Raw genomic sequence first — 57,671 nt, forward strand, 5'->3', positions numbered from 1 at the left:
CGGGCACCGGCCGCCTTCTCTTGTGTACCTACCTGCCTACTGCCTACCCACTACCTGCTCGGCACCTGGTCGGCACTACTCCGCCGCCGCGATCAGCTCGCGGCACTTCTTCACGTCCTCGGACATCTGGACGAGCAGCGCGTCCAGCGAGTCGAATTTGGCCTGGCCGCGCACGAACGCCAGGAAGTCGACGGCCACGTGCAGGCCGTACAGATCGAGGCCGACGCGGTCGATGGCGTACGCCTCCACCGTCCGTTCCGTGCCGTCGAACTGCGGGTTCGTGCCGACGGAGATCGCGGCCGGCATCTCCTCGCCGTCCGCGTGCAGCCAGCCCGCGTAGACGCCGTCGGCCGGGATCGCGGTGTGGGGCAGCGTCTCGACGTTGGCGGTGGGGAAGCCGAGTTCACGGCCCCGCTGCGCGCCACGGACCACAATGCCCTCCACCCGGTGCGGGCGGCCGAGGATCTCACCGGCACCCCCGACGTCACCCTCGCCGACCAGGCGCCGCGTCAGCGTGGACGAGAACGGCTCGCCGCCGCCCGCCTCGCCCGACACGTACAGGTCGACGACCTCGACCTCGAAGTCGTAGGTGCGGCCGAGTTCGGTCAGGAACTCCACGTTGCCGGCCGCCTTGTGGCCGAAACGGAAGTTCGGACCCTCGACGACCGCCCGGGCGTGCAGCTTGTCGACCAGGACCTTGACCACGAAGTCGGCCGGCGAGAGCTTCGAGAACTCCTTGGTGAACGGGAGGATGAGGACGGCGTCCACACCCAGCTCGGCCATCAGTTCGGCACGGCGGTGGTGCGGAGCCAGCAACGGCGGGTGGCTGCCGGGGCGCACGACCTCGCTGGGGTGCGGGTCGAACGTGACGACGACCGAGGGAACGCCCAGCTCGCGGGCGCGCTCCACGGCGTGCCGGACGATCAGCTGGTGTCCGCGGTGGACTCCGTCGTAGGAGCCGATGGTGACGACGCTGCGTCCCCAGTCCTCGGGGATGTCCTCCAAACCACGCCAGCGCTGCACTGTGACCGCTCCTCGTCGAACCCGTGTCCGTGTCGCCTCTTACGCAGGCCTTCTTACGCAGGTCTAAGGGTGCCATGCCGAACGCACCCCGCTCGCACCGGCATGGAGGCTGTGACGGGGCGCACGTGACCAATTGTCGGCTGTTGCCTCGAACCGTGCCTCAGCGCATGCCTCGGAGCGTGCCCTATGCGGGGACTCCTACCCCCGCCAGGTTCTCGATCATGCGGCGGGTGCTGGGGCCGACCACGACCGCCCACTCCCCGGGAGTGTCGGCCAGCCAGCCCGCCACCAGCACCGCGAATCCGGGCACCCGCCTGGCCAACTCGACCAGGACACAGTCGAAGCGCGTCGCACCGTTCGGAGTGCGTACGAGGAGCAGTCCGCAGCGGTGCACCAGGCCCCGGGTGCGCAGCTCGCCGTGGCGGATCGCGCCCTCCGCGGTGGCGCGGAGCAGCGCGTCGAGGACCGTGGGGTCGTGTTCCCGGGTCAGGAGGGCCTCGAGGAGTTCGTGGCGGAGGGCGTGGGAGGCGGGCGCCCCGGGCGCGGCCAGCACGGTCGCCAGGGCCGCGCGCACCGGCGCCGGGCCGCCGTCGAGGAGGCCGGTGACCAGCGGAAGGAGTACGGGCCGGACGGTGGGGCCGTGGTCCAGGCGCCGGTCGACGTACGCGGCCAGGTGCCCGGCGGTCTCCGGGTGCCGCTCCACCACCTCCCGTACGAGGGCGGCGACCCGGCGGGCCAGGACCGGGTTCGTGACGTCGGCGAGGGTGCGCAGGGCGTCGCCCGCACCCGGCCCGAGCAGCCTGGTCCGGAACGCGTCGAGGACCGGCTCCGGGTGGGTCGCGAGGGCGGCGACCAGGGCGCTCGGCGGCAGCTGCGGGTCGCCCGACGCGAGGTGCCGCAGCGCCTGCGGGAGATGGCGGTCGCGGGTACGTGGATCACGGACGAGGAACGCGAGCGCACCGCCGTGCAGGGCGCAGTCGGCGGGACGGGCGAGCAGGGCGAGGGCCGCGTAACGCAGGAGGTCGCGATCGGCCTCCGTGCGCACATGGGGTGCGGCCCACGGCCCGTACGCCACCGCCGCGACCCGCCGGGCAGGCCGCTCGTCGTGCGCCCACCGGTTCACGGCCCGGCAGACGGCCGACGGCTCCTCCTCGGCGAGCACGGAGAGGAGTTCGTCACCCCGCCGGTGCGCACTGTCGACAAGCACTTCGATCAGGTCGTCCAGCGCCCGGTGGCGGTGGGTGTGGAGCAGGGCCTGGGCGGCCGTCGCCACCGTCGCGTCCGGCGTCGCGGGCAGCGGACGCTCGTCGTCGAACCAGCGGGCGAGGAGCGGCTGTACGGCGGTGGGGTCGTCGGCGAGCAACTGGGCCACGGCGTCCAGGTAGCGGGGCTGGTCGGACCGGGCCGGGGGTTCGTCGCCGACGACGAGTCGGCGGAGCAGGTCGAAGCGGGCGACCTCGGGGAGACGGAGCACGGTCCAGAAGGAGGGGCCCAACTCCGGCGGCACCGTCCGGTTGCGTCGGCGGCGGGCCACGATGTGGTCGGCGAGGAGGCGCAGGACACCGGTGTACGGCGTCGCGTCGGGGACGTGGCGGAGCACTTCCGTGAGGAGGCGGGTCGCCCACCAGCGGGAGGCCGGCGGGCGGGGGGCGGCCCCGGAGTCCAGTGCCTGCACCAACTCCCGCAGGCGGTCCGCCAGTTCGGGGGCTCCGTGCTGGCGGGCGAGGAGCAGCAGCGACTGGACCACCGGCCCGATGCGGTGGTGCGGTACGGGGACGGGCGCCGTGTCCTCGTCGTTCTCCCGGCGACGACGGTGGACCAGGGCTTGCAGGGCCTCGTCCAGGTCCAGGTGCGTGCCCTGGATCCAGTCGGCGAGTTCCTCGTGGGCGAAGCGGTAGCCGGTGCCGGCGGGCACGAGGAGTCCCTCGGTGAGGACTGCGGAGGCCCAGCCCGTGCCGCCGCCCAGACGGACCGGTGCGGGGCCCCAGGGGAACACGGACTCGAAGGACGCGCGGTCCAGCTCGCCCTGTCCGGGGCCCAGGCTGCGGCGGGCGGCCTCGTGGACCTGGCCGGAGACCTTGGCGGCGAGTCGGCGTACGGGCGTGCCGCGCAGGCCGTTCTCGGCGGCGAGGCGGACGGCGATGCGGAGGCACATCAGGTCGAGGTAGGCGGTGAAGACGTCGTGGCGGTCCAGGCGGGGGGCGGTGGGGGTGCCGGGGAGGGCGGGGAGGGCGGCGCGGACCTCGGAGAGGAGGCGGAGGGTGAGGGGGTGGCGGGCGTCCTCGGGGGTGAGGGCGGTCGGGGGGATGGCGTAGCGGGCCTGGGCTTGGTGGGCTTCGGCCTCGGTGAGGTCGGTGAGGTGGAGGTGGTGCGGGGGGTGTGGTGGGCGTGGGAGTTTCTCGCCCCCGCCGCCCTTACCCGTCCCGTCCCTGGGGGCTGTGCCCCCAGACCCCCCAGTCGGCCCTGAAGGGGCCTCGTCCTCAAACGCCGGACGGGCTGGAGGTGCCGGCCGGGATGGAAATGGGCTTCCCGTCTGTTCCCAGTACTCCGGGCGGCAGGCCATCACCAGGCGGGCGTTCGTCTCCTGGAGCCATTCCTCCGTCGCCCTCGTCCAGTCGGGGGCTCGGTGGGCGAGACGTGGGGGCATTTCCTCGGGGCCGTCGAGGAGGAGCAGGAGGGGGCGGTCGGCGGCGTGGGCGAGGCGGGCCAGACGTTCCGGGGTGATGTCGCCCAGGTCGGTGCCGTACGTGCCCGACGTGGCCACGATCCGGCCCGCGCGGTCCAGCGCGCGGCGGGCCGCGTCCGCCACCGAGGTGTCGTCGTCGCGCAGGTCGGCGCCGCGCAGCCACAGGGTGGGGGCGGGTTCCGTGTCCCGGTGTCGGCGGGCGGCGAGGGCCGCGAGTTCCGTCGTACGGCCGCTGCCCGGGGCCCCGACCAGGCCGAGGACGACGGCCGAGGTCTCGCGCGCTGCGGTGAACGCCTTCAACTCCCTTGCCAGTTCCGTCCGTTCGACCGGCTCGACCGCACCCGCGTCCAGGCCGCCCGAGGTGCGGCCCACGAAGCCCGCCAGCGCGCCCGGCGGTCCGTCCGAGCCCACCGAGGTGGCCGTCAGTTCCAGGACGCCGGCGAGATTGAGGTCGGCGCCGTACGCGGGCACCGTCACCGCGTTGCGGGCGAGGAGGTCGGCGAGAGGACCGAACCCGTCCGCCCGCCGGCCGCGCAAGGGGAGCGCGAAACCGGCGGCGCGGTGTCCGGCCGGTTCTGCCGACCCGGTCGTGGGCCGCGGCAGCAGGGCGGTCCCCAGTACCCCCAGCACCGCGCCCGTCGTACGGTCGAGCACCGGTCCACCGGCCGCGCCGCCGCCCGGTCGCAGCGCGTCGCTGCCCGCTGTGCCGATCGCCAGCTCAAGGGCGTCGGGGAGGGGATGGAAGCGGTCCGTGGCCGTGTACGTGACGTCGGTCGTGCCGAGCACCCGCGCCTCGCGCCAGCCGCCCGCCGCGATCCGTACATACGTTCCGGTCGCGACGCGGTCCCGCGCGGAGACGGGGAGCGGGTCCGTGCCCAGTCCTTCGGTGTGCACAAGGGCCAGGCCGAGGGCCGGAAGGGGGGTCACGGCGTCCGCCGTGGACACCACACAGGTGCGGCCGGCCGCACCGCGCAGGACCAGCCGGGCCAGACCGTCGACCGCCTCGTGGCTGGTGATCAGCGTGCCGTGGTGGTCGGCCACGAACCCCGTGCCGCGAGGACGTCCGGCCAGGTCGCACACCTTCACGAGCGGCTCGTCGGCAGCCTCGCCCAGCACTTCGCCGTCCCGTGTCTCACCCGCGCCGGTCGACGGCCGACGGCCGCCCCCGGCGCGCGGGCCCCGTCCCGCCATCGTCGACCTCCCCGCCGAACACGCGAGCCTACGTACGCACGCGTCTACTGACGACCGTAGGCATCCGATGATCAGCAGGACAGAGCCTGCGACGAACGCGCCCCCTTCCGCCCCCTCGGTTCACTCCGAGCGCCTGCCCGGACGGGTGAATGAAGCGTGGGGGATGGATACACCTCTGGGTGGGGGAACCGAGGGGGAACCGTGGAGCGGCGGGAACGTGTCCCCGTGATCGTCGCTCCACGGCGCGGAACCTCGGACGAAGACGGCTCAGACGAAGACGGCGAGGCTCTTGGCCTTGCCCTTCTCCTCCTGGACCAGGGCGAGGAACTGCCCGGCGGGGTCGAAGACGGCCACGGCGCCCACACCCGTGTACTCCTCGGGCATCTCCAGCCGTACGCCGTTCGTCAGCAGCCGCGCCCGCCGCTCGTCCACGTCCCAGCGCGGGAACGCGGCGGTGGCCGCCTCGGCGATCGGCATCACCGTCAGCTCCTGCTGCAACCGGTCGAGCGTCCGGGCCCCGTCCAGCTTGTACGGGCCGACCCGCGTCCGGCGCAGCGCGGTGAGGTGACCACCGACCCCGAGGTCGGCGCCCAGGTCCCGGGCCAGCGCACGGATGTACGTACCGGAGGAGCACACCACCGACACGACCAGGTCGACTACGGGGGTGCCGTCGGCCGCGACCGCTGCCCGGACGTCGTACACCGCGAAGGAGGAGACGGTGACCGGGCGGGCCGGGATCTCGAACTCCTCGCCCTCCCGGGCCCGTTTGTAGGAGCGCACGCCGTTGATCTTGATGGCGCTGACCTTGGACGGCACCTGCATGATGTGGCCGGTCAGCTTGGCGACACCGGCGTCGACGGCTTCGCGGGTGACCCCGGAGGCGTCGGTGGAGGAGGTGATGTCCCCCTCGGCGTCGTCGGTGAGCGTGTTCTGTCCGAGGCGGACGGTGCCCAGGTACTCCTTCTCGGTCAGCGCGAGGTGGCCGAGGAGCTTGGTCGCCCGCTCCACCCCTAGGACGAGTACGCCCGTGGCCATGGGGTCGAGGGTGCCGGCGTGTCCGACACGGCGGGTCCTGGCGATCCCGCGCATCTTGGCGACCACGTCGTGCGAAGTGAAGCCCGACGGCTTGTCGACAATGACAAGGCCGTCGGGCGTCCCGGTGTTCTTCTGCGTCATTCGGCGGTGTCGTCCTCGTCCTCAGGCTTTTTGTACGGGTCCGCGTCGCCGGCGAACGCGGCGCCGGCGGACGCCTGTCGCACCTGCGCGTCGGAGGCACGGGCCTTGTCGAGGAGCTCCTCGATGTTCTTGGCGGTGTCCGGAAGGGCGTCCGCGACGAAGGCCAGCGTCGGCGTGAACTTCACACCGGCGGCCTGGCCTACGGCGGAGCGAAGGACGCCCTTGGCGCTCTCCAGACCGGCGGCAGCGGCTGCCCGCTCCTCCTCGTCCCCGTACACCGTGTAGAAGACGGTCGCCTCCCGGAGGTCCCCGGTGACCCGGGTGTCCGTGATGGTGACATGGGTGCCGAGCCTCGGGTCCTTGATCCCACGCTGCAGCTTCTTGGCCACCACCTCTCGGATGAGGTCAGCCAACCTCTTCGCCCGCGCGTTGTCGGCCACTGGTCCGTCTCCCGTTCTTTCTGTTCTGCGTCTCTGCGGTTCTGCGTTCTTGCAAGGCTGGTCTTCAGCTCTAGTCGTCGTCTCCGTGGAGGCGCCGTCGTACGGACAGCAGTTCCACCTCGGGGCGACCGGCGACCAGCCGCTCGCACTGGTCCAGCACATCGGTGATGTGCCCCACGTCCCCGGCCACCACCGCCAGGCCGATGCCGGCTCTGCGGTGCAGGTCCAGGTGTTCGACCTCGGCCGCGCTCACCGCGTACTTGCGCTGGAGTTCGGCGACGATCGGGCGGACGAGGGAGCGCTTCTCCTTCAGCGAGCGTACGTCGCCGAGCAGGAGGTCGAAGGACAGAGTCCCCACGTACATGTGTGTATCCGGATGACCCGCCGGTGCGGGATCGATGGCCCCGCCGACGGTATGGGCGGGGACATCGAGAACGGTACAACGAACGGGGCGGTGGCTCGACGGGATTGTTCTCGCCCCCGCCACCCCATCCTGCTGGGGCTCCGTCCGTGACCCCGCTCCTCAAACGCCGGAGGGGCTGAATGTCAGCCCCTCCGACAGACGGCCAACTGGCCGGCGGGGACTTCTCCCCGCCGGCCAGCTGGCACACGCACAACCTGCTCAGCCGCGCGGCTTCTCGCGCATCTCGTACGTCGCGATGACGTCGTCGACCTTGATGTCGTTGAAGTTTCCGAGGTTGATACCACCCTCGAAGCCTTCGCGGATCTCGGTGACGTCGTCCTTGAAGCGACGCAGACCGGAGATGGTGAGGCTCTCCGCGATGACCTTGCCATCGCGCAGCAACCGCGCCTTGGTGTTGCGCTTGACCTCGCCGGAGCGGACCAGCACACCGGCGATGTTGCCCAGCTTGGACGAGCGGAAGACCTCGCGGATCTCCGCCGTACCGAGCTCGACCTCTTCGTACTCCGGCTTGAGCATGCCCTTGAGGGCTGCCTCGATCTCCTCGATGGCCTGGTAGATCACCGAGTAGTACCGGACGTCCACGCCCTCGCGCTCCGCCATCTGCGCCGCGCGGCCCGCAGCGCGGACGTTGAAGCCGATGACGATGGCGTCGGAGCCGGTCGCCAGGTCGATGTCCGACTCGGTGACGGCACCCACACCGCGGTGCAGGATGCGGATGTCGACCTCTTCGCCGACGTCGAGCTGGAGCAGCGAGGACTCGAGAGCCTCCACCGAACCGGACGCGTCGCCCTTGATGATGAGGTTGAGTTCCTGCACCAGACCGGCCTTGAGGGCCTCGTCCAGGTTCTCCAGGGAGAACCGGACACCCCGGCGGGCGAAGTTGGCGTTGCGCTCGCGCGCCGCCCGCTTCTCGGCGATCTGACGCGCCGTGCGGTCCTCGTCGACGACCAGGAAGTTGTCGCCGGCGCCCGGGACGTTGGTGAGACCGAGGACGAGGACCGGGGTCGAGGGACCCGCCTCTTCCACGTTCTCGCCCTTGTCGTCGAGCATCGCGCGGACACGGCCGTACGCGTCGCCGACCACCATGGTGTCGCCGACCCGCAGGGTGCCTCGCTGGACCAGGACGGTCGCGACGGCGCCGCGGCCCTTGTCCAGGTGGGACTCGATCGCAATACCCTGCGCGTCCTGCTCCGGGTTGGCCCGCAGGTCGAGCGAGGCGTCCGCGGTGAGGACCACGGCCTCCAGCAGGCTCTCGATGTTGAGGCCCTGCTTGGCGGAGATGTCGACGAACATCGTGTCGCCGCCGTACTCCTCGGCCACCAGACCGAACTCGGTGAGCTGACCGCGCACCTTGGTCGGGTCGGCACCCTCGACGTCGATCTTGTTGACCGCGACCACGATCGGCACACCGGCCGCCTTGGCGTGGTTCAACGCCTCGATCGTCTGGGGCATCACACCGTCGTTGGCCGCCACCACGAGGATCGCGATGTCGGTCGACTTGGCACCACGGGCACGCATGGCGGTGAACGCCTCGTGACCGGGGGTGTCGATGAAGGTGATGCGACGCTCTTCGTCGTTGACGACGGTCGCGACCTGGTACGCACCGATGTGCTGCGTGATACCGCCGGCCTCGCCCGCGACGACGTTCGTCTTGCGGATGGTGTCGAGGAGGCGGGTCTTACCGTGGTCGACGTGACCCATGACGGTGACGACCGGCGGGCGGACCACCAGGTCCTCCTCGTCGCCCTCGTCCTCGCCGAACTCGATGTCGAAGGACTCGAGCAGCTCGCGGTCCTCCTCCTCGGGGCTGACGATCTCGAGGACGAAGTTCATCTCGTCCGCGAGGAGCCTCAGCGTCTCGTCGGAGACGGACTGCGTGGCGGTGACCATCTCGCCGAGGTTCATCATCACGCCGACGAGCGACGCCGGGTTGGCGCCGATCTTCTCGGCGAAGTCGGTCAGGGAAGCACCACGCGACAGGCGGACGGACTGTCCGTTGCCGCGAGGCAGCATGACGCCGCCGACCGACGGGGCCTGCATGGCCTCGTACTCCTGGCGCCTCTGACGCTTCGACTTGCGACCACGACGCGCGGGACCACCGGGACGGCCGAAGGCGCCCTGCGTGCCACCACGGGCACCCGGACCGCCGGGACGACCACCGAAGCCGGGACGACCGCCGCCGCCACCACCGGGACCACCGGGACGACCGGCGAAACCGCCGCCACCGCCACCGGGACCACCGGGACGGCCGGCGAAACCGCCACCGCCACCACCGGGACCGGCCGGACGACCGGCGAAGCCGCCGCCGCCACCGGGGCGACCGCCGCCACCGGCACCGGGACCACCGGGACGACCGCCGCCGCCACCGGGACCGCGGCCACCAGGGCCACCACCGGGACGCGGGCTGCCCGCTGCGGGACGCTGCGGCATCATGCCGGGGTTGGGACGGTTACCACCGGGGCCGCCACCGGGACGCGGAGCGCCACCGGGACCACCCTGCGGACGAGGCATGCCGCCCGGACTCGGACGCCCGCCGCCCGCGCCCTGCGGACGGGGAGCACCCTGGCCACCGCCGGCGCCCTGCGGACGCGGAGCGCCACCGGGAGCACCGGGGCCACCCTGGCCGCCGGGACGCGGGGCGCCACCCGGACGGGGCGTCTGCGGACGCGCCATCCCGGTGGAACCACCGGATGTGAAGGGGTTGTTGCCCGGACGCGGACCGGCCGGACGGGCACCGCCGGGACGCGGCGCGCCCTGGCCTGCCGGACGCGGGGCGCCCGGACGCTCACCACGGCCCTGGCCACGGTCCTGACCGCGGTCCTGACCCTGACCCCGGTCCTGACCGGGACCCGAGGGACGGGCGCCGGGACGCGGGGCACCGGGACGGGCAGCGCTGCTGGGACGCGGAGCCTGTGCGGCGGCCGGAGCAACCGGGGCCGACGGCGGAGCGGTGAACTCCGGCGTGGCCGGCGCGGCGACAACCGGCTTCGGCGCGGGCTTGGGGCCCGGCGTCGGACGTGAACCCTGGGCGGCCGGGGCGACCGGCGTAACCGGGGCACTGGGCGCACTCGGCGCGGCGGGCGCCGCAGGGCGCTCGGCCACGGCGGGCTTGGGAGCCGGCGGCCGCGGGGCGGCCGGACGGGCCGACTGCGCCGGGGAAGGCGCGCCGGGCTTGGGAGCAGCCTTGCGCGGGGCGCCGGGCTTGGCGTTGCCCCCGCCCTGGAAGGCGTCTGTCAACTTGCGTACTACTGGCGCCTCGATCGTCGAGGATGCCGATCGGACGAATTCACCGAGTTCCTGGAGCTTGGCCATGACGGCCTTGCTCTCCACCCCGAACTCCTTGGCGAGTTCGTATACCCGGACCTTAGCCACTTCGCTCCTTTTAGGTCCGGGTTGCGGCCGGACCGTCGCTACTTCATGGGCGTACTCATCGCGTGCTCATCGAGTGCTCATCGCAATCTCGACCTACTTCCAACTCGCGGGGGTACCAGAGCCGCACGGGGTTCCGCGCGACACGTTTTACGGTGTTTCCTGCTCGACGTACCGGCGCAACGCCACCACGTCGAGGGCTCCCTGGACACGCAGTGCCCGTGGGAATGCCCGGCGGCGGACCGCCAGGTCGAGGCAGACCAGGGCGGGGTGCACGTACGCACCCCGGCCGGGCAGCGTACCGCGATGATCGGGGACGCATTCACCCTCGACCGCCACGATGCGCAGGAGATCCTTCTTGGCCGCTCGCTCCCGACACCCCACACAGGTGCGTTCAGGGCATGCGCGGGCATGCGTCCGGCCAGACACTCCTAAGTCTACCTCCCCGCAGCGACCTCACCCCTTCGGGGCAAGAATCGAACGGCTGTTGTCGTGATCTCAGCCACTTGCGGCTTGGATCTATTCCCCCGCTAGTCCCGGGGCTGCTCAGCGGGCCGCTCGGACGGCTGCTCGATGTCCGGGCGGATGTCGATCCGCCAGCCGGTCAGCCGGGCCGCGAGCCGGGCGTTCTGGCCCTCCTTGCCGATCGCCAGCGACAGCTGGTAGTCGGGGACCGTCACGCGCGCGGAGCGGGCCGCCAGGTCGACGACCTCGACCTTGTTGACCCGGGCCGGGGACAGCGCGTTCGCCACCATGTCGGCCGGGTCGTCCGACCAGTCGACGATGTCGATCTTCTCGCCGTTCAGCTCGGCCATGACGCTGCGCACCCGGCTGCCCATGGGGCCGATACAGGCCCCCTTGGCGTTCAGGCCGCTGCGCGTCGACCGCACGGCGATCTTCGTGCGGTGACCGGCCTCGCGCGCGATGGCCGCGATCTCCACGGAACCGTCCGCGATCTCGGGCACCTCCAGCGCGAAGAGCTTCTTCACCAGGTTGGGGTGCGTGCGGGAGAGCGTGACGGAGGGACCGCGCACGCCCTTCGCCACGCGCACGACGTACGACCGCAGCCGCAGCCCGTGCTGGTAGTTCTCCCCGGGGACCTGCTCCTGCACCGGCAGGATGGCCTCCAGCTTGCCGATGTCCACGAGCACGTTCTTCGGGTCGCGGCCCTGCTGGACGACACCGGTGACGATGTCGCCCTCGCGGCCCGCGTACTCGCCGAGCGTCGCGTCGTCCTCGGCGTCCCGCAGGCGCTGCAGGATGACCTGCTTGGCGGTGGTGGCGGCGATCCGGCCGAAGTCCGACGGGGTGTCGTCGAACTCACGTGCCTCCTGCCCCTCCTCCAGCTCCTGGGGGTCCTCCTTCGCCCACACGGTCACATGACCGGTCTCCCGGTCGAGCTTCACGCGCGCGTGGCGGCGGCTTCCCTCGGTGCGGTGGTAGGCGATGAGGAGGGCCGACTCGATCGCCTCGACCAGCAGGTCGAAGGAGATCTCCTTCTCCCGCACCAAGCCCCGCAGGGCGCTCATGTCGATATCCACGGCTACGCCTCCTCTTCTTCCGTCATGTCCTGCTTGTCATGCTTGTCTTTGCGGTTGAACTCGACCTGGACGCGGGCCTTGTCGATGTCGGCGAAGGTGAGCCGGCGGGCGGTGGCCTTTCGGCCCTTCACGCCCGGCACTTCGAGGTCCATGCCCTCGTCGTCCACGGTCAGGATTCTGGCGACCAGTTCCTCGCCCTCGGCGAGCTGGAACCGCACCAGCCGCTCGACGGCACGGACGTAGTGCCGGTGCTCGGTGAGTTCACGCTCGGCGCCGGGGGTGCCGACCTCCAGGGTGTACTCCCCCGCGCCCATCGCGTCCGTCTCGTCGAGCTTCGCCGAGAGCGCGCGGCTCACATCGGCGATCGCGTCCAGGTCGGCGCCGTCGTCCGAATCGACGACGACCCGCAGCACTCTCTTGCGTCCGACGGAATCCACTGCGATCTCTTCGAGATCGAGACCCTGCGAGCTGACGAGCGGCTCCAGGAGCTCTCGAAGCCTCTCGCTCTGGGTGGTGCTCATCCGGGTGACTCCTCGGCCGCGTGTGCTGTTGTGGGTAGGTCGCGTGTCAGGTCAAAGGGTATCCGGTCCCGGGGGGTGTTGCCGTCCACCGGGACGCCGCCCGTCGCCCGGCTGCGCCGGTGGCGGGTGCCGGGCCGGGGCGCGGGTACGGTGATCACGGGCGTGCTGCCCTTCCCTGGTGTCCCGTTCGTACGAGCCCTCCGAGGACGTCTGCCGTGCCGTTCCCCCCACCGCCGCGCACCCCGCTGGGCGCTCCTCCGGGTCCGCGCCGAAGGACCCTGCTCGCCTCGGCCGCGGGCGCCGCCCTTCTCGTGGGCTGCACCACCGAGCCCGACACGACGGCCACGAGCTCCGGCAGCCCGTCGGCCGCCGAACGCACGCGCGCGCGTGCGGCACGCGACAGCACGGCGCTCGCACGGCAGTACGACACGGCCATCGCCGCGTTTCCGGTGCTGGCGGAGCGGCTGTCGGAGCTGCGGGCGGAGGTCGTACGCCACGCGGAGTCGTTCGGAGGCCGCGAGCCGACACCGACGCCCACGCCCACGCCCACCTCGGCATCCGCGTCACCTGCGGCTTCGGCGTCTTCTGCGGCGCCGACGAGCGAGCAGGACGCACTCGCCGGCCTCGCCGCCGCCGAGCGGACCCTCGTGGACCGGCGCACGAAGGCGCTTCTTGAGGCGCCGGGTGAGCTGGCGCGACTGCTGGCCTCGGTGGCGGCTGCCGGGGCGGCGCATGTGTACCTGCTGGCGGAGGGCGCGAAGTGACGGAAACGGTGTCGGAGAAGGCCGCGAAGGACACTGCCGAGTTGACCGCCCTCCAGGCCGCCCTGGGCGCCGAGCACGCTGCCGTGTACGGGTACGGAGTCGTCGGCGGGCTGATCGGTGAGGCCCGCCGGAGCGAGGCGCGGGCAGCGTACGACGCCCATCGCGCCCGGCGCGACGAGCTGGCGCGCGCCGTGCGGGCCCTCGGGGGCACGCCGGTGGCGGCGGCGGCCGGGTACGCCCTGCCGTTCCCCGTGTCGGACTCGGACGGCGCCGTCCGCCTCGCGGCCGAGCTGGAGGAGCGGGTCGCCGGGGTGTACTCCGACCTGGTGCGGGCAACCGGGGGCGAGCGGCGCCGGACGGGCGCCGAGGGGCTGAGAGAGGCCGCGGTGCGGGCGGTGCGGTGGCGGGGCGGGAGCGTACCCTTCCCTGGTCTTGCCGAGCGGTCCGGCTCCGCGTCGGCACCGGCCACGGCGTCGGCGACGCCCACGGCGTAGCCCGTACCGCATCCCGCGTACCGGAAGGAAACGACTCGCGCATGGCTTTCGAACCGCCGCCCCGTCTGGTGAGGGCGCTCGGCGAGACGCCACCGGACGGTGACGACTGGCTGGCGCGGCTGCCTGTGGAGGCTCAACAGGCCGTGGATCTACGCGTGTTGACCGTGGAACGGGTACAGCTTCCGGGCGGTCGCAGCAGCCTGGTGGTACTGGTGCGGCGGGCTGACGGTACGCCCGCCGTCCTGAAACTCGCGCCGCGCCGGGCCCGGCCGGAGAGCGAGCGGGCGGCGCTGGCGCACTGGGGCGGGGCGGGTGCGGTGCAGTTGCTGGAGCCGTCCAGCGGCTCCAGCGGCGAGGGTGTGCTGTTGCTCGAACGGCTGCATCCGGATGTGTCGGTGCGGTCACTGCCCGAGGCGAAGGCCCTGCTGGAGGCGGCGGGGACGCTGCGGCGGCTGTGGGTCGAGCCGCCCGTCGGCTCGGACGCGGTGTTCGAGACAGTGGCCGCGCGGACCGGGCGGCAGGCCGACGCGATGTCGGCGAGCGCCGGTGCGGATGCCGAGGTGGCGCCACTGGTCGAGGCGGCGCTCGCCGCGCGCGAGGAGTTGCTGGTCGCGCCGCCCGAGGCACGTTTGCTGCACGGTACGTTCCGGCAGAGCAAGGTGCTTGCCGCGGAGCGGGTGCCCTGGCTGGCGGTGGGGCCGGATCCGGTCGTCGGTGAGTGCGCGTTCGATTTGGCGCGGCTGGTTCGGGACCGGGTGGAGGATCTGATCGGCTCGTCTTCGGGGCCGGGGACCACCCGGCGGCGGGTGAAACGGCTTGCCGAGTCACTGGATGTGGATCAGGAGCGTTTGCGGGGGTGGACGTTGTTCCGGGCGGTGGAGTCCGGGGTCCGGGCGCTTCGGGTGGGGCGGCCCAAGGATGCGGAGTTGTTGCTGGAGTTCGCTGGGTGGCTCTGAGGTCCCGGAGCGGCTGCGGGCGGTGGGGCTTCTCACGCCCACGCGGCGGAACCGCAGTCGATGTACCGGTGCTCGAAACCGGACGTCGAGTCCGAGGTGCTGCTCGCGGTCGTCGTCGCGTCCGGCTCCATCGTGCCGACGAGGGCGAAGACCCCCGGCCGCCGCGGCCGGCGAGACCGCCGCCCCTGCGGCTCTCCGTCCCTGCCCCTGCTCCTGCTCCCTGACCGTCATGGCTGTTCCCCTTCGTGGGAGATGACCCGGTGTCATCTCCCACGCTCGGGGAACGGCCTGAAGGGCGGGATGAATCAGGCGGTGGCGGTCAGGCGGGCGATGGCTTCCTCGACCGTCAGTTCCTCGCGCTCGCCCGTCCGGCGGTCCTTCAGTTCGAGGACGCCCTCGGCCGAACGGCGGCCCGCCACCAGGATCTTCGGTACGCCGATGAGCTCGGCGTCCGTGAACTTGACGCCCGGGGAGACGCCGGCGCGGTCGTCGACCAGGACGCGGGCGCCGGCCGCGGCCAGCTTGTCGGAGACGTCGAGGGCCAGTTCGGTCTGGAGGGCCTTGCCTGCGGCGACGACATGGACGTCGGCCGGGGCGATCTCCTTGGGCCAGCACAGGCCCTGCTCGTCGGCGTGCTGCTCGGCGAGGGCCGCGACCGCGCGGGAGACACCGATGCCGTACGAGCCCATGGTCACGCGGACCGGCTTGCCCTGCTGGCCGAGGACGTCGAGGCTGAGGGCGTCGGCGTACTTGCGGCCGAGCTGGAAGATGTGGCCGATCTCGATGGCGCGGTCCAGCTTGAGGCCGGTGCCGCAGGCCGGGCACGGGTCGCCTTCCTGGACGACCACGGAGTCGATGTACTCGTCGACCTCGAAGTCACGGCCGGCGACGACGTTCTTCGCGTGCAGGCCCTCCTTGTTGGCGCCGGTGATCCAGGCGGTGCCGGGGGCGACGCGCGGGTCGGCGAAGTAGCGGACCTTCTCCAGGCCCTGCGGGCCGACATAGCCACGTACGAGGTCGTCGCGGCCCGTGAAGTCCTCGGCGGTGACGAGCTCGACGGCCGAGGGCGCGAAGTGCGCCTCGACCTTGCCCAGGTCGACCTCGCGGTCACCGGGGACACCGATCGCGACGATCTCGCCGTCCACCTTGACCAGGAGGTTCTTGAGCGTGGCGGAGGCGGCGACGTTCAGGTACGCGGCAAGCGTCTCGATGGTCGGGGTCTCGGGGGTCGGGATCTCTTCGAGGGCGGGAACGGCCGACCCGTCGACCGGCTGGAGCGCGTACGTGATCGCCTCGGTGTTGGCGGCGTAGTCGCAGTTGGGGCAGTCGGCGAAGGTGTCCTCGCCGGCGGCGGCCGGGGCGAGGAACTCCTCGGACTTGGAGCCGCCCATGGCACCCGCGGTGGCGGCGCAGATGCGGTAGTCGAGGCCGAGACGCGCGAAGATCTTCTGGTACGCCTCGCGATGCAGGGCGTACGACTTGGCCAGGCCCTCGTCCTCCGTGTCGAAGGAGTAGGAGTCCTTCATCAGGAACTCGCGGCCCCGCAGGATGCCGGCACGCGGGCGGGCCTCGTCGCGGTACTTGTTCTGGATCTGGTAGAGGATCACCGGCAGGTCCTTGTAGGACGTGCACTGGTCCTTGACCAGGAGGGTGAAGATCTCCTCGTGGGTCGGGCCGAGGAGGTAGTCGCCGCCCTTGCGGTCGTTCAGGCGGAACAGCTCGGGGCCGTACTCCTCCCAACGGCCGGTCGCCTCGTACGGCTCCCTCGGCAGCAGGGCGGGGAGCGTGACCTCCTGGGCGCCGATGGCGTCCATCTCCTCGCGGACGACACGCTCCACGTTGGCCAGGACCTTCTTGCCGAGCGGCAGCCAGGACCACAGGCCGGCGGCCGTACGGCGCACATAACCGGCCCTGACCAGCAGTTTGTGGCTGAGCACCTCGGCGTCGGCAGGGTCGTCACGCAGTGTCTTGACCATCAAACGGGACATGCGCTGGACCTGGGCCTGGGCCATGATTCTCGACTCCTGCTGCGTAAGGGTGATGGCAGGAGGTTAGCCGGGGGGTGCGGGACGGTGGAAATCGGTACGCCCGCCCGACGGCCGTTCCCTAGCGGCGGCGCAACGGAAGCGGGGCGCCCATCACCGCGTACGGCTTCGGGGCGCTGGGGAAGAGGACCTGGCGTGCCAGGTCCTCGTAGCCGAGGGAGTGGTAGAGGCCGCGGGCCGGGCTGTCGGTGTCGATCGCGGAGAGGATCGAGCGGGGTTCGGCGGCGGAGTCGGTGATCGCGGTGATGAGGGCGCGGCCGACGCCGAGGTTCTGGAAGGTCGGGTGGACGTGCAGTTCGGTGATCACGAAGGAGTCGTCGAGCCAGGCGTCGTGGCCCTGGCGGCGCAGATACGGTTCGACGACGGTGGACCACCAGTGCGTACGGTCGTTCGGCATGCCGTACACGAAGCCGGCGAGCCGTCCCTCGGGGGTGGTCGCGCCGAGCGCGCGGGCGCCGGGGTAGGCCAGATGCCGCAGGACGATCTGCCTGCGTACGGCGACCTCGTCGGCGCCGAGTCCGAACGCCACGGCCTGGACGGCGAGCGCCTCGTCGACCCGGGCGGCGAGGTCGAGGGGGCCGACGACCACGTCGTGGGGGCGGGGGTGACGGTGGTCCTGACCGGGGAAGCGCGGCATGTCGGGAGACTACAGGGGGTGCGGAGCGTCCTTGCGGGGCGCGGGCCGGATGTGGCTGAGCCCCCATCCCCGGAACGCTCGGGCAACGAGGGCCGTTTCAGAACAGGACGCTCATGAACGCTCCGACTTCCTGGAAGCCCACCCTCCGATATGTCCGGCGGGCGGAGGTGTTGAAGTCGTTCACGTACAGGCTGACCACCGGGGCCACCTCCGCGAGGGCGTAGCGCAGTACGGCGGCCATGCCTGGGGCGGCGAGGCCCTGGCCACGGTATTCGGGGGCCACCCATACGCCCTGGATCTGGCAGGCCTGCGAGGTCGCGGCGCCGATCTCGGCCTTGAAGGCGACCTTGCCGCGCTCGTCGAGGCGGGCGAAGGAGCGGCCGGAGCCGACCAGTTCGGCGACCCTGGCCTGGTAGAGAAGGCCGCCGTCGCCGGCGAGCGGCGAGATTCCGACCTCCTCGGTGAACATCGCCACGCACGCCGGCATGATCGTCTCCATCTCGTCCTTGAGTATGCGGCGGACGTATGGATCCGGGGTGACGAGGGCGGGGTCGGGCAGTCGGTCGGTGACCATGAGGGGCTGGTGGCGGCGGACCTCCCTGGCCGGGCCCCAGCTCGGTTCGAGCAGCCGCCACAGCTGGGTGGTGGCTTCGGCGGGGCCGACGATGGAGGAACAGCGGCGGCCCGCTCGCCTGGCCCGGTCGGCGAAGGCGCGTACGGCACGCGGGGTGGCGCAGATCGGGACGAGGTTGGCGCCCGCGTAGCAGAGGCTGGTGAGCATGCCGTCCTCGTACCAGCCCCACATCTCGCCGCCGAGGCGCCAGGGGTCGAGGCCTGCCACCTGGACACGGGAGGTCACGAAGGCGTTCGCGACCGGCTCGCGGCCGAGGACGGCGAGCGCGGCGTCCAGGTCGCCCGGGTCGAGCACCCGGGAGGTGGTCTGCGTCAACACTGCGGGGCCTCACCATGCGGTCTGCTGATCTCCGCACTGTACCCGCGGAAGCTGGGCGGCGTCGTCCCGTGTTCGCCGCTCGCTTGTCAGGGAACGTCGGCTTGGTTTGCCGTTCCTGGGGGCTGCGCCCCCAGACCCCCCTTCGGCCCTGAAGGGTCCTCGTCCTCAAGCGCCGGACGGGCTGGAAATGCGGGCCGGTGCCGATATCAGCCCCGGCCGGGGAATCCAGCCGCTCCGGCGTTTGAGGAGTGGGGGTTCGGGGCGGATCAGCCCGCCACGGACACCGACGGCTCCCCCGAAGCGATCCCGGCCGCCTCCATCTGTTCGGCGATCTTCATCGCCTCCTCGATCAGGGTCTCGACGATCTTCGATTCGGGGACCGTCTTGATGACCTCGCCCTTCACGAAGATCTGGCCCTTGCCGTTGCCGGAGGCGACGCCGAGGTCTGCCTCGCGGGCCTCGCCGGGGCCGTTCACCACACAGCCCATGACCGCGACGCGCAGCGGGACCTCCATGCCCTCCAGGCCGGCCGTGACCTCCTCGGCCAGCTTGTACACGTCGACCTGGGCACGCCCGCACGACGGGCACGACACGATCTCCAGGCCGCGCTGACGGAGGTTCAGGGACTCCAGGATCTGGTTGCCGACCTTGATCTCCTCGACCGGCGGCGCGGACAGCGAGACGCGGATCGTGTCGCCGATGCCCTCGCTGAGCAGCGCGCCGAAGGCGACGGCCGACTTGATGGTGCCCTGGAAGGCCGGGCCCGCCTCGGTCACACCCAGGTGGAGGGGATAGTCGCAGGCCTCCGCGAGCTGGCGGTAGGCGTTGACCATGATCACCGGGTCGTTGTGCTTGACCGAGATCTTGATGTCCCGGAAGTCGTGCTCCTCGAAGAGCGACGCCTCCCACAGCGCGGACTCGACGAGCGCCTCGGGTGTGGCCCTGCCGTACTTCTGGAGCAGCCGCTTGTCGAGCGAACCTGCGTTGACACCGATGCGGATCGGCGTGCCGTGGTCCTTGGCGGCGCGCGCGATCTCCTTGACCTGGTCGTCGAACTGCTTGATGTTGCCGGGGTTCACCCGGACCGCCGCGCAGCCGGCCTCGATCGCGGCGAACACGTACTTCGGCTGGAAGTGGATGTCGGCGATCACCGGGATCTGCGACTTGCGGGCGATGGTGGCGAGGGCGTCCGCGTCGTCCTGCGTGGGACACGCGACCCGCACGATCTGGCAGCCGGACGCCGTCAGCTCGGCGATCTGCTGGAGCGTGGCGCCGATGTCCGACGTACGCGTCGTCGTCATCGACTGGACCGACACCGGCGCGTCTCCGCCCACGGCGACCGAACCGACCTGGATCTGTCGGCTCTTCCGGCGTTCGGCGAGCTTGATCGGAACGGACGGCATGCCGAGAGAAATCGCAGTCATCTGCTGTGCAACCCCAAGTTGTGGTTCAAGGTCCGGTCCCGGGAACAGCGGGCTCCGGACTTCGAGATTACGGCACGTGCCCAGGCCCGAGCACATCCCGCAGGTAAACCCACTCATTGGGGAACGGCCGGGCGCGGCGAGGTCCTTCCGCTGCGCCCGGCCGCCGTGAACACCATGTGAACCCGAGATTTTCTGCCGGGTTCAGGCGTGCGACGGCCTGCCTCTCAAGCGGCGGCTCTGTCTTCCTGTGTGCCACTCACCATCTGCGGCCTCGACGTCAGACCTTTGATGCCGATCCTGTACGGCGGCAGCTTCGGCCCCACGGCGCAGGACGGTACCTGGCACCAGCGACGCCGACTGCACCGTGGTGTCGGCTTCCGTCCGTCGACGTCGCAGTTCCTGCTCCCATTCGTCCACCTACCGGCGGAGATCACGCAGAATCCCGAGACTGTGCCTCAACCGGCCGGACCCCGAGGTGTCGAGGCACCGCCGGGGTCGTCCACGAGCACGAGGAACGTACAGCCGCCCGACAATGAGACACGCGACGAGAACGGGGCTGTTCATCACGATGGGTGATGAACAGCCCCGTTCTCCTGGGTATCAGGCCGCGCCGTCAGCCGCTCAAGCGCACCGGGTTGACCACATCGGCCACCAGGACGAGGAGCGTGAAGCAGATGAAGAGTCCCGCCACCACGTAGGCGACCGGCATCAGCTTCGCCACATCGAACGGACCCGGGTCCGGGCGCTTCAGCACCTTCGCCGTGTTCCGGCGCAGCGACTCCCACAGGGCGCCCGCGACATGGCCGCCGTCGAGCGGCAGCAGCGGGAGCATGTTGAAGAGGAAGAGGGACAGGTTGAAGCCCGCCACCAGCATCAACGCCATCGCCAGTTGCTGGGTGGGCGGGATGTCCAGGGTGAAGATCTCGCCGCCCACGCGGGCCGCGCCGACCACGCCCATCGGGGAGTCCGCCGCGCGTTCGCCGCCGTCGAAGGCGGCGTTCCACAGGGCGGGGATCTTGCCGGGCAGGCCGGCGATCGAGTCGACGGCCTCGCCCATCCGGTCGCCCATCCAGGTCACCGAGTCGCCGAAGTCCTGGCGGACGACACCGCTGGCCGCGCTGAAGCCGAGGAAGCCGGCCGTGACGTACTGGCCCTCGACGATCTGGCCGCTGGAGTCCTTCTTCGCGACCTGGTTCGTGGCGATCTTCGCGTGGAGGGTGACCTGCTCGCCCTTGCGGTCGACGACGATCGCCACCTCCTTGCCGGGGTTGGCGCGGATCTCGTCCGAGAGCTTGTTCCAGGTGTCGACCTGGACCCCGCCGAAGGAGAGGATCTTGTCGCCCGCCTTGAGGCCGGCCGCCGCGGCGGGGGATGCCTGGTCCGTCTTGCGGCAGGCGTCGCGGCCCTCGCTCTGGGCGATGACGCACTGGGAGACCGAGCTGACGCTGGTGGTCTGCTGCGAGATGCCGAAGCCCATGAGCACGGTCAGGAACAGTGCCACCGCGAGGATCAGGTTCATGAACGGGCCCGCGAACATCACGATGACGCGCTTCCACGGCTTGCGCGTGTAGAACAGGCGCTTCTCGTCGCCCGGCTGCAACTCCTCGAAGGACTGGGCGCGCGCGTCCTCGATCATCCCGCGCCAGGGCGAGGTCGACCGGGCCTCTATCCGGCCGTCCGGGCCCGGCGGGAACATACCGATCATGCGGATGTAGCCGCCGAACGGGATCGCCTTGATGCCGTACTCGGTCTCACCCTTCCTGCGCGACCAGAGCGTCGGGCCGAAGCCGACCATGTACTGCGGAACGCGGATGCCGAAGAGCTTCGCGGTGGAGAGATGTCCCAGCTCGTGCCAGGCGATCGACACCAGCAGGCCGATCACGAAGACGACTATGCCCAGGACCATCATCAGTGTCGTCATGCACGGGCCTCCGCCGTTGTCTTCGTCTGTTGTGTCAATTCCCGGGCCCTCGCCCGTGCCCAGGACTCCGCTTCAAGGACGTCCGCGACGGTCAGGGAAGTTCCCGTACGAGGTGTGCCGTGCTCCTCGACCACCCGGGTCACGGTCTCCATGATTCCGTTGAACGGTAGCCCGCCGCTTCGGAATGCCTCCACGCACTCCTCGTTGGCGGCATTGAACACCGCGGGGGCCGTGCCCGCGAGCTGCCCGACATGCCGGGCGAGGCCGACCGAGGGGAACGCCTCGGTGTCGAGCGGGAAGAACTCCCACGTCGACGCCCTGGTCCAGTCGAACGCGGGTGCCGCGTCCGGGACGCGCTCCGGCCAGCCGAGGCCGATGGCGATGGGGCCGCGCATGTCGGGGGGCGTGGCCTGGGCCAGTGTCGATCCGTCCGTGAACTCAACCATCGAGTGGACATACGACTGCGGGTGCACGACCACCTCAATGCGGTCGAAGGGAATGTCGTAGAGGAGGTGTGCCTCGATCACCTCCAGGCCCTTGTTGACGAGCGTCGCGGAGTTGATCGTGATCACCGGGCCCATCGCCCAGGTGGGGTGCGCGAGCGCGTCCTCGACCGTCACATCGGCCAGTTGTGCCTTCGTACGGCCGCGGAAGGGGCCGCCCGACGCCGTGACCACGAGCTTGCGCACATCGGAGCGGGTGCCTGCCGCCAGGGCCTGGAACAGGGCCGCGTGCTCGGAGTCGACCGGGATGATCTGGCCCGGCTTGGCCAGGGCCTTGACCAGCGGGCCGCCCACGATGAGCGACTCCTTGTTGGCGAGCGCGAGCGTGCGGCCCGCCTCAAGGGCGGCGAGGGTGGGGGCGAGGCCGATCGATCCGGTGATGCCGTTGAGCACCGTGTGGCAGTCGGAGGCGGCGAGGTGGGTGGCCGCCTTCGGTCCGGAGAGGATCTCGGGGAGCGGCTCCCCGGCGCCGTACCGCGTGCTCAGGGCCTCGCGCAGGGCCGGTACGGCGTCCTCGCGGGCGACCGCGACCGTGCGCACGCTCAGCCGGTGCGCCTGCTCGGCGAGGAGCGCGACGCGACCGCCCGCGGCGGAGAGCCCGGTGACCCGGAAACGGTCCGGGTTGCGCAGCACGAGGTCGATGGCCTGGGTGCCGATCGACCCGGTGGAACCGAGGATCACCACGTCCCTGGCGCCGTCCCCGGCCACGGGGTCGAAGACGAGGTGCGGGTCTGCGAGTGGGGCTGGGCTGTCCGTCATCCCTCCATTGTGGCCGCTGCCACCGACAGCGAGGACAGGGCGTCCCTCGGGACGAATATCCATAAGCAAAACCTACATAAAGATCGTGTGATAACACTTCATTCCTGTACCGGTGGACGACCGGTCAGTCGTGGACGAAATCCTTGGGGGGATCTCGATGCGCATTCGACGCGCTGCCCTGCCCGCGCTCGCGGGCGCCGTTGCCCTGACCGGCGCGGTTCTCAGCACTCCGGCCGAGGCGGCCGGCGGGGTGGTCATCCGGCACGTGTGGTTCGACAGTCCGGGTTCGGACAACGGCTCCAACGCGTCCCTCAACGGGGAGTGGGTGGAGATCAAGAACACCAGCTCCGCGTCCATATCGCTCAAGGGCTGGATCCTGAAGGACGTCGCCAACCACAAGTACACCTTCGCCAACCTGAAGATCGGCGCGGGCAAGACCATGAAGATCCGCACCGGCAAGGGGACGGACACCGCGGCCACCAAGTTCCAGAAGCGTTCCTGGTACGTCTGGAACAACACCAGCGACACGGCGATCCTGACGAGAGCGAACGGGTCGAAGGTCGACGACTGCAAGTGGACGACCAGCGACCCGAGCGACAAGCGGTGTTAGCTCCGCTGGATGGGCGGTTCGTTGCCTGCGGCTAGGTGAGGGCTGTCGGCCCACGCTGCGGAGCCGCAGACCGACACAGCCCCGCGCCCCTTCGGGACGCGGGGCTTCGGGGGCCCGGGGCCTCAGCGGATGGGCCGATGGACGTTCTCCTGTTCCGTCGGGCCCGGGGTGGCGTCCGCGATCCAGGGGCCCTCTCCCGAGAGATCTACGACGCCCTCCTCCAGCCAGGTGTACGCGCCGGCGAGGACGCCCTTGACCACCGAGCGGTCGACGTCGTCGGTGTTGGTCCAGAGCCGGCCGAAGAGTTCCTCGACGCGGACGCGGGCCTGGCGGCAGAAGGCGTCGGCCAGTTGGTAGGCCTCGCGGCCGTTCTGGCCCTGGGTGCGCAGGAGTTCGGCGCGTACGCAGGCCGCGCTCATCGCGAACAGTTCGGCGCCGATGTCGACGATCCGGCCGAGGAAGCCCTGCTTGGTCTCCATCCGGCCCTGCCAGCGGGACATGGCGTAGAAGGTGGAGCGGGCCAGCTTGCGTGCGCTGCGCTCGACATAGCGCAGATGCGGCGAGAGATCGACGCCTTCTCTCTTGAACTCGGCGTACGAGCCCGGGAGTTGTCCGGCTCCGGTGACCAGTTTGGGCAGCCACTTGGCGTAGAAGACTCCCGCGTTCGCGCCCGCCTTCGCCTTGTCCGACAGGGACTTGTCGGCGTCGATGAGGTCACCCGCGACCGTCAGGTGGGCGTCGACGGCCTCTCGGGCGATCAGCAGGTGCATGATCTCCGTCGAGCCCTCGAAGATGCGGTTGATCCGCAAATCCCGCAGGACCTGCTCGGCGGGGACCGCCCGTTCGCCGCGCGCGGCGAGCGACTCGGCGGTCTCGAAGCCGCGTCCGCCGCGGATCTGGACGAGTTCGTCGGCCATCAGCCAGGCCATCTCGGAGCCGTACAGCTTGGCGAGGGCGGCCTCGATGCGGATGTCGTTGCGGTTCTCGTCGGCCATCTGGGAGGAGAGGTCGAGCACGGCCTCCAGGGCGAAGGTGGTGGCCGCGATGAAGCTGATCTTCGCGCCGACCGCCTCGTGCAGCGCGACGGGCTTGCCCCACTGCTCCCGTACGCCCGACCACTCCCGGGCGATCTTCAGACACCACTTCCCGGCACCCACGCACATCGCGGGCAGCGACAGGCGGCCGGTGTTGAGGGTCGTCAGGGCGATCTTGAGGCCCGCGCCCTCGGGGCCGATCCGGTTGGCGGCCGGGACACGCACCTGGTGGAGGCGGGTGACGCCGTTCTCCAGGCCGCGCAGGCCCATGAAGGCGTTGCGGTGTTCGACGGTGACGCCCTCGGAGGCGGTCTCGACGACGAACGCGGTGATGCCGCCCCGGTGGCCCTCGGACTTCGGCACACGGGCCATGACGACGAGGAGGTCGGCGACGACCCCGTTGGTCGTCCAGAGCTTCACGCCGTCCAGGATGTAGTCGTCGCCGTCCGGCACCGCGCTGGTGGCGAGCCGCGCCGGGTCGGAGCCGACGTCCGGCTCCGTCAGCAGGAACGCGGAGATGTCGGTGCGGGCGCAGCGCGGCAGGAACTCGTCCTTCTGCTCCTGGGTGCCGAAGAGCTTGAGCGGCTGCGGTACGCCGATCGACTGATGGGCGGAGAGCAGCGCGCCGAGCGCCGGGTTCGCGGAGCCGACCAGGGCGAGCGCCTTGTTGTAGTACACCTGGGTGAGGCCGAGGCCGCCGTACTTGGTGTCGATCTTCATACCGAGGGCGCCGAGCTCCTTGAGCCCGTTGACCACCTCGTCCGGGATCCGGGCCTCGCGTTCGATGCGGGCCGCGTCGATCTTCGTCTCGCAGAAGTCGCGCAGCCTGGCGAGGAACTCCTCGCCGCGCCGCGCGTCCTCGGCGGGCGGGAGCGGGTGCGGGTGGATGAGGTCGAGCCGGAAGCGGCCGAGGAACAGTTCCTTGGCGAAGCTGGGCTTGCGCCAGCCCTGTTCCCGGGCGGCCTCCGCCACCTGGCGGGCCTCCCGCTCGGTGACGGTGGGTTTGGCTGGGGGGCTGACTGGGCTTGCGGACATGAGGCACACCTCGCCGCGAATCGGGATCTTGAGGACCGTACGTTACTGATCGGTGCTACTCGATCGTTGGTACCCGATTACGGGCGACCCCACCAGTCCTCGCGCAGCCATCGGCCGGGACAGGCCTCCGACACCCCCGCACGCGCGACGGCGAGAGGGGATGTTTCGCCCAGTACTCCTCAGCGGCCACCACCAGGTGGGAAAGTTGCCATGGTGGCCGAGAGAGCCCCGAAAAACCTTGTCGAAGCGCTTCGACAACATATGGACACCCAACCCGGGTGGGGTTACTGTCGTTCCACCCTCACTCGCCTTTATACGTCGCCGCTATCCGTCACGCGCACTGTCGAAGCGCTTCACACAATACTTGGAGAGCTGGATGGTCACCCTCGCCGAGGTCGCCCAGCACGCCGGAGTCTCGGCGAGCACGGTGAGCTATGTCCTCAGCGGCAAGCGGTCCATCTCCATGGGCACCCGGCAGCGGGTCGAGCAGAGCATCCAACAGCTCGGCTACCACCCGAACGCGGGTGCCCGGGCGCTGGCGAGCAGCCGCTCCAACATCGTCGCCCTGATGGTCCCGCTGCGTACGGACATGTACGTGCCGGTGATGATGGAGATCGCCATCGCGGTGGCCACCAGCGCCCGCACCTACGGGTACGACGTGCTGCTGCTCACCGGCGAGGAGGGCCCCGACGCCGTGCGCCGGGTGACCGGCAGCGGGCTCGCCGACGCGATGATCCTGATGGACGTCGAACTCGACGACGAGCGGCTGCCGTTGCTGCGCGGGACGGACCAGCCGTCCGTGCTCATCGGGCTGCCGGCCGCCACCGAGGGCCTGACCTGCGTCGACCTCGACTTCGGGGCCACGGGCGCGCTGTGCGCCGAACACCTCGCGGAGCTCGGGCACCGGGACATCGCTGTCATCGGCGAGGCGCCCGCGGTCTACGAACGGCACACCGGTTTCGCCGAGCGCACCCTCGACGGACTCCGGTCCCGGTCAAGGGAGTTGGGGGTGCGGGTGCTGCACCGGCCGTGCGAGGGCGGGTTCGACGCGATGACGGTGACCCTGGCCCGGATCTTCGACGAACGGCCGGGCACCACGGGGTTCGTCGTGCAGAACGAGTCGGCGGTCGAACCGTTGCTCGCGCTGCTGCGCCAGCAGGGGCGGGCGGTGCCGGAGGACGTGTCGGTCATCGCCGTCTGCCCCGACCAGGTGGCCACCCAGGCCTCGGTGCGGCTGACGTCCGTCGCGATTCCCGCGCAGGAGATGGGGCGTCGCGCGGTGGAACTGCTGATCGCCAAGCTCGAAGGGCGCGGGAGCGACGAAGTCGCTCTCATCTCACCCGAGTTGACGGTGCGGGCCAGTACGGGGCCGGCCCCGGCCCCAGCCGCTTCCTGATCCCCGCTCACCGATCCCCCGCACCGCGCCCGCATCAGCCGGCCTCGTCCGGAGCCGACCCACCACAACCGCAGACCCCACCCGAAGACCTCACTCGACGACACACCCAACGCCCGGACATCCCACGGCCGTTGGGGTGCCCCCGCCTGTCCCGAACCGGCCCGACAGAGCCGCGCCGGGGTCCCCCACAGCCGCCCCTTCCCCCACTCCTTCCTTCAGGAGCCGCCACGTGAACCAGCCCGCCGAATCCCTGCCCCCGTCAGGCGCGGTCAGCCTCGCGCAGTCCTCCCCCACCGTCGGTACGTTCCGTGAGCGGGCCGGTGCGCTGGAGTGGAGCGGCCGTCAGGAGACCGTACGGATAGAGCCCTGGGGGCCGGACGCGGTCCGGGTCCGGACACGGCTCGGCGGGCCGGTCCTGGAAGGTTTGCCGGGGGCCCTTCTGGACGAGCCGGAGTCGACGCCGTACACCGTCAAGATCGAGGACGGGCAGGGGCGGTTGACCGTCGGCGCGCTGACCGTAGAGGTGAGCGCAGAGGGGCTGATCCGCTTCCTGCGCAGCGACGACGCGGCCGAGCTGCTCGCCGAGGAGCGGGCGCACTTCTGGTGGCCGGGCTCGCGTCTCTACACGGCTGTCGGCAACGGCTACCACCGGCTGGAGCAGCGGTTCGCCGCCTACGAGGACGAGAAGCTGTACGGTCTCGGCCAGCACCAGCACGGCCGGTTCGACCAGAAGGGGGTCGTGCTGGATCTGGTGCAGCGCAACGCCGAGGTGTCCGTGCCGGTGCTCACCTCCAGCCGCGGTTACACCCTGCTGTGGAACAGCCCGGCGATCGGGCGGGTCGAGCTGGCGGGCAACGGGACGCGCTGGGTGGCGGATTCGGCCCGGCAGATCGACTACTGGATCACGGCCGGGCAGCCGGCCGGCGCCCAGCGGCGCTACAGCGCGGTGACGGGACGTACGCCCATGCTGCCGGAGTGGGCGGCGGGCTTCTGGCAGTGCAAGCTGCGCTACCGCACCCAGGACGAACTCCTCGACGTGGCACGGGAGTACAAGCGGCGCGGGCTGCCGCTGCGGGCCATCGTGTGCGACTTCTTCCACTGGACGCATCTGGGCGACTGGAAATTCGACCCGGCCGAGTGGCCCGACCCGGCCGCCATGGTCGCGGAGTTGGCGGAGATGGGCGTCAAACTCGTCGTCTCCGTCTGGCCCTCGGTGTCGCCGCTCTCCGAGAACCACCAGCTCATGGAGCAGCGCGGCTACTTCATCGGCACGCAGTACGGGCCCATGGCGCATGCCGACTGGCCGGACAAGGGTGTCGCGTCCACCGTCCAGGTCGCGTTCTACGACGCCACGAACCCGGAGGCCCGCGAGTTCGTGTGGTCGAAGATTCGGGACAACTACCTTGCTCCGTACGGCATCACGGCCTTCTGGCTGGACGCCTGCGAGCCGGAGCTGAAGCCGGGCTTCCCGGAGAACCTGCGGTACTGGGCGGGTCCCGGCCTGGAGGTCGGCAACCTGTACCCGGTCGAGAACGCCCGCACGTTCCACGAGGGCCTGATCGCGTCCGGTGAGGACGAGGTGATCAGCCTCAACCGCTCGGCGTGGGCGGGGAGTCAGCGCTACGGCGCCGCCCTGTGGTCCGGTGACATCGGTGTCGACTTCCCGACCCTGCGCCGCCAGATAGCGGCCGGTCTCAACACCGCCCTCTCCGGCATCCCCTGGTGGAACACCGACATCGGCGGCTTCCACGGCGGCGACCCGGACGACCCGGCGTACCAGGAGGTGATGGTCCGCTGGTTCCAGTTCGGCGCGCTGTCCCCGCTGATGCGCCTGCACGGCTTCCGCGACCCGGGGATGCCGCTGGGCCCCGACATGACCGGCGGCCCCAACGAGGTGTGGTCGTACGGCGAGAAGGCCGGCGCGATCCTGGAGCGGTACGTCCACCTCCGCGAGCGCCTGAAGCCGTATGTGCTGCGGGTCATGCGGGAGGCGCACGAGGAGGGGCTGCCGGTGATGCGCCCGCTGTTCCTGGAGTTCCCGGACGACGCGGCGACCTGGTCGGTGGACGACGCGTATCTCTTCGGCCCCGACCTGCTGGTCGCCCCGGTCCTGACGGCGGGCGCGACGACCCGTACGGCGTACCTTCCGGCGGGGGCGACCTGGACGGACGCGTGGACCGGTGAGATGTACGAGGGCGGGTCGGCCGTGACGGTCGACGCGCCTCTGGACCGCATCCCGCTGTTCCTGCGGGACGGGGCGAGTCTTCCCATCGCCGAGTAGCGGCTGCCGCCGGCTCACGGGGGGGGCGGTTCGGGGGCTCTGTTCGGGGGCTCTGTTCGGGGCGGCTCGGTTCAGGGGCGGGTGCGGGTTCGTCGTGGCTTGTCGCGCCGTTCCCCGCGCCCCTGGCGGGGCAGGCACCCGGACGTCGAGCAGCGGGGTCGGCGGGGGCGGTGCGTGGGTCAACTTCCGCTGTTTGCACACTGGTTCGGTGAACGTTTCCTTCTGCCCCGATGGAAAGGAACCCCGTCTCGTGTCTGCCGCTCCCCTGCCTCTGACGCTGGCCAACCTGTTACTGCGGCCCGGGTTGGGCTCCCGGCGCGACCCGGTCCGGGTGTTCGACCGGATCGCCGGCCAGGCGGGGCGGGCGGACGGTGACGAGTGGTTCGTCGAGAGCTTCCGGCCGCTGCTCGCCGAGTGGGCGGCCGACGAGGAACTGTCGCCGGTCGGCTGGCAGTCCGCGCGGGCCCATGTCCGCAGACATCTCACCAACCGGGCCCGGATCGGCCGGCTGATCGCCGCGAACCCCGCCATCGCTCAAGAGCCCATCGAGAAGCCGGTGTTCGTGGTGGGTCTCCCACGCACCGCCACCACACTCACCCACAGCGTCCTGTCCCTCTCCGACGAGCACCGCTGCCCCCGGCTGTGGGAGTTGCTCGCCCCCGGCCTCGAACCGTCGCCCCGAGAACGGCAGAAGGCGGTCGCGTCCGCGCGCCGGACGCTCAACGGCACCTACCTGCTCACCCCGCGCTTCCGCGAGATCCACCCGATGACCGCCGAGGGCCCCGAGGAGTGCACTTTTCTCCTGCCGCACGCCCTGGTGCCGCTGTCCCAGGCCCGTCTGCCCGAGTACCACGCCCAGCAGTTCGCGCGGGACGCCATCCCCGACTACCGCCACCTCAAGGAGTGCTTCCAGGTGCTCCAGTACGGTCGGCCGCGACGCCGCTGGATCCTCAAGTCCCCCATGCACACCGGGAATCTCGACGCCCTGCTCTCCGTGTTCCCCGACGCCACGCTCGTGTGGACCCACCGCGACCCGGCGACCGCCGTCGCCTCGTTCTGCAGCCTGGTCGAGTGCGGTATGGCCATCTCCCGGCGCACGGTCGATCTGCACGCCCTCGGCGCCACCTGGCTCGACCTGCTGAGCCGCTCCGTGCGGCGCGGACTCGCGGCCCGGGCCGACATCCCCCCGGAGGCGGTGGTGGACGTGCCGTACTCCTGGCTCGGCTCCGACCCGGCCGTCGGCGCCCCGAAGCTGTACGCGGCCGTCGGCGCCCGCTGGACCGAGGCCGACGCCGCCCGGCTCCCCACGGTCTCCACCCACCTCAGAGGCAGCCGCCCCCACCGCTACGACCTGGCCCGCTACGGACTGACCCGCACCGACGTCGAGACGGCCTTCGCCGACTACAACGCCCTGCGGGCCGAGGTCGACCGCGCCTGAACGGCGCGGCCGGCCCCGGCCCGCTACCTGGCAGCCCGCGTCAGCTGCTGCTGACCGTCAGGTTGTTGGTGGTGAAGTTCAGGCCGCCGGAGGACGAGGTGACCTCGTAGCCGAACTGCACGTCACCGATGGTCTCGTTGCCGAACCAGCCCTTGGTGTCCTTGATCCACTTGAGGATCGGGAGGATGTTGACGGTGCCGGACGACGAGTTCGACGTGCGGATGAACGAGAAGACCTCGTTCGCGCCGTTGTTGCCCTTGTAGACGGTCCATGTGTGGCCGCCCAGTGTCGCGTTGCCCTGCGAGGTGCCGAGCGGCCCGACGGGTCCGGTCTTGTTGACCCAGAGCATGATCTCGTAGTCGTACTCGGTGTCCCAGATGTCGTACGACGTGTTGTACGCGCCGGACGACGGGACCGAGACGTTGTAGCTGCTGGAGAGCGAACCGAGCGAGGTGATCGTCTTGTTGATCACCTTCTTGGAGTTGGGGTACGACTTGATGCCGCCGGTGTTCGGGTGGTTGGCCCAGGCGCCCCAGTTGGTGCCGGAGTTGGCCCAGATGCACTGGCTGCCGGCGCCGGAGCCCCAGATGTTGTTGTAGAGGGTGTAGCCGTTCAGTGAGGTGTTGCCCCACTGGTCGCAGGAGTTCCAGACGGCCGCCGAGGCGGGGGCGGAGGCCAGCCCGACGGTGACGCCGAGCGCGAGAGCGGGGGCCAGCAGGACCTTGGTGATCCGGCTCAGCGTGCGGGTGCGTGTTGCCATGGGGGTTCCTTCCATGGGTGGGGGGAAATGCGGGTGTGGGGGTTGTGTACTGCTTTCTGTCGCGCTGTTCCTCGGTGCGGTTACCGCGGCCCCAGGTCGAGGACGCGGTCTTCTCCGGCGACGAGATCGAGCGTGCGTGCGCCGGAGGAAGTTCTGAGGTCGATCCGGTGGCTGCGGGTGGGGCGTACGACGGCGTGGCCCCGCCCCGGTCCCCAGTCGAGGTCCACCTCCGCGCCGAACCGCGTCCGTACGCCCCGGAGTCGCCCGGTGGGGCAGGCCGTCGGCAGCGCGGGCAGGAGGACCAGCCGGTCGGGGGTCGACTGGATGAGCGCCTCGATGAGCACGGCGGGCAGGGTGTGGGCGGCGTCCGCGTTGTAGACGTCCCGTCCCGGGTAGTGGGCGCTCATCAGGGAGGCGTGGAAGAAGTCGCCGTCGAGCACCTGGCCGAGGGCGTGGGTCACCCGTTCGCCGTCGCGGAGGCGGGCGGCGATCAGCGCGTGGTGCAGGTGCCCGTGGGCCGAGTCGTTCTCGGCGCCCCGGAGTTGGAGGGCGCGGTACGCGGCGGCGGCGAGGTCGGGGGTGTCGTACGGGTTGATCTCGTCGAGGGGCCAGACACCGTAGAGATGGCTGAGGTGCCGGTGGTCGTAGGTGTCCTCCAGGTCGGGCCAGGCCCATTCGGCGAGCGCGCCGTCGGCGTTGATCCGGTGCGGTGGGAGCCGGTCGGCCAACGCCCGCCAGCGGTCGGCCCGTTCGGGGTCGTCGGGGTGGTGGTCGGCGGCGGCGAGCAGGGCGTGCCGGGCCGCCGAGAGGTCCATGGCCGCGTTGACCGCTCCCCAGCTCGCGTTGGCGGGACGGTTCTCGGGCGAGTAGGAGGGGACGACGACGAGGCGGCCGTGGGGGTCGGTACGGGTGAGGAAGTCCTCGTAGAACAGGGCGACTTCGGCGAGCAGGGCGGCCGTGCGCGGGTCGCGGACGCCCTCGGTGTCGTCGTGGTCGACGAGCGGCTTGAGCAGCCAGTCGGCGCCGGCGGTCCACAGGTGGAGCGGGTACTCGCGGCTGAAGTGGTACGTCAGCCCGGACTCTCCGTCGGTGTGTGCGGGCGCGGCAACGCCTCGGGCGCCGAAGACCGCGCGGGCGTTCTGCCGCCAGTCGTCGACCTGACGGTGGATCAGCGAGGCGTGGGCCCGGATGACTTCGGGGAGCGCTCCGGCCGCGGCCGACGCGGTCTGGAGGTTGAGGTTGGCGTCGGTGGTGAACGCGCCGGACCATGCGGTGTTCCAGTCGCCGGTCCACAGACCGAGCAGGCGGGGCGGGCACATTCCACTGGCGGAGAGCAGGTGATAGCGCCCGGCGGCGAAGAGCCGTTCCAGGAGGGCCGGGCTCTTGGCGCGGGTGAGCAACGCGGCGCCGGGCAGGCAGCGTTCGGTCTCGTCGGCGGCGAGGTCGAGTGTGACGCGCTGGTAGGCGGTGCGGTGGAGGGGGATGTGGCGGGCGAGGAGACGGTTGTACGTCCGATCCCCCGGCCCCGGCTCGCCGTCCACGTCCGGCAGCAGTTCCCGCAGGGCGCGGGCGTGGTCCGCCGGGTCGAGTTCGCCGAGGTGCCGGACGACGCGGGTCAGCAGCAGCACGGACTCCGCGCCCTCGACCCGGACTCCGGGCGGGGTGAGGGTCGTGTCCCCGCCCGTGGGCACCACGAGGGTCACCCCGGTGTACGCGCGGTCGCTGTCCGGGTAGCGGGCGCGGAGGGTGAGCAGGGCACCCTCGGGGGTGCGCACCACGCTGTGGCCGACGCCCAACTCCGGTGGGGCGCCCGGGAGCCGGTGGTCCAGGTCGATGTCGAGGGTGAGGCCGGGGCCGCCTACGGCAGCGCCGGTGACGTACTGGACGATGACGTCGTCCGCGCGGGACACGAAGACCCGGCTGCGCCAGCCCTCGCACCCGGCGTCGGTGACCCCGGTGGTGAAGTCGACGGACCGCCGGTACTCACGCCCCTCCCCCGCGGGCGCCCCTCCGCACAGCCGCACCTGGAACGCCGGGTGGAAGGGCTGCACCCACTGCAGTTCCCGCCCGTCGGTGAAGCTCTCGGCGGCGGTGGTCTCCCCGGCCAGCAACCGGTCCTGGATGGAGCCGAGTCGGTCCGCCAGCTGCGGCGGCCGTGCGTGTTCGCCGCCGTTCGGGCGGACGAGGGTGTGGTGCGTGACGATGACACGGTCGTTCTCCGGGTCGCCGAACACGAGGGCGCCATGGCGGCCGTTGCCGCTCAGATAGCCGTCCTCCCAGCGGGCGGCGGGGCGTGGCTCCCAGGTTCCGTGGACGGGCCCGTCGGTCATGGCTTCAGCACCGCCACTCCGTACCGGCCCAGCGAGACCTCGTCCATGACGACGGCGCCGGTCAGCAGGTCCCGGTGGACGCCGGGCACCTGGACGGTCACCGGATCGGGCCCGTGGTTGAGCACGAAGAGCAGCTCGCCTCGCCTGACCGCCTCGACCCCGGCGGGCAGCGCGTCCAGCACCGGTCGGACGCCCGCGTCGGCACCGATCCGCGTGAGAAGGTCGCGCAGTGCGTCCGGCTCGGGGAGCGTGGAGACGTACCAGGCGCGGCCCTTGCGCAGCACCGCCGGCAGGCCGTCGAGTTCGCCGCCCTTGTACGGGGTGACCTCGTCGGCGCCGTCGGCCTCCAGCTCCTCGGACCACAAGTGCCCCTGGAATCCGTCCACTTCGACGGTCTCTCCCGCGTCGAGCGGCCACCACTCGTGCAGGGTGCCCAGCCCGCACAGCTCGCGCAGCCGGGCGTCCATGCCGCCGGGCCGTACCCGGTCGTCCTCGTCGGCGACTCCGGTCAGGAACCCGCAGACGAGGGTACCGCCACCGCGTACGTAGGCCAGGAGGTTGTCGATCGCCGCGTCCGTGAGCAGATACAACTGCGGTACGACGACGAGCCGGTAGGCCGACAGGTCGTGCTCGGGGTGGGCGAAGTCCGTCGCGAGGTGCGCTTCCCACAGCGCCCGGTGCCAGGCCCCTACGACCTGCGGGTAGTCCGCCTCCGAGGAGAGCCGACCTTCCTGGGCGGCGCCCCACCAGGCATGCCAGTCGTGCAGCACGGCGATGTCGTTGGCGGTGTGACTGCTCGTCACTTCACCGCTGATGGCGGCGAGTTCGGCGCCGAGCTGTTTGACCTCCTGGAAGGTGCGGCCCTGTTCGCCGGCGTGGCTGACCATGCCGGAGTGGAACTTCTCGGCGCCCTGCCGGGACTGGCGCCACTGGAAGTAGCAGACGGCGTCGGCCCCGCGCGCCACCGCCTGGAGCGACCAGAGGCGGTTGAGGCCTCGCGGCTTGGGGTGGTTGACGCCGCGCCAGTTGACCGGGCCGGCCGCCTGTTCCATCAGCATCCACGGGCCGCGTGCCTGCGAACGCGTCATGTCCTGGACGAGTGCGCCCTGTTGGCCGCCGAACGGATCGCGCGGATCGGAGTAGATGTCGACCGATACGACGTCCTCCTCCTGGGCCCAGCGCCAGGCGTCCTGTCCCGCCCACATCGGCATGAAGTTGGTGGTGACCGGGAGATGCGGGGTGTGGCGGCGGACGATGTCGCGTTCCGCGAGGTAGCACTCCAGGAGCGCGTCGGAGGTGAAGCGTTTGAAGTCGAGTACCTGGGTGGGGTTGCGCATGTAGTGCGGGAGGCGCGGCGGCAGGATCTCGTACCAGTCGCCGTACCCCTGGCTCCAGAACGCCGTTCCCCAGGCGGTGTTGAGAGCGTCCAGCGTCCCGTACCTGTCCTGGAGCCAGCGCCGGAAGGCGGCGGCCGACTCGTCGCCCCAGTCGTAGGTGCAGTACTCGTTGTTGATGTGCCACATGGTGAGGGCGGGGTGGCCGCCGTAGCGGGCAGCCAGGTCCTCGGTGATGGCGGCGGCGTAGCGGCGGTAGACGGCGCTGGAGTGCGAGAAGTGCTGGCGCCCGCCCCACCATTCGATCCGGCCGTCCTCGGCGATGGGCAGGGTCTCCGGGTGCAGCCGGCCCATCCAGGGCGGCGGCGAGGCGGTGGGCGTGGCGAGGACGACGCCGATGCCGCTGTCCTGCATCAGGTCCATCAGCTGGTCCAGCCAGCCGAACTCCCGCGCCCCGGGGCGGGGTTCGAGCTTCGCCCAGGAGAAGACGCCGAGCGTGACGGAGTTGACGCCGGCGTCCCTCATCAGCCGGACGTCCTCGGGCCAGGTCTCCTCGGGCCACTGCTCCGGGTTGTAGTCGCCGCCGAAGAGGATGCGCCCCCGGGTGGCGTCACCGAGCCCCGGCATCAGACGGGGTCCCCGTACTGGATGCCCCGACCGTTGGTGGCGAGGTAGACGCGGCCGTGGATCCGCGGGTCGCCGGTGATCGCCTCACCGGTCCATCCCCACTGATGGGCGTCGTCGTTGATCCGCGTCCAGGTCTTCGCCTCGTCGTCGGAGCGGTAGACGGCGGTGATGGTGTCGGTGGCACCGACCAGGTAGATCGCCGGATAGGTGGCGCCCCTGGCCGCCTTGCCGAATCCGAGTGTGTGCGACGCCCAGCAGCTGGCGACCTTGACGAAGGTGGCTCCCCCGTCGGTCGACCGGTGGAGCCCGTTCACCTTGCAGCTCAGCCACAGGTCGCCGGAGCGTCCGGGTGCCGCGACCAGCTCGAACTGACTGTCACCGGAGGGCAGTCCGCCCGCCCGGGCGGTGAACGTGAGGCCGCTGTCGGTGCTGGCGTACAGCGTTCCCGTGTCGGTGTCGTAGGCGTAGAAGCGCTTCGGGTCGGCCGGGTCGGCGACGGGCGTGGCGCCCTTCGGGACGGAGGCGACCTCGGACCAGGTCGTGCCGTTGTCCGTGGAGCGCTGGGCCGGGTACTTCGAGCCGTCCCAGTGCACGAAGGTCCACAGCAGCACGCTGCCGTCGGCGTTGGTGGCGATCGGCCCCGGTGCGTCCTTGGCGATGGCGGGCTGGGTGGCGAAGGGTGCCCAGCCGCACCCGCCGTCGTTCGAGAAGGCACCGTTGCCGTTGTCGCCCCAGCCTGTCCGGACGACGTACGACGGCTTGGCGGCGGCCTGGGCGATTCCGGTCGCCGTTCCGAACACGGGGTTCGACGCCATGCCGCGCGACGGGGACGCCGTGAGCCGCTCGTGGTACATCACACCGATGTCCCCGAGTGCGCTGAGCAGGTGCGCCTCCCCGACCGGGGGCGAGATCAGCTGGCGCACGGACGTCTCCTCCAGGCCGCGGATCTGCGGGGCCCAGTGCTTGAGGTCGCGGGTGCCGTAGAGGGTCGCGCCGGTCCCGAAGACGATGTGCCGGGAGTCGAAGGGGTCGAGGGCGAGCGCCTGGATCCACCAGCCGAACTTGGGCTTGTCGTTGCCCCAGTTGAGGAAGGGGGTCTCGGACACGTCCATGACGGCTCTGTCCTTGAGGGACGTCCAGGTACGGCCGCCGTTCGTGGAGCGGAACACCGTGTCGATGTCGGCCCAGCGGTTGTTGGTGGAGACGACGAGGGTGCCGGCCCGGCAGGCGTCGACGGCGACTCCGCCGTAGGCGAAGGTGTCGGCGGAGCCGTCGGCGGTGGTCCCGCCCGGCAGAGCCGGGGTCACGTCCGTCCAACTACCGGTCGTGGTGCGCAACTTGTGCACACTGCCGTCGGACTGGCCGTTGGGCCCGGGCGCGTTGCCGTACGTCACGTACAGGTCGCGGGTGTGCTTGTCGTAGGCGGCGCGGATCGGGACCTTGGCGGAGGTGGCACCGACGGGCTGGCCGGGTACGGCTTCCCAGGTCGTGCCGTCGGAGGTGCGGTAGAGGTTGGCCGTACCGGCGGTTCCCCCGCCGTCGCCGTCGCCCCACCCCGCGTAGACGGTACGGCCGGCCGCGACCAGGAAGACGACGCCCTGGCCGCTCGCGCTCGGGGTGGCGGGGAAGGTGCTCACGGGGGCCCAGGTCGCGCCCCGGTCGGTGGACCTGAGGAGTCCGTCGTGCCGGGTGCCCAGCCACAGGGTGTCGCTGTCCCGGGGGTCGACCAGCAGCCGCTCACCGGCGCCGCGCCCGTCCTCGTTGGCCCCGAGCTTCACCGTCAGGTCGGTTCGGGCCCAGGTCGCCCCCCGGTCCTCGGACCGCAGGACCGCGCCGTTTCCGGCCCACGACTGGGCGTAGGTCCCGAGGGAGAGGTACACCCGGTCGGGGTGCGCGGGATCGACGGCGATCGCCTCGACCCCGAGGAGGTTCCAGTCGTCCCACCCGAGGTGGTCGGTGAGCGCGGTCCAGCGGGCGGCGCGCTCGTCCCACCGGTAGGCGCCGCCGATGTCGGTACGGGCGTAGGCGAGCCCCCGTACGGAGGGATGGAACAGCACACCGGTGACGAACCCGGTGCCGCCGATGACGGCGGTGCGCCAGCGATAGGCGCGCACCGGCGCGGCAGCGGGAGCCGCCTGGGCCGCCGTACCGGACAGGGGCACGGCGGAGACCGCGGCAACGGCGGCGGTCGCGGCAAGAACGGCACGTCTACTCGGACGGGACGCAGGCATGACTTACCTCGATCTGAAGAAAGGGGGAGGGAAACGCGCGCCCCATAGGGGCGCGGGGCTGTGACATGTGCGGCTCCTCCGCGTGGGGCGCGGTCAACCACAACGCACCCACAGCCACCACCGGACCGCAGGAGGCACCCCAAGCCGTGACCAAAGAAGAAAACCGACCGTCAGCCCTTGACGGCCCCGGTCAACATGCCCTTCTTGAAGTGCTTCTGGACGAAGGGCGAGAGGAAGGCGACGGGCAGCAGAGCCAGCACCATGACCGCCATCTGTACGGCGAGTGCGGAGAGCTGACCCGTTTTGATGGCCTGGCCCATGCCGACCGGGGGCTCCTGCTTCTGGACGAGCTGGATCATGACGTTCTGCAGCGGCATCATGTCCTGGTCACTCAGGTAGAGCGACGCGTTGAACCAGGCGCTCCAGTAGCCGACGGCGTAGAAGAGCGTGATCACCGCGATGACGGCGCGGGAGAGCGGGATCACGATCTGCCAGAGGATCCGCCAGTCCCCCGCCCCGTCGATCCGCGCGCTGTCGGTGAGCTCCGGCGAGATGCTCATGAAGAACGCCCGCAGGACCAGGATGTTGAAGACACTGACCGCGCTCGGCAGGATCAGCGCCAGGTACGAGTCCGTGAGCCCCAGGGACTGCACGAGCAGATAGGTGGGGATGAGGCCGGCGCCGAAGAACATCGTCGCCAGCAGGATCATCAGGAACCAGCGGTGCGCGACGGACCCGATGCGGGAGAGCCCGTACGCGGCGAGGATGGACACCGTCATCGAGAACACCGTGCCGACGAGCGTGATGCCCAGGCTGACGAGGGTGGCGCGGGTGACCTGGCCTCCGCTCAGCAGCTCCTGGTAGGCGATGAAGGTGATGCCCTTGGGGATCACCACCAGGCCGCCGGCCTCGCTGATGTCCTGCTTCGAGGACAGACTGGTGACGACGACGATCCACAGCGGGAACAGGACGGCGAAGCAGGCGATGGCCAGGACGATGCCTTTGCCGGCGAGTCCGGCCTTGTGGGGCTCCTCCTCCCAGACGGGCCTCGGCGGTGCGGCCCAGCGTCCGGGAGCCTTCGGGCCGGGGGCCTTCGGCCGTTCCTCGGTGACAGCGCTCACTTCTTGTACACCCCCTGCTCGCCCATGAGATGGGCGACCTTGTTCGCGGCGAGGACGAGGCCGAGACTGACCACGCCCTTGATCAGGCCCGCGGCTGCCGCGTAACTGAACTCCTGGTTGCGGACGCCGTTCCACCACACGAAGGTGTCGAGCACTTCCGCCGCGCCCGGCCCCACCGCGTCTCGCTGCAGCAGGATCTGTTCGAAGCCGACCGTGAGCGCGTCACCGACCCGCAGCACCAGAAGCAGGGCGATCACCGGGCGCAGTGCGGGCAGCGTGACGTGCCACATCCGGCGCCACCGGCCGGCCCCGTCCATCGCCGAGGCCTCGTACAGGTCGGGACTGACGGAGGCAAGCGCCGCGAGGAAGACGATGATGCCCCAGCCGGCGTCCTTCCAGACGCCTTCCGCCGTCACCAGGAACTTGAAGATCCCCGGGTCGGTCATGAGGTCGAAGCCCTCGTAGCCGTGCTGGCGCAGGGTCTGCGCGATGATGCCCGCGCCGCCGAAGATCTGCTGGAAGACGGTGATGACCAGCACCCAGGAGAAGAAGTGCGGCAGGTAGAGAATCGCCTGCGACACCGCCCGCACCCGAGGCCTGATCACGCTGTTGATGAGCAGCGCGAGCACGATCGGGATGGGGAAGAAGAGCAGCAGTTGGAGGGAGAACAGGACGAAGGTGTTCTGGACGGCGTCCCAGAACGCCGAGTCCTCGAAGATCCGCGAGAACTGCTCGAAGCCGACCCAGGGGCTGTGGAAGATCGCGACGAAGCCGTTGTCGCTGACGTACGGGTCGTACTCCTGGAAGGCGACGACGTTGCCCAGGATCGGTATGTAGTTGAAGACCAGGACGAGCAGGACGGCCGGCAGGGTCATCAGGATCAGCGTGCGGTCCCGCTTGAGGCGGGTCCTGAGCGTGCCGCCGTTCGCGGCCTTCTTCAGGGCCTTCTTCTCGGCCTTGGAGACACCGGAGGGCTTGGTGGGCTTGGCGGCCCTGCTCCCTCCGGCGGAGGGTTCGGCGGGGTCGTCCGTCGTCGACGACGGCGCGGTGCGCGCGGCGGCGCCCGGAGCGGTGCTGTGTGCCACGTCGTCACCCCTGCGCGGATCCGCTGTCGTCCAGCAGCTTCTTGTACCAGTCCCGCAGCTTGTCGCCGCCCTGGCTCTTCCACTCCGACACCGCCTGCTGCATGTCGCTGACCTTCTTGCGGCCGCGGACGACGCTGTCCTCCAGGTCCTCGAAGTCGTTGGAGAGGCTGGTGTATCGGGCCGGTTCGGTGATCTGGAGCCCGAAGAAGGAGGACTTCTTGGTGAAGGCCCCCATCCGCTGCTGCCACTCGACCTGTTCCTTCGCGATGTCCGGGAAGTCGGGGTGGGCGATGGTGGGGGCGGGGAGGGCGAGCATGACGTAGGCGTTCAGGACCTCCTGGTTGCCCTTGTCGTTCTTGGTCGGAACACCGTCCTTGACCGTGTAGTGCGTGCCCTCCACCCCGTAGTTGGTGAGCATGTACTCCTTGGTGCCGTACGGAGCTGCCGCGACGTTCGCAGCGGCCAGCACATCGTGGATCACTGCCTTGGACGCCTTCTTGTTGATGAAGGCGAAGATGCCCGCGGGCGACGCGGCCCACAGCTGGGGGTCGCCCCCGTCATGGCCGAAGATGTCCATGCCGGAGATGCGGAATTCCTTGTTCTGGGTGGCTTGTTCGGCCATCTTGCCCCACCAGTCCGAGATGTTCTGGTTGTACATCATGACCTGGCCGTCGGTGAAGCGCTGACCCGCGTTGCCCTGGTTCGCCGCCCTCGCGTCGGGGTGGACGACACCCGCCGAGTACAGCTTGCGGGTCCACTCCAGTGCTTCGAGATACGCCTCGGTCTCGACCCGGTAGATCAGCTCGCCGTCGACGAGGTTCCAGCCGAGCGGCTTCTCGCCCCCGGACAGCACACCGAAGCTGTTGAAGGCGGTCCACTTCATGTCGTCGCAGGCCCACACCTTCGCCTTGGCGTTGGTGATCTCCTTGGCGAGGGCCAGGAACTCGTCGGCGGAGGTGGGGACTTCGTACCCCTCCTTGTCGAAGAAGTCCTTGCGGTAGAAGGGCACGATGCCGGGAACGGTGGGAGAGGGCTGCGGAAGGCCGCGCAGCTTGCCGCCGAAGATGGAGTACTGCCAGGCGTCGGTCGGAATGGCCGCGAGGTTCGGGTAATCCTTGACCTTGTCGCCCGAGAGGTACGGGCCGAGGTCGGCCATCTTGCTGATGATGGCGCTGGGGATCTTGCCGCCCATGTTCCAGCTGGGGATCACCACTACATCCGGCATGTCGCTGGAGGCGAGGACCGCGCCCAGTTTCTCGTCGTAGGTGTTGCCGTCCTGGTTCTGCCAGACGATGTCGACGCCGATCGTCTCGTTCATCGCCGAGTAGTAGGGATTGTCGCCCTTCGGGGGCGAGCCCCAGAACGGTGACATGATCTTGATGGTGCTGCCCTTGCCGAGCTTCTGCGGCACCGAGGTCTTCAGGTCGGCGAGCGAGAGCTTGCTGGTGAAGCCGCTGGCCGAGCCGTTCTTCGACGCGATGTCCGGCGTCACCACGTTCTGCGCCACGAAGGCGGGAAGGATCTTCTTCGCGTCCTTGCCCGAGGTCGTGCCCTCCTTGGAGCCGCCGTCGGAGCCACCGCAGGCGGCCAGCAGCGGCATCCCGCCGGCCACCGCGGCGGTGACGACCGCGCTGGAGGCGAGGAAGCTTCTCCGACTGGGGGCGGAGGCGGAGGTGTTCGGCGTCATTGCGTCAACCCTTCGTGGCGCACAGCAGGACACCCGGCGGTGTGGCCGTCGGCTGCGGTGTCTTGAGTGGAACTGGCTGAGCTAAAGCGGACCTCGGAGGAATGCGACCCCAGAAGGTGGCATCTTCGATAGTCGAAGCGCTTCGATGTTGCTGCGAGGTTAAGTGAACACCTGAGGGTGCACAAGGGTCGGTTCCAAGATTCCTCCGAGGTGCGGAGCCCCATACAGCGGCCCGACCCGCCCCCGTGCGTGGCCTGACATCACGGGCGGGAAACGGAGTTGTTGCGCCTGGGTCTCTTGACACCCACCCCCACGTCGAATGAGCATCGAAGCGCTTCGAATGTGCCTCGACGCTCCATTGCAAAGGGATCCCCACGTGACCGCACAAACGCCGCCTTCGCCGCCATTCCGCGATCCGCGCCTGCCGATCGCGAAGCGCATCGACGATCTGCTGTCGCGCCTCACCCTCGACGAACGGGTGGCGTTCCTGCACCAGTTCGCGCCCGCCGTGGAGCGCCTCGGCGTCGCCGCCTTCCGCACCGGCCAGGAGGCGCTGCACGGGGTCGCCTGGATGGGTCCGGCGACCGTCTTCCCGCAGGCGGTCGGCCTCGGCGCGACCTGGAACGAGGAGCTGGTGCACCGCGTCGGCGAGGCGGTGTCCAAGGAGGTCCGGGCGATGCGCGCCCGTGACGACCGCGTCGGCCTCAACGTCTGGGCGCCCACGGTCAATCTGCTGCGCCACCCCCTGTGGGGCCGCAACGAGGAGGGCTACTCGGAGGACCCGAGGCTCACCTCGGCGATCGCCACCGCCTACACCCGCGGCCTGCGCGGCGACCACCCCGCGTACTGGCGCACCGCCCCGGTCCTCAAGCACTGGCTGGCCCACAACAACGAGACCGGAAGGGACGTCACGTCCTCCTCGGTCCGGCCGCGCGTCCTGCACGAATACGACCTGCGTGCCTTCCGCGAGACGGTCGAGGCGGGCGCGGTGGCCGGGGTGATGCCCGCGTACAACCTGGTCAACGGCCGCCCCAACCACGTCTCGCCGCATCTGGAAGCGCACCTGCGCACCTGGACGGACGAGGACCTGCTGGTCTGCTCGGACGCCGCCGCGCCCTCCAACCTGGTCGACTCGGAGCACTACTTCGACACCCACGAGGAGGCGACGGCCGCCGCGCTGATCGCCGGCGTGGACAGCTTCACCGACCACGGCACGGACAGCTCGAAGATCGTCGCCCGCGTTCAAGGCGCCCTGTCCCAGGGCCTGTTGACGGAGGAGGACATCGACCGCGCGGTCCGCCGCCAGCTCTCGGTCCGCTTCCGGCTGGGTGAGTTCGACCCGCAGGACGACCCGTACGCCGACACCTCGGACTTCGACACCCCGGCCCATCGTGCCCTCACCCAGGAGGCGGCGGAACAGGCGATCGTCCTGCTGAAGAACGACGACAGCACGCTCCCCCTGTCCCCGGGTACCCGGGTGGCGGTCGTCGGCCTGCTCGCCGACGAGTGCAAGGTCGACTGGTACAGCGGCACCCTCATCCACCGCTCGACACCGCTGGAGGCCCTGTACGAGCGCTTCGGCGCGGACCACGTCGAATTCGCGGAGGGCGTGGACCGCGTACGGCTGCGGACGTCCGAGGGTACGTTTCTGCATGTACCGCCCGCCGAGGACGCGCCCGATGTCGCCCGGGGCGCCGAGGGCGCGCTGGACCCGGCCCTCCTCGCGGGCCGCACCGACCTGCCCGCGCTCACCGCCGACGCCGACGACACCGAGTTCGCGCTGATCGACTGGGGCGAGGGCCTCCTCACGCTGCGGGCACCCGACGGCCGGTACCTCTCGGTCGCGGAGGACGGCTACGTACGGGCGTCGGCGGACCAGCCGGGCGGCTGGGTCGTACAGGAGACATTCCGCCTGGAACCGTGTGAATCGGATGATAACCGCCACCTCCTCAGGCACGTCGGTACGGGTCGTCACGTCTCCGTCGCCGCCGACGGCGTGAAGGTTGCCGACGAGAGGGAGACCCCTCCGGAGATCTTCGAGCTGATCATCGCCGAACGTGGTGAGGAATCGGTGAAGAGAGTGGCCGCCCGGGCGGACGTGGTCGTGGTGGTCGCGGGCAACGACCCGCACATCAACGGCCGCGAGACCGAGGACCGCACGACGCTGCACCTCCCCGCCCACCAGCGGCGCCTGCTGACCGCGGCCCGCGCGGCGAACCCCCGGACAGTCCTGGCCCTGGTCTCGGCGTACCCGTACGCGGTCGACGTCACGGATCTCCCGGCGGCCCTGTGGACCGCGCACGGCGGCCAGGCGGCGGGCACGGCGCTGGCCCGCGTACTGGCGGGCGACGTCTCCCCGGCGGGCCGCCTCCCGCAGACCTGGTACGCCGACGACGCCGACCTCCCGGACCTGCTGGACTACGACGTCATCGGCTCCCGGCAGACGTACCTCTACTTCGAGGGCACCCCCCTGTTCCCCTTCGGCCACGGCCTGTCGTACGCGTCGTTCGCGTACGCCGACCTGACGGCCGAGGCGCGGGGCGACCAGACGCTGCGGGTCTCCTTCACGGTGACCAACACCGGGGACGTCACGGCGGACGAGGTGGCGCAGCTGTACTCGAGGGCGCCGGACTCGCCGGTGACCCGCCCGCGCAGGGAACTGCTGGCCCACCGCCGGATCACCCTGCCCCCGGGTGCATCGGCTCCCCTCTCCTTCGAACTCCCGCTCAGTTGCCTGGAGTTCTGGGACGTGGCGATCGGCGGACGACGCCTCGCACCGGGCGCGTACGAGATCCTGGTGGGCGCGTCGAGCGAGGACATCCGGGTGAGTACGACGGTCCAGGTGACGGGCACCCCGCCGCTGCCCCGGCCGGTCCGGCAACTCGGCCTGTCCGCCGCCGACTTCGACGACCAGAGCGGCGCCGAGATCGTCGACCGTACGAAGGTGTCGGGCGACGCGGTGACACCGGCGGGCGGCGGAGAGGCCGAACTGCTCTACCGGGACTGCGATTTCGGGGCGGGCGTCACGGAGGTCACGGTCGAGGTCGCGGGCGAGGGCGTGGTGGAGGTCGTACTGGACGACGGCGACAAGGCGACCGTCCTGACACCGGCCCCGACCGCGGGCCCGTACGACTACACGACGGTCCGAGCCACCCTCACCACCGACGGCGTGCGCGACGTACGCCTGAGGCTGCGCGGCCCGTTGCGGCTGGCGCATGTCGGCTTCTCCGGCTGAGGGTCCGGAGCGGTCGGCACATGGAAGGGTCCGGCACCGGAAGGCATCGGTGCCGGACCCTTTCGTGACGGCGCGTCCGCGTCATCGGCGAGTGTATGTGAAAACGGTTCCCATTAGCTAGAGGGCGAGGCCGGTCAGTACGAGGACGCGCTCGTACGTGTAGTCGTCCATCGCGAACCTGACGCCCTCACGGCCGACACCGGACTGCTTGACGCCGCCGTACGGCATCTGGTCGGCCCGGTAGGAGGGCACGTCGCCGATGACGACACCGCCGACCTCCAGGGCCCGGTGGGCCCGGAAGGCAGCCTGGAGATCATGGGTGAACACACCTGTCTGGAGGCCGTACTTGGAGTCGTTGGCGGCGGCGAAGGCCTCGGCCTCGCCCTCCACCTTCCGCACGGTGAGGACCGGCCCGAAGACCTCCTCGCACGAGATCGTGGCATCGGCGGGTACGTCGGTGAGGACGGTCGGGGCGTACGAGGCGCCGTCGCGCTTGCCGCCGGCGAGGAGGTTCGCACCGGCCGCTACGGCCTCGTCGACCCACGTCTCGACCCGCTTGGCCGCGTCCTCGCTGACCAGCGGCCCGACGTCGGTCGCGCCGTCGGCCGGGTCACCCGTCACCTGGGCCTCGACGGCGGCGACGATGCGGGGCAGCAGCCGGTCGTACACGGAGGCGTCCGCGATGACCCGCTGCACGGAGATGCAGGACTGGCCGCCCTGATAGTTGGAGAACGTGGCGATACGGGTCGCCGCCCAGTCGAGATCGGTGTCGGAGGCATAGTCACCGAGGACGACCGCCGCGCCGTTGCCGCCGAGTTCGAGGGTGCAGTGCTTGCGCGGCACGGAGTCCATGATCGCGTAGCCGACCTTCTCCGACCCGGTGAACGAGATCACCGGCAGGCGCGGGTCCTGCACGAGGGCGGGCATACGGTCGTTGGCGACCGGGAGGACGCTCCAGGAACCGGCGGGCAGGTCGGTCTCGGCGAGGAGTTCGCCGATGACCAGGCCGGAGAGGGGCGTGGCCGGGGCGGGCTTCAGGATGATGGGGGCGCCTGCCGCGATCGCCGGGGCGATCTTGTGCGCACAGAGGTTGAGGGGGAAGTTGAAGGGCGCGATGCCGAGGACGACGCCCTTGGGGAAGCGCCGGGTGAGGGCGAGACGGCCCTGACCGCCGGGGTCGGTGTCGAGGCGCTGTGCCTCGCCGCCGTTGAAACGCCGGGCCTCCTCGGCGGCGAACCGGAACACGGAGACGGCTCGGCCGACCTCGCCGCGGGCCCACTTGACCGGCTTGCCGTTCTCGGCGGAGATGAGCTGGGCGATCTCCTCCGTGCGCTCGACGAGACGCCGGCTGACGTGGTCGAGGGCGGCGGCGCGGACGTGGGCGGGGGTGGCGGCGAACTCGTCACGGACCGCGTACGCGGCGGCGACGGCTTCCTCGACCTGGGCCTCGGTCGGCACGCCGACCTCGCCGACGAGGCGTCCGTCCCAGGGGGAGGTGACGTCGAAGGTGGTCTCGCCGGTGGCCTGGCGGCCGGCGAGCCAGAAGGCGTGGGTGACGACGGGCGGCGTGGAGGTCATGGGTACACGGTAGGGCGGGGAGGGCGGGGGATTGTTTGTCCGGGGTGGAGTGGTAGGGGGTGGCGGTACGACGGTTCGGCGTGGTTGTTTCTCGCCCCCGCCGCCCCTACCCGTCCCGTCCCTGGGGGCCTGCGGCCCCCAGACCCCCGCTTCGGCCCTGAAGGGGCCTCGTCCTCAAACGCCGGACAGGCTGAAAGATCCAGCCCCTCCGGCGTTTGAGGAGCGGGGGGGGTGGGGGCGGAGCCCCCGAGGACGGGACGGGTAGGGGCGGCGGGGGCGAACAAACCCCCTACTCCCCCACCGCCGCCGTCGTCTTCAGGGCCAGCCACAACTCCATCCGCACATCCGGATCATCCAGCGACCGCCCCAGAATCTCCTCCACCCGCCGCATCCGGTACCGCAGCGTATGCCGGTGCACACCAAGGTCCGCCGCAGCCGCGTCCCACTGCCCGTGCCGGGACAGCCATGCCCGCAACGACGCCACCAGGTCACCTCGCCCCGTCGCGTCGTGCGCGTACAGCGGACGCAGCAACCCGTCCGCGAACGCCCGTACCGCGTCGTCCGCGAGCAACGGCACCACGGACCCCGCTGCCAACTGCTCGTGCCCGACCAGCACCCGCCCCCGCCGCCGGGCCACCGACAACGCCTGCTCGGCCTGCTTGTACGCCGCCGCCGCGGCAATGGGCCCGGCCGGCCCGGACATCCCCACCACAAGCTCGTCCTCGTCACCGGCCGAACCGGAAATACCGGAAGAACCGGAGGAAGAGGGCGCCGTGTCCGCAGCCTGCCCCCTGACCTCCGCCCGCGCTCCCTCCAGCGCCGCGGCGAACTCCTCACAGGCCGCCACCGCCGCGCCCCCGTCCACCGCGAGCACGACCAGCCGTTCCCCCTCCGGCACCACCAGCACCGCCTCCCCGGCCCGCGCGGCGGCCGACTCCAGGCACTCGGTGAGCCCGCCCAGCGGATCGCCGTTCGTGTCGGCGGCGACCAGAGCCCCGGCCGTGGGCCTGCTCACCGTCCCCACCGGCGCCGTCGCCCCCACCGGCGGGGACGCCGACTCGGCGACGACGATCCGGTACGGCGCGTCGAGCAGCTCGCCGTACAGGTCCCCGGCGACGGCGCGCGCGTGGTCGGGCTCGCCGGCCAGCAGCATGCGCAGGACGGCGGCCCCGATGCGCTGCTCGGCGGCCTGCAGGGAGCGGGACCGCTCAGTGGTCAGGGTGAGAAGCGCGATGGCCGAGTGAAGGGCGTACCGCTCCGCCGTCCCCAGGGCGGCGGCCGTACCCACGGCGAGGGCGGCGCGCGGTCGGCGTCCGGTGCCGAGGGAGTGCAGCTCGACCCGGTCCTGCTCCCCCTCGTCGTCCCCGCCGCCCGCGCCCACCACCGCACTCGCCGGCGCGGGCCGTTCCCGCAGCCGTTCCACGTCCGCCGTGAGCCGCGCCGCCCGGCGCCCGGCCCACTCGGGCGCGGTGGCGACGACGGCGCCCGAGGCGTCGTACAGCGCGGCCCAGCCGTCGACCTGCGAGGCGAGCGCGGCGAGCAGGCCCTCCGGGCCGTCGCTCAGCGCCTGCCGGGTCAGTTCGCGCTGCGCCGCGAATCCCGCGGTCACCGCCCGGTACTGGTCGGCCGCGATGGCTGCCGACACCGCCTTGCTGATGGCGAGGAAGGGCGTGCGGCGCGGAACTTCGAGGAGCGGGAGCCCTTCGTGCTGCGCCGCCTCGACGACCGCCTTCGGGATGTCCGCGTAGTGGACCCCGACGGCGAAGCCGAGTCCGGCGACCCCGGCCCCGACCAGCCGCTTCACATAGCGCCGCATGGCCTCGGCGTCCTCGGCGTCCAGCTTGAGGGCGGTGATCAGGAGAAGCTCCCCGCCCTCCATGTAGGGGACGGGGTCGGCCAGTTCGCTGGCGTGTGCCCAGCGCACGGGTACGTCCAGTCGGTCGCCGCCCGCCCGCACGGTCAGCTTGAGCGCGGAGTGGTGGACGAGCGAGGCGAGCGTCGGGGGCATGAGGCCTTCAGGTCTGTGTGGTCTCCGTGAACTTTTGGCCGCCGCGTATGAACGACCTGTGCCGATTCTGCCTCACCGTACGTACCGTGTGTTCCGCTCAGCCCCGCAGATTCACCAACAGCGGAGGGGCGTGCTCGCCCTCGACGGTCGTCAGGGACAGGACCGCGTGCCCCGGCGGCACCTCGTGCGCCAGTTCGGACGCCGACCAGCGCTCCCGTTCGACCGTACGTACGGTCACCGCGTCCGTCGTGACCGCCTTGCCGGTGACCAGCTTGCGCAGGGCGTGGATGGCGCGGGTCATCGGCTGGTCCGCGAAGACGGTGTGCTTGGCCACGTCCCGTGTCTCCACCCAGGCCGTGCCCCAGGCCTGGGCGAACCGGCCGCCGTCCCAGGTCGTCACGCCGGAGAACGCCATCCGGCAGCCGACGGCACCGTAGAGCGGCCCGTGCAGCGGCTCCGGGACGTCGCCGATCGTCCGCAGGGCGAGAACGACGCCCGCGTTCTGGGTACGCAGCCGCTGGATCCGGCGTACCGAACCGGCGGTGACCGTCCCGGTGGCGTCGTCGAGGACGAGGCCGGCGAAGTGGGGGCGCCGTCCGTCGCGTACGACGGCGCAGAACTGGGCGAGGACGAGCCGGGTGATCAGCCGGGCGGCCTCCTCGTGGCCGTGCTCGGGCAGGTCGACGCGGACGCGCAGCGGGTACTGGGCGAGGGAGCGCAGGGAGAAGGGCCGAGCCGAGCCGCCCCCACCGAAGAAGCCGTCGAAGACCGGCCGGTTCAGCAGCGCCAGCCGGTCGGCGAGGACCCGGCCGACGTCGGTCGGGCTCGCCGCCTGCCGGATGCGCACGTCGAGTTCGCGCCGCATGACGGTGAACGCGTCCCCCGCCAGGGCGTCCCGCAGCCCGGACAGCGCGGCCGGGTCGCTCTCCAGCAGTTCCCGCAGGACCGGCAGGGCCGGGAAGCGGCCGTGGGCGGCCCGGTAGGGGCCGAGCACCTGGGCGAGCGCGATGGCGGCGCTCTCGGTGCCCACGGTGTCGAGGTCGCCGACCAGCGCCTCGGCGAGGAAGGAGGCCGCCTCGTCGGGGTCGTCGGAGTCGGCGTACGGGTCGAGGTCGTGGACGGACGAACGGTCACCGATCCGTACGACGACGTCGAACCCCGAATCCGCGGCGATCGGCGTCCCCGGCGCGGACACCGTGACGAACGCGCACTGCCCGGTGAGCGCCCGCAGGGCCAGCGCCTCGGTCACCGGTTCGATCAGATGCCGTGTCTTGCCCGCGCCCGACGGTCCGACCGCGAGCAGGGACGTGCCCAGCACCTCCGGCCCGAGAGCCGCGCCGGCGCCGTGATAGGCGAGCGGAGCCCGCTCGGCCGCCACCCACCGCCCGATGCGCACCTGCCCCGCCGCCAGGTCGTGCCGCGCGGTACGCCGGGCCAGGTCCCGGGCGCCCGAGGGGTGCGCCCAGGCCGCCGCGCCCTGCCGCAGCACGGTGTCCCGGAAGCCCGCGAGCAGCCCGTCGCGCCTGGCGAGCGTCCACGCGTGCTCGACCCGGGCGCAGTCCACGTCGTTCATCCGGCCGCCGGACACCTCGGCGGTGAGCACCTCGGCGGCCTCGTACTGACCGGCCTCCCGCAGGTCGGGCCACTGCTCGCGCGGCCGGTCGGCGGGCGCGGGTCCGGTGGGCCCGGCGGCGGCCCCGCGCGCGGCGAGCCGCTCCTTCACGTACGCCCACCAGCCGCCGATCCGGGCGAACGGCCATACGACGAGCAGGGTGATGACGGTGTAGAGGCCGACCTTGAAGACGGTCGACCCGAAGACATCGAAACCGCCGGAGACCAACGCGACGAGGGCGACGACAGCGTCGACGATCGGCAGGGCGTCCCAGCCGACCCCCGGAAAGGCGTTCGGAAACACGAAGCTGAGCGTGAGGAGAGCGCCGAGTGCCGCGAGCAGGGCCCGCGCGGGCTGCGGCCTGCGCCCGACGAAATGCCGGGCGATGTCGGGCCAACTACCGAGCCGGCCCATGGCATAGAGCAGCACGAGAAAGAAGGCACCGTTGTAGACGAGGACGGCCGCGCTGCCCTCCCAGCCCTTGGGCGCGACGGTGCCGCCCCACCACCAGTCCTCCGGTGTGAACAGCTTCAGCAGCACCGACTCGTACGGCATCGCGCCCCGCCGCCACAGCGACCACAGGAACAGCCCCACGACGAGCGGCACCAGCAGCCCGACGACGGTGACCGGGGAGAGACGCTCCGCCGTCTGCGCCCCCTTCGGCAGCCGGTACCCGTACCGCCAGATCCCGGGCCTGGCCTCGGGCCGGGGCTCGTTGAGCCACTCTGCGACGGACGCACGCGCGGGCACACCCTGCGGCGCCCCCTGCTCGACGGGCCGAGGCGCCCGCCCCGGCCGAGGCGGCACCGCGGGCACGTCCGGCGGCCCTGCCGGACGCGGCACGGGATTCGCGTGCGTACCCCGCGCGTCCGGCGTCCCGTCGCTGTCCATCGCCCTGCCCCCTGACCAGCCGTTCCGACCACCATCAGCCGACAACGGCCAATCTAACGCTCCCACAAGGGGAGTTCACCGCTCACCGGGCCGATCTCCCGGAGCGGTTCGTACCGCGCACCCACCCTTCGGGGCTCCACGCGGGAGCCACTCCTCTGTCCACCAAGGACAACGACACACCCCCACCACTCCCAAACGGTGCATGCCCGCCCCCACCCCCCAGGCCTAGCCTGCGAAGAGAGCCGCGGCGAATCTCCCGCGTCAGCCCCACGCCAGCCCCGCGTCCGTCACGCCCCCAGGAGCCCCTCATGACCTCCCTCCCCCAGGAGCGCCGCGTAGTCACCGCGATCCCCGGCCCCAAGTCCCAGGAGCTCCAGGCCCGACGTCTCGCCGCCGTCGCGGCCGGTGTCGGCTCGGTGCTGCCCGTGTTCACGGCACGGGCGAGCGGCGGGATCATCGAGGACGTCGACGGGAACCGGCTGATCGACTTCGGGTCCGGCATCGCCGTGACATCGGTCGGCGCCAGCGCCGAGGCGGTCGTGCGCCGGGCCTCCGCCCAGCTCGCCGACTTCACGCACACCTGTTTCATGGTCACGCCGTACGAGGGGTACGTCGAGGTCGCCGAGGCGCTCGCCGAACTGACCCCGGGCGACCACGCCAAGAAGAGCGCCCTGTTCAACAGCGGCGCCGAGGCCGTCGAGAACGCGGTCAAGATCGCGCGCGCCTACACCAAGCGGCAGGCCGTCGTCGTGTTCGACCACGGCTACCACGGGCGGACGAACCTCACCATGGCCCTCACCGCCAAGAACATGCCGTACAAGCACGGCTTCGGGCCGTTCGCGCCGGAGGTGTACCGCGTCCCGGTCGCCTACGGCTACCGCTGGCCGACCGGTCCGGAGAACGCGGGCCCGGAGGCCGCCGGGCAGGCCATCGACCAGATCAGCAAGCAGGTCGGGGCGGAGAACGTCGCCGCGATCATCATCGAGCCGTTGCTCGGCGAGGGCGGCTTCATCGAGCCCGCGAAGGGGTTCCTGCCGGCGATCCGGCAGTTCGCCGCCGACAACGGCATCGTCTTCGTCGCCGACGAGATCCAGTCCGGGTTCTGCCGGACCGGGCAGTGGTTCGCCTGCGAGGACGAGGGCATCGTGCCCGACCTGATCACCACCGCCAAGGGCATCGCGGGCGGGCTGCCGCTCGCCGCCGTCACCGGGCGCGCCGAGATCATGGACGCCGCGCACGCGGGTGGCCTGGGCGGCACCTACGGCGGCAACCCGGTCGCCTGCGCGGGTGCGCTCGGCTCGATCGAGACGATGAAGGAGCTCGACCTCAACGCGCGGGCCCAGCGCATCGAGGCCGTCATGAAGGCACGGCTGACCGCCATGGCCGAGAAGTTCGAGGTCATCGGTGACATCCGGGGCCGGGGCGCCATGATCGCCATCGAGCTGGTCAAGGACCGCGCCACCAAGGAGCCCCACCCGGAGGCGGCCGCGGCTCTGGCCAAGGCCTGTCACCAGGAGGGCCTGGTGGTCCTTACCTGTGGCACGTACGGCAACGTCCTCCGCTTCCTGCCCCCGCTGGTGATCGGCGAGGACCTCCTGGGCGAGGGCCTCGACATCATCGAGCAGGCCTTCACCAGCGTCTGACGCGGCCTCGGCGCCCGCCGCCCGTCCGGCCCCGTCGTTTCCGTCGGCCGACCGGCCCGGATTCCGCTTGTTTCCGGGCCCGGGAGGGCACCGTCAGAGCGTGTGAAGAAGGTGTGCGAGGAGGATGGCGGGATGTCATTCTGTCTGTCCGAGACCCGCCCCCTGACGTAGGTTCTATCCAGATGAGAGATACACCCCACCCGCAGGGAACTGCGGGCGGTACCAGGTCGGGGCCTCCCCAGCTTCGATCCGGTGGTGCCCTCGCGCACGCAGCCGGAGCTCCTGGCTCCGGGTCTCCTCACCGATCGGACAGTCGCCCGCCCCAAACCCCCCGGGGCGTGCGACGACCCGATCCGATCGTCCGCCCTGGAACTCCCCCCCCTGTTCCAGGGCGGACGACCTCTCGGATCCTGTTCTCCCTCCTGACCCTCGCGGTTCTCCTCTTCGCGCTGATCACCTGGCAGGTCGCCGTCCACGGCCCCCTCGCCCGCGCGGACGAACGCCTCAGCGACGTAACCGTCCACCCGTCCCGCGGCTGGGCACTCCTCGCCGATCTCGGCGGCATCGTGGTCGCCGTTCCCGTCCTCCTCGTCGTCCTGGTGTACGTCGGTCTGCGCGCGCGTCGGGCGGGTACGGAGCGCTGGTGGCGGGAACCGCTCGGCGCGGTCGTGCTGATGGCGGCGGTACCGGCGATCGTCGTACCGATGAAGGAGCTGATCGCCCGGCCCGGGCCGCCGGTCATGGGCCCCGGCACCGGGTTCTACCCCTCCGGTCACACCGCGACGGCCGTCGTGGCCTACGGCTCCGCCACGCTGCTCCTGCTGCCGTGGCTGCACCGTACGTACGCCCGCCGGCTCGTCCTGATCGGCTGCCTCGCCCTCAACGCGGCCGTCGCCGTGGGGCTGGTCGTCCGTGGTTTCCACTGGCCGCTGGACGTGGTGGCGAGCTGGTGTCTGTGCGGAGCGCTGCTGATCCCGCTGCGGCTGTTCGCCCGCAGGCCCGCACCCTGATCCCGCCGGCTGCCGGGCCACCCTCCGGTGGCGGGACCATCACCTGGGCCGGGACCGGCTCCGGGGTTCTCCGCGTGCGGGGCGAGCACGGGCCGCCAGGCCGTGCCGGAGGCGATCCGCACCGGCGGCCGGAAATCCGGCACCACGGATCGGCCGCGTCGGACCACGCCTGATCACCTCGGCGCGCAGGCCGCGCGGTACGAGGTCCACCTCGCCGGTCGCCGCCAGGTCGAGGTCCATGGTGTGGCCGGTGAGGGGGGACCGCACCGGCTCCGGACCGACGGCGGTACTGGGGTCGGGCACGGCGAAGGCATGGCTCGGGCCGCGCGGCGGTCGGGCCGTCCGTGCCCCACATGCCACGGTTCGCGTCGACCGCACGGACGGCCGACGAGAGCGTGGTCACACGGGAATCAGTGAACCGCGAGATCCTCGGGCATCACCTGTCCTCGTCGGTCGCCAGATCCGCCGCAGCCTCGTGTATGGCCAGTTCGAGGAGTGCCGGGTCGGTGAGGGTTCCGGAGCCGTCCGGCGGGATCAGCCAGCGGACGCCTCCGGTCGTGCGGCCCGGGTACGGCACCACGATCCACGTGCCGCGTCCCGCCGTACGCACCCCCGTACCCAGCCACCGGGCCGCGGTGCCCGGTGGCACGAAGAACCCCATCCGGGAGTCGCCGAAGTCGACGAGCACCGGGCCGGGCTGGTCGATGACGCGGGTGAGGACGTCGAGGGTGGGGTAGCCGAGTTCACCCCGCAGGATCAGTACGTCCCAGGCCTTGCCGGCGGGCAGCAGTGCGATCCCCAGGGGATTGCGCTCCCATTCCCAGCGGCAGGCCTCGGGATCCGGAGCAACGGACGCCAGCCACTCGACCGCCGTTTTCGCCCCTGCCATGAGAGACCTCCCTTTCTCTGTGAACGCTGGTCGCGTCACGAGAGAGAGGGAGGATTCCCGGAAGCATTACGCGGGTTCCGCCAGGTGTTGGGAGTGAACCGGATCACAGCCAAAAGCTGGGCGCACGCGCCCCCTGAGGGGCGCGAGGAACTGCGCGACAAGCCCCCACCGACCCGCAGCAGACGAACGAGCTGCTAACTGTCGAATCCCAACCCGAACCGATCCATCGCCTTCAGCCACAGATTCCGCCGCCCCCCACGCTCATCCGCCCGCGCCAACGACCACTTCGTCAACGCGATCCCCGTCCACGCGAACGGCTCCGGCGGAAAAGGCAACGGCTTCTTGCGAACCATCTCCAACGACGTACGCTCCGTCCGCTCCCCCGCCAGCAGATCCAGCATGACGTCCGCCCCGAAGCGCGTCGCACCGACACCGAGGCCGGTGAACCCCGCCGCATACGCCACGCGGCCCCCGTGCGCGGTGCCGAAGAACGCCGAGAAGCGCGAGCAGGTGTCGATCGCGCCGCCCCACGCGTGCGTGAAGCGGACGCCCTCCAGCTGCGGGAAGCAGGTGAAGAAGTGGTCGGCCAGCTTGGCGTAGGTCTCCGGGCGGTCGTCGTACTCCGCGCGCACCCGGCCGCCGTAGGGATAGATCGCGTCGTAACCGCCCCACAGGACGCGGTTGTCGGCGCTCAGCCGGAAGTAGTGGAACTGGTTGGCGCTGTCCCCGAGACCCTGACGGTTGTGCCAGCCGATGTCCGCGAGCTGCGCCTCGCTCAGGGGTTCGGTCATCAGCGCGTAGTCGTAGACCGGGACCGTGTAGGCCCGCACACGCTTCACCAGGCTCGGGAAGATGTTCGTGCCGAGCGCGATCCGGCGGGCGCGGACCGAACCGTAGGGCGTGCGTACGGCCATTCCGGCGCCGTACGACCGCAGGGTGAGCGCCGGTGTGTGCTCGTAGACGCGGACGCCCAGGCGCAGGCAGGCCCGCTTCAGGCCCCAGACCAGTTTCGCCGGGTTGAGCATCGCGACGCCGGTGCGGTCGTACAGGCCGGCCAGGAAGGTGGGGGACGCGACCTGCTCCCGTACCGCCTCCGTGTCCAGGAACTCGATGCCGGTCGCGAGGCCTTTGCGGCCCAACTCCTCGTACCAGGAACGGAGTTCGGCGGCCTGGTGAGGTTCGGTGGCGACGTCGATCTCGCCGGTGCGTTCGAAGTCGCAGTCGAGGGAGTGGCGGGCGACCGACTTCTCGATCTCGTCCAGGTTGTGCGCGCCGAGTTCCTGGAGCCGGTGGATCTCGTCCGGCCAGCGGGCGAGGCCGTTCGCCAGGCCGTGGGTGAGCGAGGCGGCGCAGAAGCCGCCGTTGCGGCCCGAGGCGGCCCAGCCCACCTCGCGGCCCTCGACGAGCACGACGTCCCGCCGCGGGTCGCGCTCCTTGGCGATCAGCGCGGTCCACAGCCCGCTGTAACCGCCGCCCACCACCAGCAGATCGCAGCTCTCGGCGCCGGTGAGGGCGGGCTCGGGATGGGGCCTGCCCGGGTCGTCCAGCCAGTACGCGACCGGCTGGGCGTCGGAAAGAGACTTGGTCCAGCGATTTACGATTCCATGGGTCATGGCGCTTGGGGCCATGATTCCAACTCCCTACGAATGACTGTGAACACGAATTGCCGGGAACGAGGCTATGCGCTCTTCTGCCTGTTCCGGCGGTTGCCGATGACCATTCCGGTCAGCACGAACAGGACGGCGATCAGGAACATGGCCGTACCGATGACATTGATCTGAACGGGCGTTCCGCGCTGCGCCGATCCCCAGACGAACATCGGGAAGGTGACGGTCGAGCCCGCGGTGAAGTTGGTGATGATGAAGTCGTCGAAGGAGAGCGCGAAGGCGAGCAGCGCGCCCGCCGCGATGCCGGGGGCGACGATCGGCAGGGTGACGCGTACGAAGGTCTGCACCGGGCCCGCGTACAGGTCCCGGGCGGCCTCCTCAAGCCGTGGGTCCATCGACATCACGCGTGCCTTCACGGCGACGACGACGAAGCTGAGGCAGAACATGACGTGGGCGATCAGGATCGTCCAGAAGCCCAGCTGTGCGCCCAGGTTGAGGAAGAGGGTGAGCAGCGAGGCCGCCATGACGACCTCGGGCATCGCCATGGGCAGGAAGATGAGGGAGTTGACGGCGCCCCGCGCGCGGAAGCGGTACCGCACCAGCGCGAAGGCGATCATCGTGCCGAGGACGGTCGCCCCGATGGTCGCCCAGAAGGCGATCCGCAGGCTGAGCGAGAGCGATCCGCACAGGTCGGCGACCCCGCACGGGTCACGCCAGGCGTCCGTCGAGAACTGCTGCCACGCGTAATTGAAGCGGCCCTTCGGTTTGTTGAAGGAGAACACCGTGACGACGACGTTCGGCAGCAGGAGATAGCCGAGGGTGAAGAGTCCCGCGATGACGACGAAATGGCTCTTGAGCCAGCGCCCGATCGAATTCACGAAGGCCATTTAAACCAGGTCCTCCGTCCCGGACTTGCGGATGTAGAGGGTGACCATGACGAGGATCGCGGCCATGAGGATGAAGGAGAGGGCGGCGGCCGTCGGATAGTCGAGAATGCGCAGGAACTGCGTCTGGATGACGTTGCCGATCATGCGGGTGTCCGTGGAGCCGAGCAGGTCGGCGTTGACGTAGTCGCCGCTCGCCGGGATGAAGGTGAGCAGCGTGCCGGAGACGACACCCGGCATCGACAGCGGGAAGGTGACCTTGCGGAAGGTCGTGAACGGCCTGGCGTACAGGTCGCCGGCCGCCTCGTGCAGCCGTCCGTCGATGCGTTCGAGCGAGGTGTAGAGCGGAAGGATCATGAACGGCAGGAAGTTGTACGTCAGACCGCACACCACCGCGAGCGGCGTGGCCAGCACCCGGTCCCCGGCCGTGATGCCGAGCCAGCTGGTGACGTCCAGGACGTGCAGCGAGTTGAGGGCGCCGACGACCGGGCCGCCGTCCGCGAGGATCGTCTTCCAGGC

General features: G+C 70.9%; 41 protein-coding genes (1 of these 41 only partly in view). 10 read left to right on the forward strand and 31 right to left on the reverse strand.

Features of this window, described 5'->3' with window-relative positions:
• Positions 1-75 precede the first annotated feature (75 nt).
• The 9 genes from IEY89_RS25525 to rimP all read right to left on the reverse strand — a co-directional run bounded on the left by IEY89_RS25525 (position 76) and on the right by rimP (position 12,371).
• Positions 76-1,023 (reverse strand): bifunctional riboflavin kinase/FAD synthetase, encoded by a 948-nt coding sequence (locus IEY89_RS25525; RefSeq protein ID WP_189149837.1) that lies wholly within the window; start codon positions 1,021-1,023, stop codon positions 76-78.
• 184 nt (positions 1,024-1,207) lie between these two features.
• The gene (locus IEY89_RS25530; RefSeq protein WP_189149838.1) at positions 1,208-4,900 is read right to left on the reverse strand and encodes a trypsin-like peptidase domain-containing protein; all 3,693 of its coding nucleotides are present in this window, start codon (positions 4,898-4,900) and stop codon (positions 1,208-1,210) included.
• A 267-nt stretch (positions 4,901-5,167) separates the two neighbouring features.
• Complete coding sequence (gene truB, locus IEY89_RS25535) at positions 5,168-6,076, reverse strand: tRNA pseudouridine(55) synthase TruB (RefSeq protein ID WP_189149839.1); 909 nt, start codon at positions 6,074-6,076, stop codon at positions 5,168-5,170.
• Positions 6,073-6,516 (reverse strand): 30S ribosome-binding factor RbfA, encoded by a 444-nt coding sequence (gene rbfA / locus IEY89_RS25540; protein WP_189149840.1) that lies wholly within the window; start codon positions 6,514-6,516, stop codon positions 6,073-6,075. Before rbfA ends, truB begins: the two co-directional genes overlap by 4 nt.
• A 70-nt stretch (positions 6,517-6,586) precedes the next feature.
• Positions 6,587-6,880 carry a DUF503 domain-containing protein gene (locus tag IEY89_RS25545; protein WP_189149841.1) on the reverse strand — a complete coding sequence of 98 codons (294 nt, stop codon included), beginning with the start codon at positions 6,878-6,880 and terminating at the stop codon, positions 6,587-6,589.
• Between the two features lie 258 nt (positions 6,881-7,138).
• Entirely contained in the window at positions 7,139-10,312 is a 3,174-nt protein-coding gene (infB, locus tag IEY89_RS25550; RefSeq protein ID WP_189149842.1) for a translation initiation factor IF-2, read from the reverse strand.
• A 147-nt stretch (positions 10,313-10,459) separates the two neighbouring features.
• Positions 10,460-10,738 carry a YlxR family protein gene (locus tag IEY89_RS25555; protein WP_189149843.1) on the reverse strand — a complete coding sequence of 93 codons (279 nt, stop codon included), beginning with the start codon at positions 10,736-10,738 and terminating at the stop codon, positions 10,460-10,462.
• Between the two features lie 101 nt (positions 10,739-10,839).
• Positions 10,840-11,850, reverse strand: a complete 1,011-nt coding sequence (gene nusA, locus IEY89_RS25560) for a transcription termination factor NusA (protein ID WP_189149844.1) — start codon at positions 11,848-11,850, stop codon at positions 10,840-10,842.
• Between the two features lie 2 nt (positions 11,851-11,852).
• Complete coding sequence (rimP, locus tag IEY89_RS25565) at positions 11,853-12,371, reverse strand: ribosome maturation factor RimP (RefSeq protein ID WP_189149845.1); 519 nt, start codon at positions 12,369-12,371, stop codon at positions 11,853-11,855.
• A 215-nt stretch (positions 12,372-12,586) separates the two neighbouring features.
• Between rimP and IEY89_RS25570 the strand changes: the two genes are divergently transcribed.
• Genes IEY89_RS25570 through IEY89_RS25580 form a run of 3 tightly spaced genes read left to right on the forward strand, consistent with a single transcriptional unit; the run spans position 12,587 to position 14,585 of the window.
• The gene (locus IEY89_RS25570) at positions 12,587-13,135 is read left to right on the forward strand and encodes a hypothetical protein (protein WP_189149846.1); all 549 of its coding nucleotides are present in this window, start codon (positions 12,587-12,589) and stop codon (positions 13,133-13,135) included.
• Complete coding sequence (locus IEY89_RS25575; RefSeq protein ID WP_229695421.1) at positions 13,132-13,629, forward strand: ferritin-like domain-containing protein; 498 nt, start codon at positions 13,132-13,134, stop codon at positions 13,627-13,629. The genes IEY89_RS25570 and IEY89_RS25575 overlap by 4 nt, the downstream gene beginning before the upstream one ends.
• A gap of 41 nt (positions 13,630-13,670) precedes the next feature.
• Positions 13,671-14,585: an aminoglycoside phosphotransferase family protein gene (locus tag IEY89_RS25580; protein ID WP_189149847.1), complete on the forward strand. Its 915-nt coding sequence runs from the start codon at positions 13,671-13,673 to the stop codon at positions 14,583-14,585.
• A 305-nt stretch (positions 14,586-14,890) separates the two neighbouring features.
• On the opposite strand, the gene IEY89_RS25585 is transcribed toward IEY89_RS25580, so the two are convergent.
• The 6 genes from IEY89_RS25585 to dxr all read right to left on the reverse strand — a co-directional run bounded on the left by IEY89_RS25585 (position 14,891) and on the right by dxr (position 22,826).
• A complete protein-coding gene (locus tag IEY89_RS25585) occupies positions 14,891-16,597 on the reverse strand; it encodes a proline--tRNA ligase (protein WP_189149848.1) in 1,707 nt (568 codons plus the stop codon).
• Between the two features lie 94 nt (positions 16,598-16,691).
• Positions 16,692-17,267, reverse strand: coding sequence for a GNAT family N-acetyltransferase (locus tag IEY89_RS25590; RefSeq protein WP_189149849.1), 576 nt, complete (start codon positions 17,265-17,267; stop codon positions 16,692-16,694).
• A gap of 97 nt (positions 17,268-17,364) precedes the next feature.
• The gene (locus IEY89_RS25595) at positions 17,365-18,219 is read right to left on the reverse strand and encodes a GNAT family N-acetyltransferase (RefSeq protein ID WP_189149850.1); all 855 of its coding nucleotides are present in this window, start codon (positions 18,217-18,219) and stop codon (positions 17,365-17,367) included.
• Positions 18,220-18,485: 266 nt separating this feature from the next.
• A complete protein-coding gene (gene ispG, locus IEY89_RS25600; protein WP_189149851.1) occupies positions 18,486-19,643 on the reverse strand; it encodes a flavodoxin-dependent (E)-4-hydroxy-3-methylbut-2-enyl-diphosphate synthase in 1,158 nt (385 codons plus the stop codon).
• A gap of 613 nt (positions 19,644-20,256) precedes the next feature.
• Positions 20,257-21,564, reverse strand: coding sequence for a M50 family metallopeptidase (locus tag IEY89_RS25605; RefSeq protein ID WP_506004850.1), 1,308 nt, complete (start codon positions 21,562-21,564; stop codon positions 20,257-20,259).
• Positions 21,561-22,826: a 1-deoxy-D-xylulose-5-phosphate reductoisomerase gene (gene dxr / locus IEY89_RS25610; protein ID WP_189149852.1), complete on the reverse strand. Its 1,266-nt coding sequence runs from the start codon at positions 22,824-22,826 to the stop codon at positions 21,561-21,563. The genes IEY89_RS25605 and dxr overlap by 4 nt, the downstream gene beginning before the upstream one ends.
• A gap of 157 nt (positions 22,827-22,983) precedes the next feature.
• On the opposite strand from dxr, the gene IEY89_RS25615 reads away from it, so the two are divergent.
• Positions 22,984-23,436, forward strand: a complete 453-nt coding sequence (locus tag IEY89_RS25615) for a lamin tail domain-containing protein (protein WP_189149853.1) — start codon at positions 22,984-22,986, stop codon at positions 23,434-23,436.
• 122 nt (positions 23,437-23,558) lie between these two features.
• Here the strand turns inward: IEY89_RS25615 and IEY89_RS25620 are convergent, their stop codons facing one another.
• Complete coding sequence (locus IEY89_RS25620) at positions 23,559-25,505, reverse strand: acyl-CoA dehydrogenase family protein (RefSeq protein WP_189149854.1); 1,947 nt, start codon at positions 25,503-25,505, stop codon at positions 23,559-23,561.
• 376 nt (positions 25,506-25,881) lie between these two features.
• Here IEY89_RS25620 and IEY89_RS25625 point away from each other — a divergent pair, with 376 nt between their 5' ends.
• The 3 genes from IEY89_RS25625 to IEY89_RS25635 all read left to right on the forward strand — a co-directional run bounded on the left by IEY89_RS25625 (position 25,882) and on the right by IEY89_RS25635 (position 30,620).
• The gene (locus IEY89_RS25625; RefSeq protein WP_189149855.1) at positions 25,882-26,901 is read left to right on the forward strand and encodes a LacI family DNA-binding transcriptional regulator; all 1,020 of its coding nucleotides are present in this window, start codon (positions 25,882-25,884) and stop codon (positions 26,899-26,901) included.
• A gap of 229 nt (positions 26,902-27,130) precedes the next feature.
• Positions 27,131-29,182, forward strand: coding sequence for a glycoside hydrolase family 31 protein (locus IEY89_RS25630; protein WP_189149856.1), 2,052 nt, complete (start codon positions 27,131-27,133; stop codon positions 29,180-29,182).
• A gap of 250 nt (positions 29,183-29,432) precedes the next feature.
• Complete coding sequence (locus IEY89_RS25635) at positions 29,433-30,620, forward strand: sulfotransferase family protein (RefSeq protein ID WP_189149857.1); 1,188 nt, start codon at positions 29,433-29,435, stop codon at positions 30,618-30,620.
• 40 nt (positions 30,621-30,660) lie between these two features.
• Here the strand turns inward: IEY89_RS25635 and IEY89_RS25640 are convergent, their stop codons facing one another.
• The 7 genes from IEY89_RS25640 to IEY89_RS25670 form a co-directional block, all read right to left on the reverse strand.
• Positions 30,661-31,380, reverse strand: coding sequence for a glycoside hydrolase family 12 protein (locus IEY89_RS25640; RefSeq protein WP_189149858.1), 720 nt, complete (start codon positions 31,378-31,380; stop codon positions 30,661-30,663).
• 80 nt (positions 31,381-31,460) lie between these two features.
• The gene (locus IEY89_RS25645; protein WP_189149859.1) at positions 31,461-33,710 is read right to left on the reverse strand and encodes a glycosyl hydrolase family 95 catalytic domain-containing protein; all 2,250 of its coding nucleotides are present in this window, start codon (positions 33,708-33,710) and stop codon (positions 31,461-31,463) included.
• A complete protein-coding gene (locus IEY89_RS25650; RefSeq protein WP_189149860.1) occupies positions 33,707-35,671 on the reverse strand; it encodes a beta-galactosidase in 1,965 nt (654 codons plus the stop codon). Before IEY89_RS25650 ends, IEY89_RS25645 begins: the two co-directional genes overlap by 4 nt.
• Positions 35,671-37,902 (reverse strand): sialidase family protein, encoded by a 2,232-nt coding sequence (locus tag IEY89_RS25655; RefSeq protein WP_189149861.1) that lies wholly within the window; start codon positions 37,900-37,902, stop codon positions 35,671-35,673. The genes IEY89_RS25650 and IEY89_RS25655 overlap by 1 nt, the downstream gene beginning before the upstream one ends.
• A gap of 170 nt (positions 37,903-38,072) precedes the next feature.
• Complete coding sequence (locus IEY89_RS25660) at positions 38,073-39,023, reverse strand: carbohydrate ABC transporter permease (RefSeq protein ID WP_189149862.1); 951 nt, start codon at positions 39,021-39,023, stop codon at positions 38,073-38,075.
• Positions 39,020-40,108: an ABC transporter permease gene (locus tag IEY89_RS25665; RefSeq protein WP_189149863.1), complete on the reverse strand. Its 1,089-nt coding sequence runs from the start codon at positions 40,106-40,108 to the stop codon at positions 39,020-39,022. Before IEY89_RS25665 ends, IEY89_RS25660 begins: the two co-directional genes overlap by 4 nt.
• Before the next feature lie 4 nt (positions 40,109-40,112).
• Positions 40,113-41,795, reverse strand: a complete 1,683-nt coding sequence (locus tag IEY89_RS25670; protein ID WP_189149864.1) for a substrate-binding domain-containing protein — start codon at positions 41,793-41,795, stop codon at positions 40,113-40,115.
• A 376-nt stretch (positions 41,796-42,171) separates the two neighbouring features.
• Here IEY89_RS25670 and IEY89_RS25675 point away from each other — a divergent pair, with 376 nt between their 5' ends.
• Positions 42,172-45,030: a glycoside hydrolase family 3 C-terminal domain-containing protein gene (locus IEY89_RS25675; protein ID WP_189149865.1), complete on the forward strand. Its 2,859-nt coding sequence runs from the start codon at positions 42,172-42,174 to the stop codon at positions 45,028-45,030.
• A 117-nt stretch (positions 45,031-45,147) separates the two neighbouring features.
• On the opposite strand, the gene IEY89_RS25680 is transcribed toward IEY89_RS25675, so the two are convergent.
• From IEY89_RS25680 to IEY89_RS25690, 3 genes are all read right to left on the reverse strand, one after another.
• The gene (locus IEY89_RS25680) at positions 45,148-46,608 is read right to left on the reverse strand and encodes an aldehyde dehydrogenase family protein (protein ID WP_189149866.1); all 1,461 of its coding nucleotides are present in this window, start codon (positions 46,606-46,608) and stop codon (positions 45,148-45,150) included.
• Between the two features lie 289 nt (positions 46,609-46,897).
• A complete protein-coding gene (locus IEY89_RS25685; protein WP_189149867.1) occupies positions 46,898-48,616 on the reverse strand; it encodes a PucR family transcriptional regulator in 1,719 nt (572 codons plus the stop codon).
• Positions 48,617-48,713: 97 nt separating this feature from the next.
• The gene (locus tag IEY89_RS25690; RefSeq protein ID WP_189149868.1) at positions 48,714-51,119 is read right to left on the reverse strand and encodes a type IV secretory system conjugative DNA transfer family protein; all 2,406 of its coding nucleotides are present in this window, start codon (positions 51,117-51,119) and stop codon (positions 48,714-48,716) included.
• 308 nt (positions 51,120-51,427) lie between these two features.
• Here IEY89_RS25690 and gabT point away from each other — a divergent pair, with 308 nt between their 5' ends.
• On the forward strand, positions 51,428-52,762 hold the full coding sequence (gabT, locus tag IEY89_RS25695) for a 4-aminobutyrate--2-oxoglutarate transaminase (protein WP_189149869.1): 1,335 nt from the start codon (positions 51,428-51,430) through the stop codon (positions 52,760-52,762).
• A gap of 338 nt (positions 52,763-53,100) precedes the next feature.
• Positions 53,101-53,772 (forward strand): phosphatase PAP2 family protein, encoded by a 672-nt coding sequence (locus IEY89_RS25700; RefSeq protein WP_229695422.1) that lies wholly within the window; start codon positions 53,101-53,103, stop codon positions 53,770-53,772.
• 39 nt (positions 53,773-53,811) lie between these two features.
• On the opposite strand, the gene IEY89_RS25705 is transcribed toward IEY89_RS25700, so the two are convergent.
• The 5 genes from IEY89_RS25705 to IEY89_RS25725 form a co-directional block, all read right to left on the reverse strand.
• Positions 53,812-54,075 carry a hypothetical protein gene (locus IEY89_RS25705; protein ID WP_189149871.1) on the reverse strand — a complete coding sequence of 88 codons (264 nt, stop codon included), beginning with the start codon at positions 54,073-54,075 and terminating at the stop codon, positions 53,812-53,814.
• A gap of 133 nt (positions 54,076-54,208) precedes the next feature.
• Positions 54,209-54,661 (reverse strand): bifunctional DNA primase/polymerase, encoded by a 453-nt coding sequence (locus IEY89_RS25710; RefSeq protein WP_189149872.1) that lies wholly within the window; start codon positions 54,659-54,661, stop codon positions 54,209-54,211.
• A gap of 194 nt (positions 54,662-54,855) precedes the next feature.
• Positions 54,856-56,289, reverse strand: a complete 1,434-nt coding sequence (locus IEY89_RS25715; protein ID WP_189149873.1) for an NAD(P)/FAD-dependent oxidoreductase — start codon at positions 56,287-56,289, stop codon at positions 54,856-54,858.
• A gap of 50 nt (positions 56,290-56,339) precedes the next feature.
• Positions 56,340-57,155 carry an ABC transporter permease gene (locus IEY89_RS25720; RefSeq protein WP_189149874.1) on the reverse strand — a complete coding sequence of 272 codons (816 nt, stop codon included), beginning with the start codon at positions 57,153-57,155 and terminating at the stop codon, positions 56,340-56,342.
• Positions 57,156-57,671, reverse strand: partial view of an ABC transporter permease gene (locus IEY89_RS25725; RefSeq protein WP_189149875.1) — the 3' portion only. Its footprint extends 411 nt past the window's final position; the window shows 516 of its 927 coding nt (coding positions 412-927); the start codon falls outside the window, past its right edge — the gene reads right to left on this strand; it ends in the stop codon at positions 57,156-57,158.

It is taken from the genome of Streptomyces lacrimifluminis, from assembly GCF_014646095.1.
Classification (GTDB): Bacteria; Actinomycetota; Actinomycetes; order Streptomycetales; family Streptomycetaceae; genus Streptomyces; species Streptomyces lacrimifluminis.

Excerpts from the sequence above, each read along its gene's own strand:
- IEY89_RS25530 (WP_189149838.1), bottom strand. The coding sequence starts at position 4,900 with ATGGCGGGACGGGGCCCGCGCGCCGGGGGCGGCCGTCGGCCGTCGACC.
- truB (WP_189149839.1), bottom strand. The coding sequence starts at position 6,076 with ATGACGCAGAAGAACACCGGGACGCCCGACGGCCTTGTCATTGTCGAC.
- IEY89_RS25545 (WP_189149841.1), bottom strand. The coding sequence starts at position 6,880 with ATGTACGTGGGGACTCTGTCCTTCGACCTCCTGCTCGGCGACGTACGC.
- rimP (WP_189149845.1), bottom strand. The coding sequence starts at position 12,371 with ATGAGCACCACCCAGAGCGAGAGGCTTCGAGAGCTCCTGGAGCCGCTC.
- IEY89_RS25580 (WP_189149847.1), top strand. The coding sequence starts at position 13,671 with ATGGCTTTCGAACCGCCGCCCCGTCTGGTGAGGGCGCTCGGCGAGACG.
- IEY89_RS25585 (WP_189149848.1), bottom strand. The coding sequence starts at position 16,597 with ATGGCCCAGGCCCAGGTCCAGCGCATGTCCCGTTTGATGGTCAAGACA.
- IEY89_RS25590 (WP_189149849.1), bottom strand. The coding sequence starts at position 17,267 with ATGCCGCGCTTCCCCGGTCAGGACCACCGTCACCCCCGCCCCCACGAC.
- ispG (WP_189149851.1), bottom strand. The coding sequence starts at position 19,643 with ATGACTGCGATTTCTCTCGGCATGCCGTCCGTTCCGATCAAGCTCGCC.
- IEY89_RS25605 (WP_506004850.1), bottom strand. The coding sequence starts at position 21,564 with ATGACGACACTGATGATGGTCCTGGGCATAGTCGTCTTCGTGATCGGC.
- dxr (WP_189149852.1), bottom strand. The coding sequence starts at position 22,826 with ATGACGGACAGCCCAGCCCCACTCGCAGACCCGCACCTCGTCTTCGAC.
- IEY89_RS25615 (WP_189149853.1), top strand. The coding sequence starts at position 22,984 with ATGCGCATTCGACGCGCTGCCCTGCCCGCGCTCGCGGGCGCCGTTGCC.
- IEY89_RS25620 (WP_189149854.1), bottom strand. The coding sequence starts at position 25,505 with ATGTCCGCAAGCCCAGTCAGCCCCCCAGCCAAACCCACCGTCACCGAG.
- IEY89_RS25625 (WP_189149855.1), top strand. The coding sequence starts at position 25,882 with ATGGTCACCCTCGCCGAGGTCGCCCAGCACGCCGGAGTCTCGGCGAGC.
- IEY89_RS25640 (WP_189149858.1), bottom strand. The coding sequence starts at position 31,380 with ATGGCAACACGCACCCGCACGCTGAGCCGGATCACCAAGGTCCTGCTG.
- IEY89_RS25645 (WP_189149859.1), bottom strand. The coding sequence starts at position 33,710 with ATGACCGACGGGCCCGTCCACGGAACCTGGGAGCCACGCCCCGCCGCC.
- IEY89_RS25650 (WP_189149860.1), bottom strand. The coding sequence starts at position 35,671 with ATGCCGGGGCTCGGTGACGCCACCCGGGGGCGCATCCTCTTCGGCGGC.
- IEY89_RS25655 (WP_189149861.1), bottom strand. The coding sequence starts at position 37,902 with ATGCCTGCGTCCCGTCCGAGTAGACGTGCCGTTCTTGCCGCGACCGCC.
- IEY89_RS25670 (WP_189149864.1), bottom strand. The coding sequence starts at position 41,795 with ATGACGCCGAACACCTCCGCCTCCGCCCCCAGTCGGAGAAGCTTCCTC.
- IEY89_RS25680 (WP_189149866.1), bottom strand. The coding sequence starts at position 46,608 with ATGACCTCCACGCCGCCCGTCGTCACCCACGCCTTCTGGCTCGCCGGC.
- IEY89_RS25685 (WP_189149867.1), bottom strand. The coding sequence starts at position 48,616 with ATGCCCCCGACGCTCGCCTCGCTCGTCCACCACTCCGCGCTCAAGCTG.
- IEY89_RS25690 (WP_189149868.1), bottom strand. The coding sequence starts at position 51,119 with ATGGACAGCGACGGGACGCCGGACGCGCGGGGTACGCACGCGAATCCC.
- gabT (WP_189149869.1), top strand. The coding sequence starts at position 51,428 with ATGACCTCCCTCCCCCAGGAGCGCCGCGTAGTCACCGCGATCCCCGGC.
- IEY89_RS25710 (WP_189149872.1), bottom strand. The coding sequence starts at position 54,661 with ATGGCAGGGGCGAAAACGGCGGTCGAGTGGCTGGCGTCCGTTGCTCCG.
- IEY89_RS25715 (WP_189149873.1), bottom strand. The coding sequence starts at position 56,289 with ATGGCCCCAAGCGCCATGACCCATGGAATCGTAAATCGCTGGACCAAG.
- IEY89_RS25720 (WP_189149874.1), bottom strand. The coding sequence starts at position 57,155 with ATGGCCTTCGTGAATTCGATCGGGCGCTGGCTCAAGAGCCATTTCGTC.